General features: G+C 74.1%; 55 protein-coding genes and 6 pseudogenes (2 of these 61 cut by a window edge). 27 read left to right on the top strand and 34 right to left on the bottom strand.

Annotation, left to right across the window (positions count from 1 at the left end):
* Positions 1-365 carry the 5' portion of an RpiB/LacA/LacB family sugar-phosphate isomerase gene (locus ACVV2G_RS12490; protein ID WP_453842736.1) on the bottom strand. The gene continues 91 nt to the left of window position 1, outside the view, so only the first 365 of its 456 coding nucleotides appear in the window; the start codon lies at positions 363-365; its stop codon lies off the left edge, out of view.
* Positions 366-505: 140 nt separating this feature from the next.
* Here ACVV2G_RS12490 and proP point away from each other — a divergent pair, with 140 nt between their 5' ends.
* On the top strand, positions 506-2,020 hold the full coding sequence (gene proP / locus ACVV2G_RS12485) for a glycine betaine/L-proline transporter ProP (RefSeq protein WP_453842735.1): 1,515 nt from the start codon (positions 506-508) through the stop codon (positions 2,018-2,020).
* Between the two features lie 80 nt (positions 2,021-2,100).
* Here the strand turns inward: proP and ACVV2G_RS12480 are convergent.
* From ACVV2G_RS12480 to ACVV2G_RS12460, 5 genes and pseudogenes are all read right to left on the bottom strand, one after another.
* Positions 2,101-2,280: pseudogene (locus ACVV2G_RS12480) on the bottom strand (alpha/beta hydrolase); the annotation flags it as partial.
* Between the two features lie 44 nt (positions 2,281-2,324).
* Positions 2,325-3,067: pseudogene (locus ACVV2G_RS12475) on the bottom strand (alpha/beta hydrolase); the annotation flags it as partial.
* A gap of 13 nt (positions 3,068-3,080) precedes the next feature.
* Complete coding sequence (locus ACVV2G_RS12470; RefSeq protein ID WP_453842734.1) at positions 3,081-3,320, bottom strand: GNAT family N-acetyltransferase; 240 nt, start codon at positions 3,318-3,320, stop codon at positions 3,081-3,083.
* Positions 3,321-3,372: 52 nt separating this feature from the next.
* A complete protein-coding gene (locus tag ACVV2G_RS12465) occupies positions 3,373-4,389 on the bottom strand; it encodes a pirin family protein (protein ID WP_453842733.1) in 1,017 nt (338 codons plus the stop codon).
* Positions 4,390-4,405: 16 nt separating this feature from the next.
* Positions 4,406-4,708: a hypothetical protein gene (locus ACVV2G_RS12460; protein ID WP_453842732.1), complete on the bottom strand. Its 303-nt coding sequence runs from the start codon at positions 4,706-4,708 to the stop codon at positions 4,406-4,408.
* A 146-nt stretch (positions 4,709-4,854) separates the two neighbouring features.
* Between ACVV2G_RS12460 and ACVV2G_RS12455 the strand changes: the two genes are divergently transcribed.
* Positions 4,855-5,580: a lysophospholipid acyltransferase family protein gene (locus tag ACVV2G_RS12455; RefSeq protein ID WP_453842731.1), complete on the top strand. Its 726-nt coding sequence runs from the start codon at positions 4,855-4,857 to the stop codon at positions 5,578-5,580.
* Positions 5,581-5,644: 64 nt separating this feature from the next.
* Positions 5,645-6,679, top strand: coding sequence for an NAD-dependent epimerase/dehydratase family protein (locus ACVV2G_RS12450; RefSeq protein WP_453842730.1), 1,035 nt, complete (start codon positions 5,645-5,647; stop codon positions 6,677-6,679).
* A gap of 52 nt (positions 6,680-6,731) precedes the next feature.
* Here the strand turns inward: ACVV2G_RS12450 and ACVV2G_RS12445 are convergent.
* From ACVV2G_RS12445 to ACVV2G_RS12415, 7 genes and pseudogenes are all read right to left on the bottom strand, one after another.
* A pseudogene (locus ACVV2G_RS12445) lies at positions 6,732-6,971 on the bottom strand (alpha/beta hydrolase); the annotation flags it as partial.
* 25 nt (positions 6,972-6,996) lie between these two features.
* Positions 6,997-7,767, bottom strand: a complete 771-nt coding sequence (locus tag ACVV2G_RS12440) for an urease accessory protein UreD (protein WP_453842729.1) — start codon at positions 7,765-7,767, stop codon at positions 6,997-6,999.
* A complete protein-coding gene (ureG, locus tag ACVV2G_RS12435; RefSeq protein ID WP_453842728.1) occupies positions 7,755-8,447 on the bottom strand; it encodes an urease accessory protein UreG in 693 nt (230 codons plus the stop codon). Before ureG ends, ACVV2G_RS12440 begins: the two co-directional genes overlap by 13 nt.
* Positions 8,448-8,728: 281 nt before the next feature.
* On the bottom strand, positions 8,729-9,403 hold the full coding sequence (locus ACVV2G_RS12430; protein WP_453842727.1) for an urease accessory protein UreF: 675 nt from the start codon (positions 9,401-9,403) through the stop codon (positions 8,729-8,731).
* An 8-nt stretch (positions 9,404-9,411) separates the two neighbouring features.
* The gene (locus tag ACVV2G_RS12425; protein ID WP_453842726.1) at positions 9,412-11,133 is read right to left on the bottom strand and encodes an urease subunit alpha; all 1,722 of its coding nucleotides are present in this window, start codon (positions 11,131-11,133) and stop codon (positions 9,412-9,414) included.
* The gene (locus ACVV2G_RS12420) at positions 11,126-11,437 is read right to left on the bottom strand and encodes an urease subunit beta (protein ID WP_453842725.1); all 312 of its coding nucleotides are present in this window, start codon (positions 11,435-11,437) and stop codon (positions 11,126-11,128) included. Before ACVV2G_RS12420 ends, ACVV2G_RS12425 begins: the two co-directional genes overlap by 8 nt.
* Positions 11,438-11,451: 14 nt before the next feature.
* Complete coding sequence (locus tag ACVV2G_RS12415) at positions 11,452-11,754, bottom strand: urease subunit gamma (protein WP_453842724.1); 303 nt, start codon at positions 11,752-11,754, stop codon at positions 11,452-11,454.
* Between the two features lie 1,021 nt (positions 11,755-12,775).
* On the opposite strand from ACVV2G_RS12415, the gene ACVV2G_RS12410 reads away from it, so the two are divergent.
* Positions 12,776-13,249: a C40 family peptidase gene (locus ACVV2G_RS12410; protein ID WP_453842723.1), complete on the top strand. Its 474-nt coding sequence runs from the start codon at positions 12,776-12,778 to the stop codon at positions 13,247-13,249.
* A gap of 128 nt (positions 13,250-13,377) precedes the next feature.
* On the opposite strand, the gene ACVV2G_RS12405 is transcribed toward ACVV2G_RS12410, so the two are convergent.
* Entirely contained in the window at positions 13,378-13,869 is a 492-nt protein-coding gene (locus ACVV2G_RS12405) for an ATP-binding protein (RefSeq protein ID WP_453842722.1), read from the bottom strand.
* Positions 13,870-14,082: 213 nt separating this feature from the next.
* On the opposite strand from ACVV2G_RS12405, the gene ACVV2G_RS12400 reads away from it, so the two are divergent.
* Both ACVV2G_RS12400 and ACVV2G_RS12395 read left to right on the top strand, forming a co-directional pair.
* Entirely contained in the window at positions 14,083-14,943 is an 861-nt protein-coding gene (locus ACVV2G_RS12400) for a helix-turn-helix domain-containing protein (RefSeq protein WP_453842721.1), read from the top strand.
* A 9-nt stretch (positions 14,944-14,952) separates the two neighbouring features.
* Positions 14,953-15,195, top strand: a complete 243-nt coding sequence (locus ACVV2G_RS12395) for a DUF397 domain-containing protein (protein WP_453842720.1) — start codon at positions 14,953-14,955, stop codon at positions 15,193-15,195.
* 42 nt (positions 15,196-15,237) lie between these two features.
* Here the strand turns inward: ACVV2G_RS12395 and ACVV2G_RS12390 are convergent, their stop codons facing one another.
* The gene (locus ACVV2G_RS12390) at positions 15,238-16,365 is read right to left on the bottom strand and encodes an 8-amino-7-oxononanoate synthase (protein WP_453842719.1); all 1,128 of its coding nucleotides are present in this window, start codon (positions 16,363-16,365) and stop codon (positions 15,238-15,240) included.
* 151 nt (positions 16,366-16,516) lie between these two features.
* Between ACVV2G_RS12390 and bioB the strand changes: the two genes are divergently transcribed.
* The 10 genes from bioB (at position 16,517) to mug (ending at position 26,497) form a co-directional block, all read left to right on the top strand.
* A complete protein-coding gene (gene bioB / locus ACVV2G_RS12385; protein ID WP_453842718.1) occupies positions 16,517-17,719 on the top strand; it encodes a biotin synthase BioB in 1,203 nt (400 codons plus the stop codon).
* The gene (locus tag ACVV2G_RS12380) at positions 17,712-18,998 is read left to right on the top strand and encodes an adenosylmethionine--8-amino-7-oxononanoate transaminase (RefSeq protein WP_453842717.1); all 1,287 of its coding nucleotides are present in this window, start codon (positions 17,712-17,714) and stop codon (positions 18,996-18,998) included. The genes bioB and ACVV2G_RS12380 overlap by 8 nt, the downstream gene beginning before the upstream one ends.
* Before the next feature lies 1 nt (position 18,999).
* Positions 19,000-19,716, top strand: coding sequence for a dethiobiotin synthase (gene bioD / locus ACVV2G_RS12375; protein ID WP_453842716.1), 717 nt, complete (start codon positions 19,000-19,002; stop codon positions 19,714-19,716).
* Between the two features lie 74 nt (positions 19,717-19,790).
* The gene (locus ACVV2G_RS12370; RefSeq protein ID WP_453842715.1) at positions 19,791-20,480 is read left to right on the top strand and encodes a class I SAM-dependent methyltransferase; all 690 of its coding nucleotides are present in this window, start codon (positions 19,791-19,793) and stop codon (positions 20,478-20,480) included.
* A 194-nt stretch (positions 20,481-20,674) separates the two neighbouring features.
* Positions 20,675-21,100: a GNAT family N-acetyltransferase gene (locus tag ACVV2G_RS12365; protein ID WP_453842714.1), complete on the top strand. Its 426-nt coding sequence runs from the start codon at positions 20,675-20,677 to the stop codon at positions 21,098-21,100.
* Between the two features lie 121 nt (positions 21,101-21,221).
* On the top strand, positions 21,222-22,568 hold the full coding sequence (locus ACVV2G_RS12360) for a hemolysin family protein (protein ID WP_453842713.1): 1,347 nt from the start codon (positions 21,222-21,224) through the stop codon (positions 22,566-22,568).
* Positions 22,565-23,578: a hemolysin family protein gene (locus tag ACVV2G_RS12355; RefSeq protein WP_453842712.1), complete on the top strand. Its 1,014-nt coding sequence runs from the start codon at positions 22,565-22,567 to the stop codon at positions 23,576-23,578. The genes ACVV2G_RS12360 and ACVV2G_RS12355 overlap by 4 nt, the downstream gene beginning before the upstream one ends.
* 60 nt (positions 23,579-23,638) lie before the next feature.
* Positions 23,639-24,418, top strand: coding sequence for an SGNH/GDSL hydrolase family protein (locus ACVV2G_RS12350; RefSeq protein ID WP_453842711.1), 780 nt, complete (start codon positions 23,639-23,641; stop codon positions 24,416-24,418).
* Positions 24,419-24,506: 88 nt separating this feature from the next.
* A complete protein-coding gene (purB, locus tag ACVV2G_RS12345) occupies positions 24,507-25,949 on the top strand; it encodes an adenylosuccinate lyase (protein WP_453842710.1) in 1,443 nt (480 codons plus the stop codon).
* Positions 25,946-26,497 carry a G/U mismatch-specific DNA glycosylase gene (mug, locus tag ACVV2G_RS12340; protein WP_453842842.1) on the top strand — a complete coding sequence of 184 codons (552 nt, stop codon included), beginning with the start codon at positions 25,946-25,948 and terminating at the stop codon, positions 26,495-26,497. The genes purB and mug overlap by 4 nt, the downstream gene beginning before the upstream one ends.
* Positions 26,498-26,509: 12 nt before the next feature.
* Here the strand turns inward: mug and ACVV2G_RS12335 are convergent, their stop codons facing one another.
* The 3 genes and pseudogenes from ACVV2G_RS12335 to ACVV2G_RS12325 form a co-directional block, all read right to left on the bottom strand.
* Positions 26,510-26,950 carry a hypothetical protein gene (locus ACVV2G_RS12335; protein WP_453842709.1) on the bottom strand — a complete coding sequence of 147 codons (441 nt, stop codon included), beginning with the start codon at positions 26,948-26,950 and terminating at the stop codon, positions 26,510-26,512.
* Between the two features lie 58 nt (positions 26,951-27,008).
* Positions 27,009-27,734: an ABC transporter permease gene (locus ACVV2G_RS12330; protein WP_453842708.1), complete on the bottom strand. Its 726-nt coding sequence runs from the start codon at positions 27,732-27,734 to the stop codon at positions 27,009-27,011.
* A 2-nt stretch (positions 27,735-27,736) separates the two neighbouring features.
* Positions 27,737-28,006 (bottom strand): annotated as a pseudogene (locus tag ACVV2G_RS12325) (ABC transporter ATP-binding protein); the annotation flags it as partial.
* A 52-nt stretch (positions 28,007-28,058) separates the two neighbouring features.
* On the opposite strand from ACVV2G_RS12325, the pseudogene ACVV2G_RS12320 reads away from it, so the two are divergent.
* Together ACVV2G_RS12320 and ACVV2G_RS12315 are read left to right on the top strand one after the other, a co-directional pair.
* Positions 28,059-28,259 (top strand): annotated as a pseudogene (locus tag ACVV2G_RS12320) (response regulator transcription factor); the annotation flags it as partial.
* A 99-nt stretch (positions 28,260-28,358) separates the two neighbouring features.
* The gene (locus ACVV2G_RS12315) at positions 28,359-29,513 is read left to right on the top strand and encodes an ROK family transcriptional regulator (RefSeq protein ID WP_453842707.1); all 1,155 of its coding nucleotides are present in this window, start codon (positions 28,359-28,361) and stop codon (positions 29,511-29,513) included.
* Positions 29,514-29,677: 164 nt separating this feature from the next.
* Here ACVV2G_RS12315 and ACVV2G_RS12310 read toward each other — a convergent pair whose 3' ends face one another.
* Positions 29,678-30,439, bottom strand: a complete 762-nt coding sequence (locus ACVV2G_RS12310) for a GntR family transcriptional regulator (protein ID WP_453842706.1) — start codon at positions 30,437-30,439, stop codon at positions 29,678-29,680.
* 138 nt (positions 30,440-30,577) lie between these two features.
* Positions 30,578-31,498, bottom strand: coding sequence for an RNA polymerase sigma factor SigJ (gene sigJ, locus ACVV2G_RS12305; protein WP_453842704.1), 921 nt, complete (start codon positions 31,496-31,498; stop codon positions 30,578-30,580).
* Between the two features lie 179 nt (positions 31,499-31,677).
* Between sigJ and ACVV2G_RS12300 the strand changes: the two genes are divergently transcribed.
* The 3 genes from ACVV2G_RS12300 to ACVV2G_RS12290 all read left to right on the top strand — a co-directional run bounded on the left by ACVV2G_RS12300 (position 31,678) and on the right by ACVV2G_RS12290 (position 36,025).
* On the top strand, positions 31,678-32,556 hold the full coding sequence (locus ACVV2G_RS12300) for an alpha/beta fold hydrolase (RefSeq protein ID WP_453842703.1): 879 nt from the start codon (positions 31,678-31,680) through the stop codon (positions 32,554-32,556).
* 338 nt (positions 32,557-32,894) lie between these two features.
* On the top strand, positions 32,895-34,481 hold the full coding sequence (locus ACVV2G_RS12295; RefSeq protein WP_453842702.1) for an alkaline phosphatase D family protein: 1,587 nt from the start codon (positions 32,895-32,897) through the stop codon (positions 34,479-34,481).
* A 194-nt stretch (positions 34,482-34,675) separates the two neighbouring features.
* On the top strand, positions 34,676-36,025 hold the full coding sequence (locus ACVV2G_RS12290) for a GNAT family N-acetyltransferase (protein WP_453842701.1): 1,350 nt from the start codon (positions 34,676-34,678) through the stop codon (positions 36,023-36,025).
* Positions 36,026-36,047: 22 nt separating this feature from the next.
* Here the strand turns inward: ACVV2G_RS12290 and ACVV2G_RS12285 are convergent, their stop codons facing one another.
* Complete coding sequence (locus ACVV2G_RS12285; RefSeq protein ID WP_453842700.1) at positions 36,048-37,271, bottom strand: trans-sulfuration enzyme family protein; 1,224 nt, start codon at positions 37,269-37,271, stop codon at positions 36,048-36,050.
* Between the two features lie 60 nt (positions 37,272-37,331).
* On the opposite strand from ACVV2G_RS12285, the gene ACVV2G_RS12280 reads away from it, so the two are divergent.
* Both ACVV2G_RS12280 and ACVV2G_RS12275 read left to right on the top strand, forming a co-directional pair.
* Positions 37,332-37,817 (top strand): Lrp/AsnC family transcriptional regulator, encoded by a 486-nt coding sequence (locus tag ACVV2G_RS12280; RefSeq protein WP_453842699.1) that lies wholly within the window; start codon positions 37,332-37,334, stop codon positions 37,815-37,817.
* Positions 37,818-37,895: 78 nt separating this feature from the next.
* On the top strand, positions 37,896-39,584 hold the full coding sequence (locus ACVV2G_RS12275) for a DUF885 domain-containing protein (RefSeq protein WP_453842698.1): 1,689 nt from the start codon (positions 37,896-37,898) through the stop codon (positions 39,582-39,584).
* Between the two features lie 50 nt (positions 39,585-39,634).
* Here the strand turns inward: ACVV2G_RS12275 and ACVV2G_RS12270 are convergent.
* The 7 genes and pseudogenes from ACVV2G_RS12270 to ACVV2G_RS12240 all read right to left on the bottom strand — a co-directional run.
* Positions 39,635-39,768, bottom strand: a pseudogene (locus ACVV2G_RS12270) (SDR family oxidoreductase); the annotation flags it as partial.
* A 137-nt stretch (positions 39,769-39,905) separates the two neighbouring features.
* Entirely contained in the window at positions 39,906-40,424 is a 519-nt protein-coding gene (locus ACVV2G_RS12265) for an immunity 21 family protein (protein WP_453842697.1), read from the bottom strand.
* A 35-nt stretch (positions 40,425-40,459) separates the two neighbouring features.
* Positions 40,460-40,582, bottom strand: a complete 123-nt coding sequence (locus tag ACVV2G_RS12260) for a hypothetical protein (RefSeq protein ID WP_453842696.1) — start codon at positions 40,580-40,582, stop codon at positions 40,460-40,462.
* A gap of 86 nt (positions 40,583-40,668) precedes the next feature.
* Entirely contained in the window at positions 40,669-43,662 is a 2,994-nt protein-coding gene (locus ACVV2G_RS12255) for an AAA family ATPase (protein WP_453842695.1), read from the bottom strand.
* The gene (locus ACVV2G_RS12250; protein ID WP_453842694.1) at positions 43,659-44,822 is read right to left on the bottom strand and encodes an exonuclease SbcCD subunit D; all 1,164 of its coding nucleotides are present in this window, start codon (positions 44,820-44,822) and stop codon (positions 43,659-43,661) included. Before ACVV2G_RS12250 ends, ACVV2G_RS12255 begins: the two co-directional genes overlap by 4 nt.
* A gap of 230 nt (positions 44,823-45,052) precedes the next feature.
* Complete coding sequence (locus ACVV2G_RS12245) at positions 45,053-45,679, bottom strand: YigZ family protein (protein WP_453842693.1); 627 nt, start codon at positions 45,677-45,679, stop codon at positions 45,053-45,055.
* 151 nt (positions 45,680-45,830) lie between these two features.
* Positions 45,831-46,556, bottom strand: coding sequence for a hypothetical protein (locus ACVV2G_RS12240; RefSeq protein ID WP_453842692.1), 726 nt, complete (start codon positions 46,554-46,556; stop codon positions 45,831-45,833).
* A gap of 162 nt (positions 46,557-46,718) precedes the next feature.
* Here ACVV2G_RS12240 and ACVV2G_RS12235 point away from each other — a divergent pair, with 162 nt between their 5' ends.
* Both ACVV2G_RS12235 and ACVV2G_RS12230 read left to right on the top strand, forming a co-directional pair.
* Entirely contained in the window at positions 46,719-47,126 is a 408-nt protein-coding gene (locus tag ACVV2G_RS12235; RefSeq protein ID WP_453842691.1) for a CoA-binding protein, read from the top strand.
* Between the two features lie 138 nt (positions 47,127-47,264).
* Positions 47,265-48,482: a 4-hydroxybenzoate 3-monooxygenase gene (locus ACVV2G_RS12230; protein ID WP_453842690.1), complete on the top strand. Its 1,218-nt coding sequence runs from the start codon at positions 47,265-47,267 to the stop codon at positions 48,480-48,482.
* 92 nt (positions 48,483-48,574) lie between these two features.
* Here ACVV2G_RS12230 and ACVV2G_RS12225 read toward each other — a convergent pair whose 3' ends face one another.
* The 3 genes from ACVV2G_RS12225 to ACVV2G_RS12215 all read right to left on the bottom strand — a co-directional run bounded on the left by ACVV2G_RS12225 (position 48,575) and on the right by ACVV2G_RS12215 (position 50,852).
* A complete protein-coding gene (locus ACVV2G_RS12225) occupies positions 48,575-49,132 on the bottom strand; it encodes a YbaK/EbsC family protein (protein WP_453842689.1) in 558 nt (185 codons plus the stop codon).
* A gap of 43 nt (positions 49,133-49,175) precedes the next feature.
* A complete protein-coding gene (locus tag ACVV2G_RS12220; protein WP_453842687.1) occupies positions 49,176-49,748 on the bottom strand; it encodes a helix-turn-helix domain-containing protein in 573 nt (190 codons plus the stop codon).
* A 300-nt stretch (positions 49,749-50,048) separates the two neighbouring features.
* Complete coding sequence (locus ACVV2G_RS12215) at positions 50,049-50,852, bottom strand: acyltransferase (RefSeq protein ID WP_453842686.1); 804 nt, start codon at positions 50,850-50,852, stop codon at positions 50,049-50,051.
* A 107-nt stretch (positions 50,853-50,959) separates the two neighbouring features.
* Between ACVV2G_RS12215 and ACVV2G_RS12210 the strand changes: the two genes are divergently transcribed.
* Entirely contained in the window at positions 50,960-51,496 is a 537-nt protein-coding gene (locus ACVV2G_RS12210) for a gamma carbonic anhydrase family protein (RefSeq protein ID WP_453842685.1), read from the top strand.
* A 136-nt stretch (positions 51,497-51,632) separates the two neighbouring features.
* On the opposite strand, the gene ACVV2G_RS12205 is transcribed toward ACVV2G_RS12210, so the two are convergent.
* Both ACVV2G_RS12205 and ACVV2G_RS12200 read right to left on the bottom strand, forming a co-directional pair.
* Complete coding sequence (locus tag ACVV2G_RS12205; protein ID WP_453842684.1) at positions 51,633-52,259, bottom strand: DedA family protein; 627 nt, start codon at positions 52,257-52,259, stop codon at positions 51,633-51,635.
* Positions 52,260-52,367: 108 nt separating this feature from the next.
* Entirely contained in the window at positions 52,368-52,820 is a 453-nt protein-coding gene (locus ACVV2G_RS12200; RefSeq protein ID WP_453842683.1) for a DUF4442 domain-containing protein, read from the bottom strand.
* A 223-nt stretch (positions 52,821-53,043) separates the two neighbouring features.
* Between ACVV2G_RS12200 and ACVV2G_RS12195 the strand changes: the two genes are divergently transcribed.
* Positions 53,044-54,063 (top strand): DUF8017 domain-containing protein, encoded by a 1,020-nt coding sequence (locus ACVV2G_RS12195; RefSeq protein ID WP_453842682.1) that lies wholly within the window; start codon positions 53,044-53,046, stop codon positions 54,061-54,063.
* Between the two features lie 24 nt (positions 54,064-54,087).
* Here the strand turns inward: ACVV2G_RS12195 and ACVV2G_RS12190 are convergent, their stop codons facing one another.
* Positions 54,088-54,681, bottom strand: the 3' portion of a protein-coding gene (locus ACVV2G_RS12190) for a spermidine synthase (protein WP_453842681.1). Its footprint extends 252 nt past the window's final position; 594 of the gene's 846 nt are visible here — the last part of the coding sequence; its start codon lies beyond the right edge, outside the window; its stop codon occupies positions 54,088-54,090.

Below are 54,681 nucleotides of genomic sequence, written 5' to 3'. Positions count from 1 at the left end.
GCGTCGAGGATCTCCCGCAGCAGCGGTGCCGAGGTCAGCCGCAGTCCGAGGGCGAGTACGTTGGCGTCGTTCCAGCGGCGGGCCCCTTCCGCCGTGTACGCGTCGGTGCACAGGGCCGCCCGTACGCCCGGCACCTTGTTCGCGGCGATCGACGCGCCCGTGCCGGTCCAGCAGCACACCACCGCCTGGTCGGCCGTGCCGGAGGCGACCTCGCGGGCCGCCCGCTCCGAGCACACCGCCCACCGGGGGTCCGCCCCGGGCCGCAGCGCGCCGTGCGGCAGCACCTCGTGACCGCGTCCGCGCAGTTCCTCGACGAGGAGGCGGGCCACGGGTTCGTCCATGTCGGAGGAGACGGAGATCCGCATGCGGAAAGCCTACTCACCCTCCCGCTCACCTCATCGGCCCAACCACATGACCGAAGTCACGACCATACCCAGCATGATCGGGGGAACGGGACGACCTGAGAAACGTACGACCGAGCAGCACTCCCCCGGAGCGTCTGCGCGTGGAAAGGGAGGCCGCCACGTCCCCCACCGAGAACGGCCAAGAACCCGACGCCGCCGCGGTCCGCCGCCACCCGGCCAAGTTCCGGGCCATCCGGCGTCGGCAGAACCCCCGGCTGCGCCGGTCCGACATCACCGTCACGGACGAGGCGGCGGTCAGGCGAGCCGTGAAGGCCGCCTCCCTGGGCAATGCCATGGAGTGGTTCGACTTCGGCATCTACGCCTATCTGGCCGGCACCATCGGCCGGGTGTTCTTCCCGTCGGGGAGCGACACCGTGCAGCTGCTCTCCTCGTTCGCCACGTTCGCCGTGGCGTTCCTGGTGCGGCCGCTCGGCGGCATGGTCTTCGGCCCGATGGGCGACAAGATCGGCCGCAAGAAGGTGCTCGCGCTGACGATGATCCTGATGGCGATCGGCACCGCCGCCATCGGGCTCATCCCCGGCTACGACTCCATCGGTTTCTGGGCGCCCGTCCTGCTGATCCTGTTCCGTCTGCTCCAGGGCTTCTCGACCGGCGGCGAGTACGGCGGCGCCTCCACCTTCATCGCCGAGTACGCGCCCGACAAGCGGCGCGGTTTCTTCGGCAGCTTCCTGGAACTGGGCACGCTGGCCGGGTACACCGCCGCCGCGAGCATCGTCACCGCCCTCACGGCCTGGCTCGGCAGCGACACCATGGACGCCTGGGCCTGGCGCGTCCCGTTCCTCCTCGCGGCGCCGCTCGGCATCGTCGGCATCTACCTGCGTCTGAAGCTGGACGACACCCCGGCCTTCCTGCAGCTGCAGGACGCCAACGTCCACATCTCGGAAGCGGCGAACGCGGTGGAGACCACGGCCCGGGGCGACCTCGCCAGGATCTTCCGCACCCACTGGCGCTCGCTGGTGCTGTGCATCGCGCTCGTCGGCGCGTACAACATCACCGACTACATGCTGCTGTCGTACATGCCGACCTACTTGTCGGACGAGCTGGAGTACAGCGAGAGCCACGGTCTGATGATCCTGGTGGCCACCATGATCGTGCTGATGCTGATCATCAACCAGGTCGGCCGGCTGTCCGACCACTTCGGCCGCAAGCCCGTGCTCATGACCGGCATGGTCAGCTTCTTCGTGCTGTCCGCCCCGGCGTTCCTGCTGGTGCGGCAGGGCGGTCTGCTCGCCATCTCGGCGGGCATGCTGATGCTCGGGCTGTCCCTGGTGTGTCTGCTCGGCACGATGTCGGCGGCGCTGCCGGCGATGTTCCCCACCGACGTCCGCTACGGCTCGCTGTCGGTGGGCTACAACCTGTCGGCGTCCCTGTTCGGCGGCACCACGCCGCTGGTCATCACCGCCCTGATCAGCGTGACCGGCTCCGACATGATGCCGGCCTACTACGCGATGGCCGCGGCCCTGGTCGGTGTGGTGGCGGTGGCCTGCATGAAGGAGACGGCCCAGCAGCCGCTGGCGGGCTCCCCGCCCTCGGTGCAGAGCGACGAGGAGGCGGCGGAGATGGTCGAGGCGCAGGCTCCGACGCCGAAGTTCTGACGGTCCGGCGGGCCGCGGGAGGAAGGGCTGTGCGAGGTCCCCGGGGGGGCATCGCACAGCCCTTCCTCCCGTGGGCTCGTTCAGCGGGTGGCGCGCACCGCCTCGCGGATCGGGGCGACGGCCCTCCCGGGGCGGGAGACGGCGACCGCGTGGGACGCGCCCTCGACCTCGACGGCCGTCGCGCCGGCCCGCTCGGCACCGAAGCGCTCGGCCTCCGGGGCGGTCACCCGGTCCGCGGCGGCCACGAGCGCCCAGGAGGGGGTGGCGGTGCTCGTGCGGCGTCGTCCCCCGGCGTGCGGACGGCGTGCAGGGCGGCCCGCAGGGTGCAGGCGGCCCTGGTGATCGCGGCCTCGGCGCCGTGGGTCCCGCGCAGGGCGTTCAGCATGACGAAGTCGTGGATGACGCCCTGGAACCGCACGGCGGTCACGGGGCCCCCGCCTGACGCAGCTTGCCCGCGTACGCCTCGCCCTCGTCGCGCAGCACGTCCGCCTCGGCGGTGACGACCAGCGCCGGGGGCAGTCCGGTCAGCTGCTAGGTGGTGGCGCGCAGCGGGGTGGCGGTGATCTCGGCCCGTTCGGCGGGATCGGTCGTGTGCTGGGCCCAGAACCACCGCATGCCGTCGCGGCGCAGGAAGTAGCCCTCGGCGAACCGGCGGTGGGAGGCGGTGTCGAAGCCGGCGTCGGTGACCGGGTGGAACAGCACCTGCTGCAGCAGCGGGAGGCCGCCGCGTTCCTTGGCCATCAGGGTCGGCGCGGCGGCCGTGTCGCCGCCGACGGAGTCGCCGGCCACGGCCGGCCGCGAGCCGTCCAGGGCCTGGGCCGCGCCCACCTCCACGATCCAGCGGGCGACCGCGTGATCCTGCTCGATCGCCACCGGGTACCGCGCCTCGGGCGAGAGGTCGTACCCGGGGAAGACGACGGCGGCCCGTGCACCCACCGCGAGTTCGCGCACCAGGCGGTCGTGCGTGTGGGCGTTGCCGAGGACCCAGCCGGCGCCGTGGACCTAGACGACCACCGGCAGAGCCCCGGTTCGGCGTCCAGCCGGCCGATGGCGTCGGGGGTCATGGGGCCGGCGATGTCTGCGAAGTCGTCGTGCGGGTCAGGAACTTGGCGACGTAGGGGCAGACGGGCACGACGCGTTTCCCCAGGGCGCGCACGTCGGTGAGGGCCTGCCGGATCAACTGCCCGGCCAGGCCTTGTCCGGCGTGGGCGACGTCGATCTCCGTGGGGAAGAAGACGCGCTGCTCTCCGCGGTCGCGGTAGGCCGTCAGGCCGGCCTGACGGCCATCGACCAGGATCACGTAGCGGTGGCGGTCGTCGATCCGCTCGACGGTGGGCCCGGGGGCCGGTCGTTCACGGGGCTCCTTCCGCGGAGCCCGGCCGGCGGCGCGGCGGGTTGCCGCGCGGCCTCAGGGCGGTGCGGGGCAGGGCGGGGGCGGGCAGCCGGTCGCCCGGATGTCCGCCGACTTCTCCGAAGCGGTCGGAGGCGTTCTGCCAGTCGGCGCGCGCCCGGACGATGTCCTCGTGGCTGCGGCCGACGAAGTTCCACCACATCACGATCTCCTCGTCGAAGGGGGTGCCTCCGATCAGGACCGCGCGGGCGGGGCCGTCCGACTCGTTGACGAGGGTCAGGGTGGCGCTGCCGGCGTCGAGGCAGCCGAGATCGGCCGCGTGCAGCAGGGTGTCCGCCATGCGGACCTCGCCGCGGTCGACCAGGAGGCCGTGTTCGAAGGCCGGGTCGACGTCGAGCGTGACCGCGGCCCGGGGCGCGAGTGCGATCTCCGCGCCGAGGAGGGGCGAGAACGTCGCCACCGGTGAGGTGGACCCGGCCAGGGAGCCCAGGAAGACCCTCAGCTCCGCGCCGTCCACGGTGACGGGATCCGGCACGTGGTGCTGGAAGTCGCGGGCGGCGTCGCGGTGTTCCCGCGGCAGCGCGACCCACAGCTGCACGCCGTGCAGGACGGTGGTCCGCGCGGTGGAGACCTCGGTGTGGCTGATGCCGTGGCCGCCGGTCATGAGGTTCAGCTCGCCGGGGCGGACGAGGGCGTGGCTGCCGAGGCTGTCGCGGTGCTCGATCTCCCCGCCGAACAGCCAGCTCACCGTCTGCAGCCCGGTGTGCGGATGCGGGGCGACGTCCATGCCGCCGGTGTCCGCCACGTCGTCGGGACCGTAGTGGTCGGCGAAGCACCAGGCCCCGATCAGCGTCCGGGCACGCTGGGGCAGGGTGCGGCGCACGGTCATGGCGCGCGGGCCGCCCAGGGGTACGTCGCGCGGCGCGAGGACCTGGACCCGCGGGGCGGCGCCCGGCGGGCCGGCGTCGGCGTCGGGTCCGCGCCGCACCGCTGCGGGGTCTGTCTCGACGTTGCTCATCGGCGGCCTCCAGCACCTACCACGATAGTTTCAACTTCAACAACATGTCGCGATCATAGACGCCCGCGACCTCACGAAGGAGCCTCGGGGCGAACCCTCCCACCCGGGAATCCGCCGCCCGGCCGGCCCGGGCGGCGGACGCCCCCTGCTGGAGGGGACGCACCTCGACTACCGCGCCTGGACGGTCCCGCTGTGCGAAGGCCGCCCCCGAGACGGCCTCACCCTGCCCGCCCGGGCCCTGACCGCCGCCGAACGCGCCGTCGAACGCGCCGCTGATCCGGCCCAGCAGGCCCGGGCCCACCAGTATCAGGGTCTCCACGGCCACTCCCCCCGCGAGTGGCGCGGCCTGTGGGCGGCCGACGCACCGGACGCCGGTCGGGGGGCTCGTCCGACGCCCGCGATATCCGTAGGCTGACCTGGGAAGACGCTGCCGGGAGACCGACCGGGCGGAATGAAGGGCGAGTCGTGTTCTACTACGTGCTCAAATACGTACTGCTGGGGCCCCTGCTGAGGCTCCTCTTCCGGCCCCGCATCGAGGGCCTGGACCATGTCCCGGCGTCGGGAGCGGCCATCGTCGCCGGCAACCACCTCTCCTTCGCGGACCACTTCCTGATGCCGGCGGTGCTCAGGCGCCGCATCACCTTCCTCGCCAAGGCGGAGTACTTCACCGGCCCGGGCCTCAAGGGCCGGCTGACCGCGTTCTTCTTCCGCAGCGCCGGGCAGATCCCCGTCGACCGCACCGGCAAGGAGGCGGGGCAGGCGGCGATCCGCGAAGGGCTCGGTGTCCTGGGCGGTGACGAGCTGCTCGGCATCTACCCGGAGGGCACGCGCTCGCACGACGGGCGCCTGTACAAGGGCAAGGTCGGTGTCGCGGTCATGGCGCTCCGGGCCGGTGTGCCGGTCGTGCCCTGCGCGATGATCGGCACCTTCGAGGCGCAGCCGCCGGGCCGGAAGATCCCGAAGCTGCTCCCCGTGGTGATCCGCTTCGGCGAGCCCCTGGACTTCTCGCGCTACGCGGGCATGGAGGGCGAGAAGGCCGTGCTGCGCGCCGTCACCGACGAGATCATGTACGCGATCCTGTCACTTTCCGGACAGGAGTACGTCGACCGGTACGCGGCCGACGTCAAGGCCGAGGAGGCCCGCAAGGCGGCGAAGGGACCGAGGCTCCCCCGCCTGCCGCGCCGGGGGTGACCGGCTGTCTGCCGATGGCAGAAGGACGTGGCCGAGCGGCCGGAGGTGCCCCTACGGTCGCGGTATGACACGTGCTGTGGTGATCGGAGCGACGGGGCAGATCGGACGGGTGGCCGTGCGGGCGCTGGCCCGGGACGGCTGGGGCGTGACGGCCGTTTCGCGGGGCGGCGAGCGGGACGGGGGCTGGCCCGAGGACGTACGGGTGGTGCGGGCCGACCGGGAGGACGACGCGGCCCTGTCGGCGGCGGTCGGCGACGGTTGCGACGTCCTGGTGGACATGGTGGCCTTCGGGGAGGGGCACGCGCGGCAGCTGGTCTCGCTCGCCGGCCGGGTCGGGTCGGCGGTGGTGATCTCCAGCGTGTCGGTCTACGAGGACGACGAGGGCCGCGGCTTCGACACCCAGGCCGAGCCCGGCGGCTTCCCCGAGTACCCGGTGCCGGTCACCGAGGCGCAGCGCACCGTCCGGCCGGGCGGCACCTCGTACAGCACCCGCAAGGCGGCACTGGAGCGTGAACTGCTCGCGGCGGGCGACCGGCTGCCCGTCACGCTGCTGCGCGCGGGCGCGGTCCACGGGCCGTACTGCCGCACGCCGCGGGAGCTGTACTTCGTCAAGCGCAACCTCGACGGCAGGCGCCGGCGCGTCCTCGCGTACGGCGGGACGAGCCGCTTCCATCCGGCGAGCGTGCACACCGTCGCCGAGCTGATCCGGCTGGCCGCCCCCCGGCCGGGCACGCGCGTCCTGAACGCGGTCGACCCCGAGGCCCTGACGGTGGCGGAGATGGCGGCGGCGATCGACGCGGTGATGGGCGTGGAGGCCGAGGACGTGCTGATGGACGGTCCGCCGGCCCCCGACGGAGTGGGAGACACGCCGTGGTCGGTGCCCTCGCCGGTCGTGTGCGACATGACCGCGGCGCGGCGGCAGTTGGGATACCGCCCGGTCGTCCGCTACGCCGAGACCCTGCCGGAGACGGTCGCCTGGATCGAGGAGCGGCTGGCCGGCCGGGACTGGCGGGAGGCGTACCCGAAGATGGCCGCGGCGTACGGCGACCTCTTCGACTACGCGGCGGAGGACACCTGGCTGGCGGCGCGGCGGGCGTAGGGACGGCGGGGGCGGCCGGTCGGCCCGGCCGCCCTCCTCGTGCCCGCGCTCGTCACGACTGAGGCGTGACGTGCGGGGCGCAGGTCGCGTCCCCGCCGTCCACCTCGCCGGTGAGCAGGTAGCTGTCCACCCTTTCGTTCACGCACGGGTTGACCAGGCCGGTGACACCGTGCGAACCGGCGCCCCGCTCCGTGATCAGGCGCGATCCCTCGAACCGCCGGTGCAGTCCCACGGCGCCGGCGTACGGCGTGGCCGCGTCCCGCTCGGACTGCACGATCAGCACCGGGGGAAGCCTTGCCGCTCCGGTCGACGGGACCTCACCGCAGCGCGGCCGACGCCCCGTCCAGCAGCCGTCTGAGCCGTAGCGCGTCCGATGCCACGGCCGTCACCAGCGCACACGGCCCGGCGAGCGGCATGACGGCCGCGCCCTCGGCGAGGACGCGGGCCACCGGCGGCGCGGTCGCGAACTCCGGGCGTGCGACGACGAGCTGGCCGACGGCACGGTGCCCCGCCAGGCCCGCGGGGCCGTCCCAGCCGGCCGGGGCGCCGGGCCCGCAGGCCAGTTCCTGGTCGAGGACGCACCGGCCGGCGATCCGCACGGTCAGACGGCTGGTGAGCCGCCCCGGTTCCTCGCCGGACCGGCCGAGCACCTGCTCCTCGCGCAGCAGGAGCCGGGCCGTGGCGGCGAGGTCGACGCGCGTGGTGACGTGCAGGTCGCTGCCGTGGGCGGAGATCAGCTGTTCGGGCAGCCAGAGCAGTTCCGCGTCGTCGCCGACGGTGAGCCGGACGTCGTAGCGGGCGCCCGCCCCGTCCTGCCCCGGCAGTGCGAGGGTGGCGGCGGCCGAGCCGACCCGCAGCCGGGCGCCCCGGGCCGACTCGGCGGCCACCGTGAGGTGATCGCCGCCCAGTGGCCCGCTCATCGCACCGACCAGCACGACCCTGGCCTCGACACCGCTTCCCCGGGTCCGGCGCACCGCGAGCGGTCCCTCGCCCTCCAGCACGGGCAGGGCGGTGCCGCCGCGTCCGTCGCCGCGGGCGAGGACGTGCGCCCTCGCCCGCACGCCGCCCGGCACCCTCACGCCGTCCACGCGGTGATCCGGGCCCGCACCCAGTCGGCGACGTCCCGGACACCACCCTCGCCGCGCAGCGACTGGAGGACGACGGGCAGTTCGCCGCGCTGCGCCTTCGCGTCGGCGGCCATCCGCGCGAGGTCCGAGCCGACGTACGGCGCGAGGTCGGTCTTGTTGACGATCAGCAGGTCGGCGGTGGTGACGCCGGGGCCGCCCTTGCGCGGGACGTCGTCGCCGCCGGCGACGTCGATCACGAAGATCTGGGCGTCGACGAGCCCCTTGGAGAAGGTGGCGGTGAGGTTGTCGCCCCCGGACTCCACCAGGACGAGGTCCAGTGGGCCGGCCTCGTCCTCCAGGTCCTCCACCGCTTCGAGGTTGGCGGAGATGTCGTCCCGGATCGCGGTGTGCGGGCAGGCGCCGGTCTCCACGGCGCTGATCCGTTCCGGCGGCAGGACGGCCTCGCGGAGCAGGAACTCGGCGTCCTCACGGGTGTAGATGTCGTTGGTCACGACGGCGAGGGACAACTCCTCGCGCAGCGCCCGGCAGAGGGCGGCGACGGTCGCCGTCTTGCCCGACCCGACGGGCCCGCCGATCCCGACGCGCAGGGCTCGGCGGGTGCCGTCGGGCCGCCGGGCGTCGGCGCCGACGGCCGAGGGGCCGTGGGGGGACTGGTCGCGGGGGGAGTGGTCGAGATGCATGGGCAACTCCTGAGGCTCGGTCGGCCGTTGCGGCCGGTACGGGTCGGGCTCCCGCCGGGGAGTCCGAGGACGGGTCCGTCCAGGCCGAAGGGGGTACAGGGGGCACGGCCCCTGGCGGGGCCGAAGGGCGGCGCCCCCGGATCGGGAAGGACACCGCGGACCCCGGTGCGAGAAGGACACCGCGGACCCCGGGTCGGGGAAGGACGGTGCGGCTCCCGGGCCGGGACGGAAGGGGCGGAGCCCCCGGGCCGGGAGGCGAGAGGCGGCGGGGATGAACGCCCCTACGAGGCGAACAGCCGTACGGGCCAGGCCGCATGCGCCTCCGCCCCGGTCTCCAGCAACGGCGCGGACCGTGCGGGCAGCACGTCGGTGCCGTCGGTCACGGCCGCACGCGCCGCCTCCACGGCGTCCTGTGCCACCCGGTCCAGCTCGGGGGCGAGTCGCGCCAGGACGCCGGTGGCGTCGAACGGGTCGAGGCCGAGCAGCCGTACGACGGCCGTCGCCGGTCCGCTCACCCCCTCGTAGGCGGAGCAGTACGCCGCGTCCAGGGGCCCGAGGCCGGCCGCGCGGGCGGTCAGCCCGAGGACGACGGGCTGGTGGGCGCCCTTGGGGAACCGCCGGGCCAGGGCGTCGAGTTCCGGGTGCGGCCAGGTGGCGCGGGCGGCGCGCATCAACTGCCGGCCCAGTCTGCGTGCCGTCGCGCGCAGGGCGGGCGACGGGGTGCGGGCGTCGGCGGCCAGGTCGAGCGCGACGGGGTCCACACCGAGGGCCGCCGCTGCCGCGAGGGAGGCCACGACGGCGCCGCTCGCGTGCAGCCGGCCCCGGCAGAACGCCTCCAGGCTCGCGGCGTCGGTGATGCGCCCCGCCCGGACGGCGGCCTCCGCCCCGCCGGAGTGGGCGTGCCCTCCTGCGGGGAAGCGGCCGTCCGCGAGGACGAGCAGTGCGGCACGGTTCATGTCGGCGCTCAGAACAGGAAGTACCGCTGCGCGAGCGGCAGTTCGACGGCGGGCGCGGCTTCGACCAGCTCTCCGTCGATGGTCACCGCGAAGGAGTCCGCGGCCACCTCGACGCGCGGCAGGGCGTCGTTCTCCCGCATGTCGGCCTTGGTGCGCCCTCGGGTCGACCGGATGGGCACGAGTTCCCGGCCGAGTCCGAGGCGCTCCGGGAGCCCGTCCTCGATACCCGCCCGGGCCACGAAGCCCACCGAGTTGGCGGCCGGCGCCGTGCCGAGTGCGCCGAACATCGGTCGCGGCAGCACCGGTTGCGGGGTGGGGATGGAGGCGTTGGCGTCACCCATCTGCGCGTACGCGATCTGTCCGCCCTTGAGGACGAGTTGTGGCTTGACGCCGAAGAACCGGGGGTCCCACAGCACCAGGTCGGCGAGCTTGCCGGTCTCCACGGAGCCGACGACGTGCTCGATGCCCTGGGCCACGGCGGGGTTGATGGTGTACTTGGCGACATAGCGACGGACACGCAGGTTGTCGGCGCGCGTGTCGCCGGGCAGGAAGCCGCGGCGCCGCTTCATCACGTGCGCGGTCTGCCAGGTCCGCAGGATCACCTCCCCGATGCGGCCCATGGCCTGGGCGTCCGACGCCATGATCGAGATGGCCCCCATGTCGTGCAGGATGTCCTCGGCCGCGATGGTGCTCGGCCGGATCCGGGACTCCGCGAAGGCCAGGTCCTCGGGGACCGCGGGGTTGAGGTGGTGGCAGACCATCAGCATGTCGAGGTGTTCCTCGACGGTGTTGACGGTGTGCGGCCGGGTCGGGTTGGTGGACGCGGGCAGCATGTTCGGCAGCGACACCGCCGTGATCATGTCGGGCGCGTGCCCGCCGCCGGCGCCCTCGACGTGGAAGGCGTGCAGGGTGCGGCCCGCGACGGCGTCGAAGGTGTCGCCGACGAACCCGGCCTCGTTGAGGGTGTCCGTGTGGACGGCGAGCTGGACTCCGGACTCCTCGCACACGTCCAGACAGGCGGAGATCACCGCGGGGGTCGCGCCCCAGTCCTCGTGGATCTTGAAGCCGAGGATGCCGGCCCGCAGCTGGTCGCGCATCGACTCCTTGGACATGGTGCTGCCCTTGCCGAGGAAGCCTATGTTGACGGGGCTCGACTCCAGAGCCGCGAACATCCGCGCGAGGTGCCACGACCCGGGGGTGACCGTGGTCGCCTTGCTGCCCTCGGCGGGGCCGGTGCCGCCTCCGATGAGGGTGGTGACGCCGGAGGCGAGGGCCTCGTCGACGGCGGCCGGCGCGATGAAGTGGACGTGCGTGTCGATGCCGCCGGCCGTGACGATCCTGCCGTTGCCCGCGATGACCTCCGTCTCGGGGCCGATGACGAGGTCCGGGTGGACGCCGTCCATGGTGTCCGGATTACCGGACTTGCCGATACCGGTGATGCGGCCGTCGCGGATACCGACGTCGGCCTTGACGATGCCCCAGTGATCGATGACCACGGCGCCGGTGATCACCGTGTCCAGGGCGCCTTCGGCGCGGGTGACGCGCGACTGGCCCATGGACTCGCGCAGAACCTTGCCGCCGCCGAAGACGGCCTCGTCACCGGAGCGGCCGGGCCCGCCGGAGCGGTCCTCCTCGATCTCGACGAGGAGGTCGGTGTCGGCGAGGCGGATGCGGTCGCCGGTGGTGGGGCCGAACAGGTCGGCGTAGGCGGGGCGGGACAGTTCAGGCATCGAGGGCACCTCCGGTCGTGCCGCGCAGCCCCATGACGACGCGGGCTCCCGCGAGGGGGACGAGCTCCACGTCGACCGGGATGCCGGGCTCGAACCGGACGGCCGTGCCGGCGGCGATGTTGAGCCGCTTGCCGCGGGCGGCGGCGCGGTCGAGGGCGAGACCGGGGTTCGCCTCGGCGAAGTGGTAGTGGGAACCGACCTGGACGGGCCGGTCGGCGGTGTTGAGCACGGTCAGGCGAGTGGTCTCGCAGCCCTCGTTGAAGGCGACCGGCTCGTCGGCGAAGAGGATCTCTCCGGGGATCACGGCTGCCGTCCCCGTCAGACGACCGGGTCGTGGACGGTGACCAGTTTGGTGCCGTCGGGGAAGGTGGCCTCCACCTGCACGTCGTGGATCATCTCGGGGACGCCCTCCATGACCTCGTCGCGCCGCAGCAGCGTACGGCCGGAGGCCATGAGTTCACCGACCGTGCGGCCGTCTCGTGCCCCTTCGAGGATGTGCGAGGTGATCAGCGCGACGACCTCGGGATGGTTGAGCTTCACGCCTCGTGCGCGGCGCTTCTCCGCCACGTCCGCGGCCACATGGACGAGCAGTCTCTCCTGCTCGTGCGGGGACAGCTGCACGTACCACCTCACAGGGCATCACGCCGGGACCGGGCGGTCCGGCTGCCGCGGCCACCGCGACGGCTATAGGTGTAACACGCACGCATACGCGGGGAACGCGCGCGCCGATGATCGAAACCGCGGATGGATCGGGGTGCAGAGTAGGGCCGCCGTGTTTCCGTCACGTCACCCGGATTTGACCGGCCGATTACCGGCGCCGCCGGTGGCCTCCCGCACGCCTTGGCAGCGCCCGTACGCCCGCCCGGAGCGCCCCGGACGAGAGGCCGCCGAACGGCACGTGCCGGACCCCGACGCCCCGCACCGCACCCCTCAGGGTTCGGGCCACGGCCTCCGGGTGGGCGTCGTCGCGCGTCACGCCGTCCTCCTGGTGGCGGCCCGAGACCTCACCCGGGCCACGGGCCGTCGCGACCCCGACCCGCCCGGCGACTCCCGCACCGACGGCGGTCGACGGACGGCGGACGGCGGACGGCGCGGGTCAGCCTTCCCCCGGGTTCCGACAGTTGAGGCACCCGAGGCCGAAACGGACCAAACGACTTACCCTCCTTCGGCGTAGGAACACCTCCGATTTCCGGCCGCCCGCGGTTGCGCGACGGACCTGTCCCGGCGGCGGAACGACCGCTCCGCCGCTGGTCCCGGGGTCGCCGCCGCAGTCGGCCGCGACTCGAACAGGGTGCGTCCACCCGAACGGGTGAGTGGTGAGTAACAACACAAAAGGCACGTTCCATTGGGATTTCCCCGCTGGGCGGGACAAGATCCGTGACTGACGACAAGCCCCCGCCGCAGCGGCGGGGCGGTCCGGGCGGACGCCGAGTCCTGCCGCCGTCCGGACGACCGGTCGACAGGAGTGGATCGGCAGGAGTGGAGGACCCGAGCACGACGGGTTCGCCGGAACGGACGCCTTCGCGAGACGGGCGCCGGACCGAGCGGCCCTTGGGGTGAAGCCGCACTCGTGCGGCCGGGCAACTTCGCCAGCCCGAATCCGACAGGTCATCCTTCACAGGCGGCTGACGAAGGGTTGCGCATGTCCGCGCTCAATCGTGTCCCGTCGCTGATGGTCCGTGCCGGTACGGCCTCGGCCCTCACCCTCGCCGCCGTGGGCGGCTCCGTCGTGGTCCCCGGTGTCGCCTCCGAGGCGGCAGCCGCGAGCCACGCGACGAAAGCCCTCAGCATCGCGGCCTCCAAGAAGGGGGCGCCGTACAAGTGGGGCGCCGTCGGGCCGAGCAGGTTCGACTGCTCCGGGCTGACGCTGTACGCGTTCAAGCAGGCCGGCAAGAAGCTGCCGCGCACCGCGGCCCAGCAGTACAACAGGACCCGGCACATCTCCGCCGGAAGCCGCAAGACCGGGGACCTGGTCTTCTTCCACTCGGGCAGCAGCATCTACCACGTCGGCATCTACGCCGGGAAGGGCAGGATCTGGCACGCCCCGAAGACCGGGGACGTGGTGCGTCTGCAGAAGATCTGGACCGGCAGCGTCTGGTACGGCCGGGTCAAGTAGCCCACCCGGGCGGACGACGGCACCACCCCGCCGTCACCGCCTCGGACGCGTGGCCCTTCGTCGTCCCACGCCGCCGTCGGGCCGGTGCGGGACAACCGCGCGACGGTGCGCCGGACCCCGTCGGCACCTCACCGCGACGGCTCCTGCCCGTGCGCCGTCCGCCCCGTGACCGGGGCCGGCCCGGGAGCCGCCGGGCGGCCCCGGGGCTCCCAGCGAAGCTCGATGGAGACGGTCTTGCCGCCCTCCCGCGTCGGCCGGACTCTCAGCCTCCCCCCGCACTCCGCCGTCAGCCAGCGGACGATCACCATGCCCCGTCCGTTGTCCTGCTGGACCGCGGCGGGCAGGCGCTTGGGAAAGCGCGGGTGGCTGTCGGTGACGCCGACGCGCAGCCGCTCGTCGCGGTCGAGCGCGAGGTCCACCGTGAAGGTGGGCGACTGCCCGAACGTGTGCTGGACCGCGTTGGTCGCCAGTTCGGAGACGATGAGCCGGACGGTGTCGGCGAGATCCGCGTCCGCCGGCAGACCCCATTCCGTCAGTGTCCCGACCACGTAGGTACGCGCTACGGCCACCGAGGCGGGATCGCTCGGCAGAGTGACGGATGCTTCCAGATGGTCTGCCATGGCGACGCCGTCCCTTTCCCGCGGGACCGAGCCCGACACGGAGTGGACGGTTCGAGTACGGTCCCGGACTGGTGCTTCGCCGCCAGACTGCCATCACCAGGGCCGTACAGGGCGACGATCCACCAAGATATGCATATATCTGTCGCTCGAAGCGGTGAACTCTGCGACGGCAGAGCGGATTTGGGTGACCCGTAAGGAGTAAGGGAGTGGCCCATGCAGCACGGTCCCGTGGTGCGCCGCCGGAAGCTGGGCGCGGAACTGCGCGCCCTGCGCACGTCGGCGGGGATCACCAGCGGCGAGGCGGCCCGGCTGGTGGGCTGGCACCAGTCGAAGGTCAGCCGCATCGAGACCGGAACGAGCGGGGCCAGACCGGCCGACGTGGGGTTACTGCTCGACGCCTACGGTGTGGACGACCCCCAGCTGCGGGAGTTGCTGGTGATGCTCGCCGGCTCCGACGACGCGGGCGGCCGCAACCACTGGTGGCACGCCTATCGCGGGGTGCTGCCGCCGACCTACCGCGACTTCATCAGCCTGGAGTCCCAGGCGAGCGCGATGCGCACCCTGGAGACCACGGTGGTGCCCGGACTGCTGCAGACACCGGAGTACGCCCGCGCGGTGACGCGCGCCGCGGCGGACGGGCTGTCCGAGGAACGGCTGGACACGCTGGTGGAGGTCCGGCTGGCACGGCAGGACGTGCTGCGGGCGCAGTCGCCGCTCGAGCTGAGCGCCGTCCTGGACGAGGCGGTGCTGCGCCGGGAGGTGGGCGGCCCCGGAGTCATGGCCCGTCAGCTGGTGCGTCTGGTCGAGGCCGCGCGCCTCCCCCATGTCCGGCTGCAGGTCCTGCCGTTCACCGCCGGGGCGCACATCGGTGTCACCGGCCCTTTCGTAATCTTCTCCTTTTCGAGCACTTCCGATCTGGACGTGGTTGTTCTCGACCACTTGACGAGTAGCCTGCATCTCGAACGGAAAGAAGACCTGGAGGCCTACACCGAGGCCTTCAACGCTCTTCTGACCCATGCCCTTCCGCCCCAGGACTCGTTGGACTTCATCGCCGCGACCGCGGCAGGCGCGTAAGGAGGCCCCATGTCAGGCACACCGTCCCCCCTCTGCCGGAACATCCCTGCCGGCACCGATCTGCCCGGCGTGCGGTGGCTGCGCAGCAGCTACAGCACCGGCGCGAACAACTGCGTGGAGACGGCCCGGCCGTCGGCCGGCCTCTGGGCCGGACTGCTCGCCGTGCGCGACTCCAAGGACCCGGCCGGACCCGCGCTGCTCTTCTCCCCCGGGAGCTGGGCGTCGTTCACGGACGGATTCCACCGCCGCTGACCCCGGTCCCGACCGGGCGGAGCACGGCCGTGCCACGCCGACTCATGGCCGCGTTTCGCCGATCACCCGTACCGCGCGTTCGATCTGCTCCCCGGACAGGTCCGCACGAGCGGTCAGCCTGAGCCGTGAGATGCCGTCGGGCACGGAAGGAGGCCGGAAACAGCCCACGGACAGGCCGGCCGCACGGCAGTCCGCCGCCCACCGCACCGCCTGCTCCGGGGAGGGCGCGCGCACCGAGACGACCGCGGCGTCCGGACGCACCGCCGAAAGGCCCAGGGCGGTCAGGCGTGCGTGCAGCTCGGCAGCCACCGCGCGTGCGCGCGCCGCCCGCTCCGGCTCGCGGCGCAGCAGGGTGAGTGCGGCCAGGGCCGCGCCCGCCGCCGCGGGGGCGAGACCGGTGTCGAAGATGAACGTCCGGGCCGCGTTGACCAGGTGCTCGATCACCCGGGCGGGGCCGAGCACGGCACCGCCCTGACTGCCGAGCGACTTGGACAGCGTCACCGTCGCGACGACGTCGTCCGCACCCGCGAGTCCCGCCGCGTGCGGGGCGCCCCGGCCGCCCTCGCCGAGGACGCCGAGGCCGTGGGCGTCGTCGACGACCAGCCCGGCGCCGTGCTCCCGGCAGGCCCGCGCGAGCCCGGCCAGCGGTGCGGCGTCGCCGTCGACCGAGAAGACGGTGTCGGACACGGCGACGGCGGGGCCCCCGTGCGTCGCCAGCGCCTTGCGCACGGCGTCCGGCTCGGCGTGCGCCACGACCTGGGTCGTGCCGCGGGCCAGCCGGCAGCCGTCGATCAGCGAGGCGTGGTTGCCCGCGTCGGAGACGAGGAGGCATCCGTGCGGCGCCAGCGCGGTGACCGCGGCGAGGTTGGCCGCGTAACCGGAGGAGAAGACGAGCGCGGCCTCGAAGCCGCAGAATCCGGCCAGTTCGCGTTCGAGTTCGGCGTGCAGCTCGGTCGTGCCGGTCACCAGGCGGGAACCGGTCGCACCGGCGCCCCACGTCCGCGCGGCCGAGGCCGCCCCCTCGGTGACCTCCGGGTGCCGCGCCAGTCCGAGGTAGTCGTTGCTCGCCAGGTCCAGCAGCGGCGAGCCCGCCGGACGGGGGCGCAGAATCCGTACCAGACCGGCCCGGCGTCGCGCCGCGGCCTGCTCGTCGATCCAGCCGAACGCCATGGAGCGGTCCTCCGGTGAATTTGTAGGCAGTGGACAGACACTAGCGGTACGGCCGCCCCCGCGAGGTGTGGCGATACCCACACCTCGATCTGTCAGTGTTGTGCGAAGTCTCCTTGGCCCCGGGCGGCCCCTTAGGACAGGATCGGCTCTCATGGATCTGCTGAACACGCTGGTGGACAAGGGGCTTCGGCGCGAGACGCCGACCCGCGAGGAGGCGCTCGCCGTCCTCGCCACTTCCGACGACGACCTGCTCGATGTGGTGGCCGCGGCGGGCAAGGTACGCCGTCACTGGTTCGGCCGACGAGTGAAACTCAACTACCTCGTCAACCTGAAGTCGGGCCTGTGCCCCGAGGACTGCAGCTACTGCTCGCAGCGGCTCGGTTCCCAGGCCGAGATCCTCAAGTACACCTGGCTCAAGCCCGACCAGGCCTCGCAGGCCGCGGCCGCCGGAGTGGCCGGGGGCGCCAAGCGGGTGTGCCTGGTGGCCAGCGGGCGCGGTCCGACCGACCGGGACGTGGACCGGGTGTCGGACACCATCAAGGCCATCAAGGAGCAGAACGAGGCCGTCGAGGTGTGCGCCTGTCTGGGCCTGCTCTCCGACGGCCAGGCGGAGCGGCTGCGCGAGGCGGGCGCCGACGCCTACAACCACAACCTCAACACGTCCGAGGCGACGTACGGGGACATCACGACCACGCACACGTACGCCGACCGGGTGGACACGGTGCACAAGGCGCACGCGGCGGGACTCTCCGCCTGCTCGGGTCTGATCGCGGGCATGGGCGAGAGCGACGAGGACCTGGTCGACGTGGTCCTCGCGCTGCGCGAACTGGACCCGGACTCGGTGCCGGTCAACTTCCTCATCCCGATGGAGGGCACGCCGCTGGCGAAGGAGTGGCACCTCACCCCGCAGCGGTGCCTGCGCATCCTGGCGATGACGCGGTTCGTCTGCCCGGACGTCGAGGTGCGCATCGCGGGCGGGCGCGAGGTCCATCTGCGCACCATGCAGCCGCTGGCCCTGCACCTGGCCAACTCCCTCTTCCTCGGCGACTACCTCACCAGCGAGGGGCAGGCGGGCCGGGCCGACCTGGAGATGATCGCGGACGCCGGCTTCGAGGTGGAGGGCGCCGGCCGGGTGACCCTTCCGGAGCACCGGGCGTTCCCGGGCGGAGGCGGCTGCGGCTCCCACGAGGGCGGCGGGGCGTGCGGCTCCCACGAGGCCGGTGGGGCCTGCGGCTCCCACGAGGGCGGCGGGGCGTGCGCCCCGGTTCCCGCGGCGGGTTCCGGCGAGCCCCGTACGGACCTGGTGGCCGTACGCCGCCGTGGTGCCGGCACGGACCTCGCGCCCAATGCCTGAGCCCGCGCTGACCGTGGCCGAGCTGCTGGCGCTCGACCGGCGGCACGTCTGGCACCCGTACGGTCCCATGCCCGGCCGGCAGGACCCGCTCGTCGTCGGGTCGGCGAGCGGGGTGCGACTGCGGCCGGCCGACGGTTCGGCGGAGCTGGTCGACGGGATGGCGTCCTGGTGGTCGGCGATCCACGGCTACAACCACCCGGTGCTGAACGAGGCCGCGCGCGAGCAGCTGGGGCGGATGAGTCATGTGATGTTCGGCGGGCTCACCCACGAGCCCGCCGTGCGGTTGGCGAAGCTCCTTGTCGACATGTCACCCGAAGGTCTGGAGCACGTCTTCCTCGCCGACTCCGGGTCGGTGTCGGTCGAGGTCGCGGTCAAGATGTGCCTCCAGTACTGGCGTTCGCTGGGCCGCCCCGCCAAGCGGCGCCTGCTCACCTGGCGCGGCGGCTACCACGGCGACACCTGGCAGCCCATGTCGGTGTGCGACCCCGAGGGCGGGATGCACGAGCTGTGGTCGGGCGTGCTGCCGCGCCAGCTCTTCGCGGACGCGCCGCCGGCGGAGTACCAGGAGACCTACGCCGACCACCTGCGGTCGATGATCGAGCGGCACGCCGACGAACTGGCCGCGGTGATCGTCGAGCCGGTGGTGCAGGGCGCCGGCGGGATGCGGTTCCACTCCCCCGCGTATCTGCGGGTGCTGCGGGAGGCGTGCGACGCGCACGGCGTGCTGCTGGTGTTCGACGAGATCGCGACCGGGTTCGGGCGTACGGGCGCGTTGTTCGCGGCGGAGCACGCGGCGGTGACGCCGGACGTGATGTGCGTCGGCAAGGCGCTGACCGGTGGTTACCTGACGATGGCGGCGACGCTGTGCACGTCGGAGGTGGCCGAGGGCATCTCCCGGGGCGAGGTCCCGGTCCTCGCCCACGGGCCGACGTTCATGGGCAATCCGCTGGCGGCGGCCGTGGCGTGCGCGTCGATCGGGCTGCTGCTCGGCCAGGACTGGCTCGCGGAGGTCAAGCGGATCGAGACCGGCCTGCGGGAGGGGCTCGCGCCCGCCGCCGGACTCCCGGGTGTGAGCGACGTACGGGTGCTCGGCGCGATCGGCGTGGTGCAGCTGGACCACCCCGTCGACATGCGGGCGGCGACCGACGCGGCCGTGCGCGAGGGTGTGTGGCTGCGGCCGTTCCGCGACCTGATCTACACCATGCCCCCGTACGTCACGGGGGACGTGGACCTGGCGCGGATCGCCCGCGCGGTGTGCGCGGCGGCGCGGGAGGGGTGACATGCCGGTACTGGTGATCACGGGCACGGGCACGGAGGTCGGCAAGACGGTCGTGACCGCCGCCGTCGCCGCGGCGGCGCTGGCGGCCGGGCGGTCGGTGGCCGTGCTGAAGGCCGCGCAGACGGGCGTACGGCCGGACGAGCCGGGGGATGCCCAGGAGGTGGCGCGTCTCGCGGGCGCCGTGACGGCGGCCGAAGTCGCCCGCTACCCCGAGCCTCTGGCGCCGGGGACGGCTGCCCGCCGGGCCGGCCGGGCGCCGGTGCGTCCGCAGGAGGTGGCGGAGGCCGCGGGCAAGCTGGCCACCGAGCACGACCTGGTGCTGGTGGAGGGCGCGGGCGGGCTCCTCGTGCGCTTCGACGCCGCCGGCGGGACGCTGGCCGACGCGGCCGGGCTGCTGGGGGCGCCCGTGCTGCTGGTGGCCTCGGCGGGTCTGGGCACGCTCAACACCACGGAACTGACGGCACGTGAGCTGCGTTCCCGGGGGCTGGAGCTGCCGGGCGTGGTGATCGGCAGCTGGCCCGGAGCCCCGGACCTCGCCTCGCGCTGTAACGTCGCGGACCTGCCCGCCGTGGCCGGCGCGCCCCTCCTCGGCGCGGTGCCCGCCGAAGCCGCCTCCCTCCCGCCGGGCGCCTTCCGGTCGGCGGCACCGCACTGGCTCGCGCCCCGGCTGGAGGGGACGTGGGACGCGGACGCGTTCCGGGCCCGGGAGGCGCCCTGACCACACCGTGGTGGGTGCGCCGGGTCCGGGAGGGGCACGATCGGGGTGAGGCACCACCTCGCGAGGGAGGTCCCATGCCGTTGCGATCCGCCCGCACCCGCGGGACGCCGCGGGACTCCGTGCACCATCCGCTGTTCGCCCGCTGCTACGCCCGGTGCAGTGTGAGCGCCGAGACCCGGATGGGCATGGGCCGCGTGCGCGAGCGGCTGCTCGCCGGGCTGTCCGGGCGGGTGATCGAGATCGGCGCGGGCAACGGGCTGAACTTCTCCCACTGTCCGGGCACCGTCTCGGAGGTCGTCGCCATCGAACCGGAGCCGATGCTGCGGCGGTTGGCCGTGGAGGCCGCGCTGCGCTCCCAGGTGCCGGTGGACGTGGCGCCGGGCGCGGCGGAGGCGCTGCCGGTCAAGAGCGAGGCCTTCGACGCGGCCGTCGTGTCGCTCGTGCTGTGCAGCGTCCGCGAGGTGCCGCGCGCCCTCGCGGAACTGCGACGGGCCCTGCGTCCGGGGGGTGAGCTGCGCTTCTTCGAGCACGGACAGGGCGGCGGCCGGGTGATGACGTGCACCCAGCGCGCGCTGGACCGGACGCTGTGGCCACCACTGAGCGGTGGCTGCCACCTGTCCCGCGAACCGGTCGCCGCGCTGCGGGAGGCCGGGTTCGCGCTGGGGCCCTACCGGCGGATGACGATGCCGGAGAACGGGCCGGTGCTGCCGAGTTCGTACTGCGTGCTCGGCACGGCCTGGCGACCGTCCGGGCCCGGGACGTAGCCGCCTTCCCGACGTCCCCGAATCACTGAGCCCCCGGGCCCCCGTGCCCCCGTGCCCCCGAACATCTGAGCCCCCGCGCCCGGGGAGGGTTCACGTCGCGGCCGTCGTGCTGGTGCGGGCGCCGCCCGCCGTCCGGACGGTCCACATGCAGGAATTCCCGTCTCGTCGCCGTCGGCACGTGGTGGGATCGGGCGATGAACGATCTGCGGATACGGGCCGCCGGGCTCGAGGACTTGGACGCCGTGCTCGCGTTCTGGAAGGTGGCCGCCGAGGGCACGAGCATCAGCGACGACCGGGAGGGCGTCGAGCGGCTGGTCGCGCGCGACCCCGGGGCGCTGGTGCTGGCCGAGCGGGACGGGGAGCTGGTGGGCACCGTGATCGCGGGCTTCGACGGGTGGCGCTGCCACCTGTACCGGCTGGCGGTGCACCCGGACCACCGGCGCCGGGGCATCGGATCGGCGCTGCTCACGGCCGCGGAGGAACGCTTCGTACGGCTCGGCGGGCGCCGCGGGGACGCGATGGTGCTGCGGCGCAACGAACGCGCCCAGCATGCCTGGCGGGCGGCCGGGTACGCGCCCGAGGAGCAGTGGCGACGCTGGGTGAAGCCCCTCACGGACTGAAAGGCTGTGACCACCGGCGCATGAGCGAGTCCTTTCCGGCGATTCACCCCGGTGCCTCCCCCGGCGCACGAGAGCGCGCGACCCGTCGCGTCCTGGCCGATCATGGATGCGAGGTGACCCGATGACCGAAGTGCTCCTGCTGCTGGTGGCGATCCTGCTCTCGCTGGCGTGCGGCGCCTTCGTGGCGGCCGAGTTCTCCCTGACCACGGTCGAGCGCGGCGAACTGGAGCGGGCCGCGGAGCGGGGTGAGCGGGGTGCCGCGAGCGCGCTGAAGGCCGTACGGAACCTGACCTTCCAGCTCTCCGGGGCGCAGCTCGGCATCACCGTCACCAACCTGGTGGTGGGCATGCTCGCCGAGCCCTCGGTCGCCGCGCTGATCGCGGTCCCGCTGGAGAGCGTGGGCGTGTCGGGCTCGACGGCCTCGTCACTGGCGCTGGTGCTGGGCACGGCCCTGTCGACGGTCGTCCTGATGATCGTCGGCGAGCTGGTGCCGAAGAACTGGGCGATCTCCTCGCCGCTGGCCGTCGCCCGACGGGTGGGCGGCCCGCAGCGCTGGTTCAGCGCGGCCTTCGGCCCCTTCATCGCCCATCTGAACAACACGGCCAACCGCATCGTGCGCCTCTTCGGTGTGGAGCCCGCCGAGGAACTGGCGTCCGCACGCGGGCCGCAGGAGCTGGCGGCACTCGCCCGGCACTCGGCCAAGGCGGGGGCGCTGGAGGCGGACACCGCCGAGCTGTTCGTGCGGACCCTGAACCTGGCCGACCTCACGGCGGGGAACGTGATGACCCCGCGCGTCCAGGTGGTCGCCCTCGACTCCCGGGCGACGTGCGAGGACGTGGCGAACGCGACGCGGGCGACCGGCCTGTCCCGGTTCCCCGTCCACCGGGACGGCCTCGACGCCGTGGTGGGGACCGCGCACATCAAGGACGTCCTCGCCGTGCCCGCCGAGCAGCGGTCCGGCATCCCGGTCGCCGAGGTGATGCGCGAGCCGCTGCTCGTCCCGGAGTCCCTGACCGTCGACCGGCTCCTGGACCGGCTCTCCGGGCGGCGCACGATGGCCGTCGTGATCGACGAGTACGGCGGGACGGCCGGCGTGGCCACACTGGAGGACATCGTGGAGGAGGTCGTCGGCGAGGTCCGGGACGAGCACGATCCGCACGAGACGCCCGAACTGGACCCGGCCGGCACCGACGACCAGGGCCGCGCCCTGTACCGGGCCGACGGCGCGGCGCGCGTGGACCGGCTCGCGCGGCTGGGGTTCAAGGTGCCCGAGGGGCCGTACGAGACGGTCGCCGGGTTGGTCGCGGCCGGTCTGGGGCGCATTCCCGTCGTCGGCGACGTCCTGGAGGTCGCCGGCTGGCGGCTGGCCGTCGTGGACGCCACGGGGCGCAGGGCGGCCCAGGTACTGCTGCACGCGCCGCTCGACGCGGCACACGCCGCCGCCCAGGACGGGGAGGCCGGCCGGTGACCGCCGTACAGCTCGTGATCGGTCTGCTGACCCTCGTCGTCAACGCGTTCTTCGTGGGGGCCGAGTTCGCGCTGATCTCGGTGCGCCGTTCCCAGGTGGAGCCGTACGCCGAGGAGGGCGACCGGCGTGCCAGGAGCGTGCTGTGGGGGCTGGAGCACGTGTCGGCGCTGATGGCGGCGGCCCAGCTCGGCATCACGCTGTGCACGCTGGTCCTCGGCGTGGTCGCGGAACCCGCGATCGCGCACCTGCTGGAGCCGCTGTTCCACGCAGTGGGCGTGCCGTCCGGCGTGGGACACGCGGTGTCCTTCGTGATCGCCCTGGCACTGGCGACGTATCTGCACATGCTGCTCGGCGAGATGGTGCCGAAGAACGTCGCGCTGGCCGAGCCGGTGCGCAGCGCGCTGCTGCTCGGGCCGCCGCTGGTGGCGCTGTCCCGGGCACTGCGCCCCGTGATCTTCACGGTCAACGCCTTCGCGAACGCCCTGCTCAAGCTGCTCAGGGTCGAGACGAAGGACGAGGTCTCGGCGACCTTCACGGACGCGGAGCTGGCCGAGATCGTGAAGGACGCCGGCGAGGCCGGGCTGATCGACGACCGGGCCCAGGAGCGGCTGCACGACGCCCTGGAACTGGGACGGCGGCCGGTACGGGACGTGGTGCTGCCGCTGGAACGGGTCGTCCAGGCGCGCGTGGGCATCACTCCGGAGCAGCTGGAGCGGCTGTCGGCCCGGTCGGGGTTCTCCCGTTTCCCCGTGGTGGACGACGGACGGCGGATCGTCGGCTATCTGCATGTGAAGGACGCCTTGGACGCCTCGCCGCGGGAGCTGCCGTTCCGGCTGCAGGACATGCGGCCCATCGCGCGGGTGCGGGAGAGCACCCCGTTGGACGACGTGCTCACCGCGATGCGGCGCAGCCGTACGCATCTGGCGGCCGTGCTCGGGTCCGACGGGCGGCTGGCCGGGCTGGTGACCATGGAGGACGTGCTGCGGGAGCTGTTCGGGCAGCGGACCTGAACCGGCCGGACGGGAGCCGACCGACCGGGGGGTATGTGCAGGGGCTACCATTCTTCCGCCATGCAGACGAACCCCACCCACACCAGTCTCGTCGCCGTCGGCGACTCCTTCACCGAGGGCATGTCGGACCTGCTGCCCGACGGCTCCTACCGGGGCTGGGCCGACGTCCTCGCGGCGCGGATGGCCGCCCGCTCCCCCGGCTTCCGGTACGCGAACCTCGCGGTGCGCGGGAAGCTGATCGGACAGATCGTCGACGAGCAGGTGGACGTCGCGGCGGCCATGGGGGCCGACGTGATCACGCTGGTCGGCGGGCTCAACGACACGTTGCGTCCCACGTGCGACATGGCCCGGGTGCGGGATCTGCTGACGCAGGCCGTGGAGCGACTCGCCCCGCGGTGCGAGCAGCTGGTGCTGATGCGCAGCCCCGGCCGTCAGGGCCCCGTACTGGACCGCTTCCGGCCCCGCATGGAGGCCCTGTTCGCGATCATCGACGACCTGTCCAGGCAGCACGGCGCCGTGGTCGTCGACCTGTACGGGGCCCAGTCGCTGGCCGACCCGCGGCTGTGGGACGTGGACCGGCTGCATCTGACCGCCGACGGGCACCGCAGGGTCGCGGAGGCCGTGTGGCAGGCGCTCGGCTACGAGCCCGAGGACCCCGACTGGCACGCGCCGGTCCCGGCGACGCCGCCGCCGGGCTGGATCATGCGCCGGACGGCGGACGTACGGTTCGCCCGGCGGCATCTGCTGCCCTGGATCGGCCGCAGGCTGACGGGCCGCTCCTCCGGTGACGGCCTGCCGGCCAAGCGTCCGGAACTGCTGCCGTACGAGGACCTGGCGTGATCCCGCGCGGGCCCGCGCGGCGTTCGTAGCTTCGGACGAAGAACCCGGCGGCGCCGGCCTGCACGATGCGCCAGTAGAATCCGTACACGTGACTTCCGCTCCCGCCAAGCCCCGCATCCCGAACGTCCTCGCCGGACGCTACGCCTCCGCCGAGCTCGCCACGCTCTGGTCGCCCGAGCAGAAGGTGAGACTGGAGCGGCAGCTCTGGCTCGCCGTGCTGAGGGCCCAGAAGGACCTCGGCATCGAGGTGCCCGACGCCGCGCTCGCCGACTACGAGCGCGTCCTCGACCAGGTCGACCTGGCCTCGATCGCCGAGCGCGAGAAGGTCACGCGGCACGACGTGAAGGCGCGGATCGAGGAGTTCAACGACCTCGCCGGGCATGAGCACGTGCACAAGGGCATGACCTCCCGCGACCTGACGGAGAACGTCGAGCAGCTCCAGATCCGGCTCTCCCTGGAGCTGATCCGCGACCGCTCGGTGGCCGTCCTGGCCCGGCTGGGCAAGCTGGCCGGCGAGTACGCCGAGCTGGTCATGGCCGGCCGCTCGCACAACGTCGCCGCGCAGGCCACCACGCTGGGCAAGCGCTTCGCCACCGCGGCCGACGAGCAGCTCGTCGCGTACGGCCGGGTGGAGGAGCTGCTCGGTCGCTACCCGCTGCGCGGCATCAAGGGCCCGGTCGGCACCGCCCAGGACATGCTGGACCTGCTGGGCGGCGACGCGGGCAGGCTCGCCGAGCTGGAGCAGCGGATCGCCACGCACCTCGGCTTCTCGCAGGCGTTCACCTCGGTCGGCCAGGTCTACCCGCGTTCGCTGGACTACGAGGTCGTGACCGCGCTGGTGCAGCTGGCGGCGGCACCGTCCTCGCTGGCGAAGACGATTCGGCTGATGGCCGGGCACGAGCTGGTCACCGAGGGCTTCAAGCCCGGCCAGGTCGGCTCCTCGGCGATGCCGCACAAGATGAACACCCGCTCCTGCGAGCGCGTCAACGGCCTGATGGTGATCCTGCGCGGCTACGCCTCGATGACCGGCGAGCTGGCGGGCGACCAGTGGAACGAGGGCGACGTGTCCTGCTCGGTGGTGCGCCGGGTCGCGCTCCCCGACGCGTTCTTCGCCCTGGACGGGCTGCTGGAGACGTTCCTGACCGTGCTCGACGAGTTCGGTGCCTTCCCGGCCGTCGTGGCCCGGGAACTGGACCGCTACCTGCCGTTCCTGGCCACCACCAAGGTCCTGATGGGCGCGGTGCGGGCCGGCGTCGGCCGCGAGGTCGCGCACGAGGCGATCAAGGAGAACGCCGTCGCCTCCGCCCTGGCGATGCGCGATCAGGGCACCGAGCGCAACGAGCTGCTGGACAGGCTGGCCGCCGACGAGCGCGTCCCGCTGGACCGCGCCGGGCTGGACGCGCTGATGGCCGACAAGCTCTCCTTCACCGGCGCCGCGGCCGGCCAGGTCGGTGTCGTCGTCGGCCGCGTCGAGGAGATCGTCAAGCAGCACCCGGCCGCCGCGGGCTACACCCCGGGGGCGATCCTCTGACCCGCTTCACCCGGGCCGAACTGGAGGCCGCCCGCGACCGTCTCGTACCGGACGTCGTCGCGGACGGTCTCCAGGTGCTGTTCTGCGGGATCAACCCGGGACTGATGACGGCGGTGACGGGCCACCACTTCGCCCGCCCGGGCAACCGCTTCTGGCCGGTGCTGCACCTGTCCGGGTTCACGCCCCGGCTGCTGAAGCCGTCGGAGCAGGGGGAGCTGCCGTCGTACGGGCTCGGCATCACGAACGTCGTCGCGCGGGCCAGCGCGCGGGCGGACGAACTGACCGCCGAGGAGTACCGGGAGGGCGGACGGCTGCTGGAGCTGAAGGTGGCGCGGCTGCGGCCCCGATGGCTGGCCGTGGTCGGGGTGACCGCGTACCGGGCGGCGTTCGACGACCGCAAGGCCCGGGTCGGCCCGCAGGACCGGACGATCGGGGACACCCGCGTGTGGGTGCTGCCCAACCCCAGCGGGCTCAACGCGCACTGGACGGCGCAGACGATGGCCGAGGAGTTCGCGCGGCTGCGGGTCGCGGCACAGGACGAGGCGTAGGACGGGCGGCCGTCACGGAGGCGCCTGCTCCGTGACGACGGCCAGCAGCCGCACCTCGTCGCTCGGGTCCCGGTCGGCGACGGCCAGCGCGATCCAGCGGCCGGTGCCCTGCGCCTCCCAGAGGTACGCCACCCGCGCGCGGGCGCTCAGCCCGGCCCACGGCTCGGGTATCTCCTCCCGCTCGCTCCGCAGCAGGACCGTCTGCAGGTTCCAGGGGTCCGTCTCCCCCCAGCGCGGGGCGAGGCGCTCGTAGAGGGCGTCCCGGCCCTTCTCGTACTGCTCCACCGTCACCGCCCGCTCCGCCCGGTCGCCGCCGCGCAGGCCGTGGCTGCTCTCCAGCACCGCCACGAACCGGCCCGGAGGCCCGCCGCCCCCGTCCGGCGGGCCGTGCTCCGCCGGGAAGGGCCGGAAGCACAGCTCGTCGACGAGGGCGATGTGCCGGGCGATGTCCATGCCGTCCAGTAAACCTGCCCCCACTGACAATTGGCGGGGCGTCAGTCGGGGACGGGGATCAGGCGTCCCCGCCGCGCAGCCGCCGGGCCCCCGCGAGGAGGACGGCCGCGGCCCACAGCGCCGTCACCCCGAGACCCGTCCAGGGGCCCACGGTCTCCTCGTACGTCTGGTGCAGGACGACCTGCCCGGCCTTGTCCGGCAGGAAGTCGGTGGCGCCGCCCGCGGCGTCCCCGATCACGAAGGACACGACGAGGAGGAACGGGATCAGTGTGGACAGGGCGGCCACGCCGCTGCGGAGGAGGGCGGTGAGGCCGGCCGCGAGCAGGGCCATCAGCATGAGGTAGACGGCGCAGCCCACGACGCCGCGCGCCTGCTCGCCCGCGGTGAGCCCGTCCGCCGCCGGGCCGAGGCCCGCCCGGGCCGCGGCGAGGGCGGCGAAGGCGGTGAGCAGTCCGACCACGAGGACGGGTACGGCGACGACGGCCAGCTTCGCCGCGAACCACCGCCCGCGCCGCGGGACGGCCGCCAGGGAGAGCCGGATCCCGTTGCCCTGGTACTCGGAGGAGACGGCCACGGTGCCGAAGGCGACGGCGGCGATCTGGCCGGGCGTGACACCGGACAGGGCCATGAACAGCGGGTCGAACTCCGGGTCGGAGGTGTCGGAGACCCCGGCCAGCGCGGAGAAGGCGGTGGTGACCGCGAACATGGCCGACAACGTGCCGCACAGCGGGCGCAGGGTGAGGACCTTGAGCGCCTCGGAGCGGAGTACGGGGGCGAACTGCACGGTCAGGCCTCCTGGGGGTGTGCGGCGAACTCGGTCTGCGTGGCCGTCAGGTCGAGGTACGCCTGCTCCAAGGTGGCGCGTTCCGCCGCCAGTTCGAGGACGGGCACGCCCGCGCCGGAGACGATCCGCCCGATGTCGTCCACGCGCGCGTGGCGCACGGTCCAGTACCCGTCGTCGTGTTCCCGGGCGTGGTGGCCGTGCCGGGCGAGGGCGGCCTGCAGGGCGATGGCGTCCGAGGTGCGGATGCGCACCCGCGGCTGCACGCGCGCGTCGCGGCCGCGCCCTGAGGGCGATCGAGGAGACCGGCCGGGCGGCGCTGGAGGAGCGCGGCTGACCGGGCGGGAGGGCGAGGTGCTGCGGCTGATGGCGCGCGGGTTGTCCAACGCCGAGATCGCCGCCCGGCTGGTCGTGAGCACGGAGACGGTGAAGTCCCACGTGAGCGCGGTGCTGGCCAAGCTGGGGGCGCGGGACCGCACGCAGGCGGTGATCACGGCGTACGAGTCGGGATTCGTGGCGCCCGGCTGAGGCACCCGACGGCCCGGGAACGAGCGGTCCGGCACTCGCCGGGCCGGACCGGGCCGAGTACGATCCGGCCAACACGCGCGCGAGCTGGGAGGACGGACGTTGGGAGGGCTGACCGGCGGGGACCCCTCGCTGCTGCGGAGGATCAACTCCGCCGTGGTACTGCACGCGTTGCGTGCCACGGACTGCGCGACGCTGACCGAGATCACCCGGGTGACGGGGCTGTCCCGGCCGACCGTCGAGGGCGTCGTCGAAGGGCTCATCGGAGCCGGCCTCGTCGTCGAGACGGCCGCCGACGAGGGTACGGCCCGGCGGCAGGGCCGGCCCGCCCGGCGGTTCAGGTTCCGGGCGGAGGCCGGGCACCTGCTCGGGCTGGAGATCGGGCCGCACCGCGTCGCCGCGCTCCTGTCCGACCTGGACGGCCGGGTGATCGGCGCCCAGGCCAAGGACGTCGACGAGACCGCCTCGGCGGACGAGCGGCTGGAGCGGCTGCGCACCGCGGTCGCCGAGCTGTTGCGCCGGGCCGGTGTCGCGCGCGGTTCCCTGCGGGCCGTGGGGGCCGCCACGCCGGGGATCGTCGAGGCGGACGGCACGGTGCGGCTGAGTACCGCCCTGCCCGAGTGGACGGGACTGCGTCTGGGCGAGCGGCTGAGCCGTTCCTTCAAGTGCCCGGTGCTGGTCGAGAACGACGCCAACGCGGCGGCGGTCGCCGAGCACTGGAAGGGCGCCGCCACCGAGTCCGACGACGTCGTGTTCGTCCTGGCCGGGCTGAGCCCGGGGGCCGGGGCGCTGATCGGCGGGCGGCTGCACCGCGGGTTCGGCGGGGCGGCCGGCGAGATCGGCGCGCTGCACCTGCTGGGCCGGGACGTGACGCCGGAGACGCTGCTGTCCACCACGGACCAGCCGCTGCACCCGCTGGACGAGCAGGCGGTCGCCAAGGTGTTCGCCGAGGCCCGCGAGGGGGACGAGCGGGCCCGCGCGGCCGTCGAGCGTTTCATCCAGCGGCTGGTGCACGACGTGGCGGCGCTGGTGCTGGCCCTCGATCCCGAACTCGTCGTCGTCGGCGGCTGGGCGGCCGGGCTGGACGGCGTACTGGAGCCACTGCGGCACGAGCTGGCCCGCTACTGCCTGCGCCCGCCGAAGGTGGCGCTGTCGCTGCTCGGCGAGGCCGCCGTGGCGACGGGCTCACTGCGGCTGGCCCTCGACCACGTGGAGGAGCAGTTGTTCGCCGTCGAGGGCGCGACGGCACGCCACTGACCGGGGTCGGGTCGGCGCGCCGATGGCCGCGGGCAGGCCTGCACACCCGTGACCAGGGCGCGTGCCGGCACATCCCTGGCCGGGTCGGGCCGGCACACCGGTGGCCGGGACGCGGCCGACGCGCCCCTGACCGGGGCGAGCCGGCACATCCCTGGCCGGGGTGGTCAGGAGGCCCGGGTCTGCGGGCCGTGGTGTATCTCCACGTCGCCGGAGTCCCCGAACGTCAGGCGGCAGGTGTCCGCACGGTAGGTCGCGACCGAGAGCGCGGCGGTGCGGCCCCCGGCGAGGTAGCGGGTGGTGACCACGAGGACGGGCGCCCCCGGCAGACGGTCGAGTTCCTTCGCTTCCTCGGCGCCGGCCGACCCCAGCTCCACGGCGCTCTCCTGCCCCTCCAGCTCTCCGCGCTGCAGCTCGCGCAGCACGGCACGGGCGCGTGCGGCGCCGGAGGGCGCGTCGATGGCGGTCAGGTCGGGCACCGAGGACGACGGGACGTGGAGCAGCTCGGCCGCGACGGGCCGGCCGTGGGTGCCGCGGGAGCGGCGGACGGTGTGCACGGGCTCGTCCCGGCCGGTGCCCAGGGCGTCGGCGACGGCCGCGGGCGGAACGGCCAGGGCGCAGTCGGCGGGCTGCCAGACGTCGTCGGCCGTCCCCGGCCAGTCGTGCCGCCGGTTGCCCACGGCCACACCGACGCGCGGCGGGGCGACGGTCGTGCCGACGCCCCGCCGGCGCTGGAGCCTGCCCTCCAGTTCGAGCTGTTCCAGGGCCTGGCGGAGGGTGGCGCGGGCGACGCCGAAGCGGGCGGCGAGATCGCGCTCGTTGGGCAGGATCTCGCCCACCGAGAACTCCGAGTCCAGGGCCTGGCTGAGCAGGTTCCTGAGATGCCAGTACTTCGGTTCCGGCACCGTCCCCAACTGCGTGGTCCCCACCCTGTCCTCCGCAATCGCCGTGGTCCGGCGGTGTTTTGACGCCCTTGTTTATTAAAGGTTGTTGAAGTTCTCTGCGACCATAAAACGGCCCACACCCTTGGTCAAGACCAATCCCGTGACAGCGGGACGAAACCCGCGTCACGGGTGGGGCCCGGGTGGGTGCGGGGGCGGCTGGACGAGAGCGGCCAGCGGGCGCAGCTTGCCGGGGTTGCGAAGGACGTACACCGACTGGACGCGGCCGTCGGCCACGTCCAGCTGGAAGAAGGAGTCGGGTTCGCGTCCGGAGAGCACCAGCAGGGCCGGGCCTCCGTTGCGCTCCACGAAGTGGAAGGAGGCGTCCGGGACTCCCTTGGCCGCGGCCCCGAGCAGGAAGCGGGCCACCTTGCCGGAGGTCTCCAGCACCCGCAACGGCACCCTGGCCCTGCCTCCGCTGCCGCCCACCAGGCGGACGTCCGGTGCGAGGAGCGCCAGCAGGCCCTCGAGGTCGCCACCGGCCGCGGCGGCGAGGAAGCGCTCGGTGAGGTCCCGGCGCTGCACGGGATCGACCTCGTAACGGGGCCGCCGCTCGTCCACGTGCCTGCGGGCCCGCCCTGCGAACCGGCGCACCGCCGCCTCTCCGCGCTCCAGCATGGCGGCGATCTCGGCGTACGGGTAGCCGAACGCCTCCCGCAGCACGAACACCGCCCGCTCCAGCGGCGACAGCGACTCCAGGACGACGAGGACCGCGAGGGACACGGAGTCGGCGAGCACGGCCCGCTCGGCGGTGTCCGCGACGATGTCCCCGAAGCCGGTGACCCAGGGCTCGGGCAGCCACGGGCCGACGTACGTCTCGCCACGCGCCTTGATCCGGCGCAACCGGTCGACGGCGACCCGGGTGGTGATCCGCACCGGGTAGCCGCGCGGCTCGCGCACGCCGGACCGGTCGGCGCCGGACCAGCGCAGCCAGGCCTCCTGGACCACGTCCTCCGCGTCGGCCGGACGGCCCGGCATGCGGCAGGCGACGCCCAGGAGGACGGGGCGGTGCTCTTCGAAGACGTCGGTCGCGGTGTCGGGGGTCACCGCTCCATCCCAGCGGACGCGTCACGCCGTGCCCAGGCGGGGCCGCCCGTCCCGGAGGCCGCCGGGAAGTGAACGGCATCCGGGGGCTACCCGTCGGTAGCCACTACTGACACTCTGTCTACGCGACACCGTCTTCGCCCACGCGTTCCCGACGACGCGTGTTCCCGACAAGGAGCCCCATGTCCGCATCGCTCTCCTTCGCGGCCCCCACCGAGCACGGCCCCCAGGACATCACCCTCTCCTACACGCGCGCAGGCGCCGGCGAGCCGCTGCTCCTGCTGCACGGCGTCGGCCACCACCGGCAGGCCTGGGACCCGGTGGTCGACATCCTCGCGACCGAACGCGACGTGATCGCCGTGGACCTGCCCGGGTTCGGGCGGTCCTCCGCGCTGCCGCGGGGGCTGCCGCACGACCTGCCGACGACGGCCGCCGTGCTCGGCGCCTTCTGCACGGAGCTGGGACTGGACCGGCCCCACGTGGCGGGCAACTCCCTGGGCGGTCTGCTGGCCCTGGAGCTCGGCCGGGAGAACCTGGTGCGGTCGGTGACCGCCCTGTCCCCGGCCGGTTTCTGGACGCAGACCGAGCGGCGCTACGCCTTCGGCCTGCTGACGGGCATGCGCCGGACCGCCCGGAGCCTGCCCCTCCCCCTGGTCGAGCGGCTGTCCCGCACGGCGGCCGGCCGCACCGCCCTGACCAGTACGATCTACGCCCGTCCCGGCCGCCGCGCCCCCGAAGCCGTGGTCGCCGAGACGCTCGCGCTCGCCCACGCGGAGGGATTCGCCGAAACACTGCGGGCCGGGCGCACCGTGCTCTTCGCCGACGACCTCCCCGGCGTCCCCGTCACCGTCGCGTGGGGCACCCGGGACCGGGTGCTCCTGCCCCGGCAGGGCGTCCGCGCCAAGCGGATCATCCCGCGGGCCCGGCTGGTCCGGCTGCCCGGCTGCGGTCACGTCCCGATGAACGACGACCCGGCGCTGGTCGCCCGCGTCCTCCTGGACGGCAGCCGCACCCGGCCGGCCGGGGCCCTCGGCACCTCGAGGAGCGCGGTCGCGTCGTAGCACCCCGCGCGAACGTCCGGGATGCCGGGGCGCTTGCGTCCCGAGGGCGGCGCCGGAGTACCGCGGGAGCCCCCGGAGAGGACCAGGCCGCCGGTGAGGCGGACGGACGACCGAGGCCCCGCATGGCGGACGGACGACCGAGGTCCCGCGAGGCGGACGGACACAGGCCCGGTGGGGCGGGCGCAGGACGGACCTGAGGGCGGGGCCCGGCAAGGCGGCCGGGGAGGGATCCCCCGGGTGGGCGGCAGGTTGTTCACCCCCAGTTTCCACGGTCGCCGCGCCGTACCAGTAGGTCTGGCTCCGCACACTGGCCGGACCCCGTCCCTGGAGGCGCTTCCATGTCCCACCGTCCGTTGCCCGGTCGCCGCAGCGTGCTGCGCGGCTCGCTCGCCGCGTCGGCGGCCCTGACCCTGCCCACGGCCCTCGGGGCCGCACCGGCGTTCGCCCGTTCCGGCCGTCCGGGGGCGAACTGGGGCGTGCAGACGGGAGACGTGACCTCCCACTCCGGCCTGGTGTGGGTGCGGTCCGACCGGCCGGCCCGGATGATCGTCGAGACCTCGGCGACCGAGTCGTTCCGCAACCCGCGCACATGGCGCGGGCCGCTGCTCGGGCCGGGGACGGACTTCACCGGCACGACCAGGCTGCGCGGTCTGCCGCCCGGCGAGCAGATCCACTACCGCGTGCTCCTCGCCGACCCCGACGACCCGCGCCGCACCGGCGAGCCGGTCACCGGCACCTTCCGCACGGTGCCGGCCGGCCGGCGCGGGGGAACGCGTTTCGTGTGGTCCGGCGACCTGGCGGGCCAGGGCTGGGGCATCAACCCCGACCTCGGCGGCTACCGCATCTACGACGCGATGGGCGCCCTCGACCCCGACTTCTTCCTGTGCAGCGGCGACACCATCTACGCCGACGGCCCCATCGACCGGACGGCCGCGCTGCCCGACGGCGGTACCTGGCGGAACATCACCACCGAGGAGAAGTCGAAGGTCGCGGAGACCCTCGGCGAGTTCCGCGGCAACTTCCGCTACAACCTGCTCGACGAGAACCTGCGGCACTTCAACGCCCGGGTCCCGTCCGTCATCCAGTGGGACGACCACGAGGTGCGCAACAACTGGTACCCGGGCCAGGTGATCGCGGACACGGACAGCCGCTACACCGAGAAGAGCGTCGACGCGCTGGCGGCCCGGGCCCGGCGCGCCTTCGGCGAGTACTTCCCGGTCTCCACCCTGCGTCCCGGAGCGCGGGAGGGCCGCCTGCACCGGGTGCTGCGCCAGGGCCCGCTGCTGGACGTGTTCGTGCTGGACATGCGGACCTACCGCAACGCCAACTCCCCCGGCGACCAGACCGTGGACCCGCAGGGCATTTTGGGACGCGAGCAGTTGGAGTGGCTCAAGCGGGAGCTGTCCCGGTCGCGTGCGGTGTGGAAGGTGATCGCCGCCGACATGCCGATCGGCCTGGTCGTGCCCGACACCTCCGAGGGCGCTGCGAACGTCGAGGCGGTGGCGCAGGGCGACCCGGGGGCGCCGCTGGGGCGTGAGCTGCAGATCGCCGAACTGCTCCGGTTCGTCAAGCACCGGCGGATCACCGGCACGGTGTGGCTGACGGCCGACGTGCACCACACCTCGGCCCAGCACTACCAGCCCTCGCGGGCCGCGTTCACCGACTTCGAGCCGTTCTGGGAGTTCGTGTCCGGGCCGCTGAACGCGGGTGCCTTCCCGGCCAGCGCCCTCGACGGAACCTTCGGCCCGGAGAGGGTGTTCGTGAAGGCGCCGACCGCGTCGAACGTCTCGCCCGCCGGCGGTTACCAGTTCTTCGGCGAGGTCGACATCGACGGCGACAGCGCCGAGATGACCGTGCGGCTGCGCGAGCAGGACGGCACGGTGCTGTTCACGAAGGTGCTCCAGCCGGGCCGGGTCGGCCAGTAGTCCCGTAGCCTGTCGGGTGTGCCGCGCACCGGCGTCATCTCCCGGTGCGCGGCCCGGAGTTGCCGCACGTCACGGTGCGGGGCCGTGCCCTCACCACCGCGGCGAAAAGTACAACAAAAGCCCCAGAGGCACTCTTTACCCGTACGTCACAGGGCGTTCGCGATCACGCAACACCGTTCCTTCACAGTGGCTGCATGAATCGACACCTGTCCGACGTGACGCTGACCGCCGCGCCCCTGCTGGAGCACGGCCCCGCGTTGCCCGCCCTGCTCGTGGCGTCGGTGGCCGCCCTGGTCGCCACGGCCGGCTTCCGCACCCGGTGGTCACGCCGCCACGGGCACGCCCCGCCGACGGACGATACCGGCGCCCGGCCGCCGTCCCCGGCACGGCGGCCGGGGCCGTCCGAGGCCGACTCCGGTACCACTCCGGGTCCCGGGTCCGGTTCCGCGGACAGCGCGCTGTGGCGGATGCGGACGACGGTGCGGGACACGCCCGGGTCGCTGGCCCTGCTGTGCGCCGCCCTCGCCGGCCGGCAGGTCGACATCCTCAGCCTGCAGACCCATCCGCTGGCCGAGGGCACGGTGGACGAGTTCCTGCTCCGCGCCCCGGGCGAGCTGACGGGCTCGGAACTGGCCGGCGTGGTGGCGGCGGCCGGGGGCTGTGACATCTGGACGGAGCGGGCGGACGCGCACGACCTGGTGGACGCGCCGACCCGGATTCTCGGGCTGGCGACCCGTACGGCCCTGGACACGGCGGAGCTTCCGCTGGCGCTGCGGCAGTTGCTCGGCCGGTGCACCATCCGGTCGCTGCCCGCGCCGGCCGGGGGACGGACGGCGCACGACGTGCCGCCGGAGGGCTCGCTGGAGGACACCGTACTGCGGCTGCGCGCGCCGGAAGGCGGGACGATCAGCGTGGAACGGCCGTATCTGCCGTTCACCCCGGCCGAGTTCGCCCGGGCGCGGGCGCTGGTGGAGCTGGACGCCCGGCTCGGTCCGCGCGTCCCGCGCGGCCTGGACGTGCTGACGCTGCCCGAGGGGAGCGACATCACGGTCCGCCGTGCCGACACACGCGACGTCCCGGCGGCGAAGGCGATGCACGAGCGGTGCTCGGTCCGGACGCTGGGGATGCGGTACCACGGTCCGGTGGGTGACGCCGACCGGTACCTCGACCACCTGCTCAGCCCGCGCTACGGCCGCACCCTCGCCGTGCAGACCGCCTCGGGCCGGATCGTCGGGCTGGGGCACCTGCTGTGGGACGGGGACGAGACGGAGGTCTCCCTGCTCGTCGAGGACGCGTGGCAGCGCAGGGGCATCGGCGGCGAACTCCTCGGCAGGCTCGTGGCGATGGCCGTGGAGACGGGGTGCGAGAGCGTCTACGCCGTGACCCAGGCCTCCAACACCGGCATGGTCGCCGCGATGCGCGGCCTGGGCCTCCCCCTCGACTACCAGATCGAGGAGGGGACCCTGGTCGTCACGGCCCGCCTCGACCCTGCGGCGTTGGCCGCGGCACGGCTCCCGCACGGGGAGCGGATCGGCACGGAGTGAGCGGGCGCGGGCGGTGCCGGGGTCACTCGGCCCGCGACAGCGCCTCCCGCGGCCGGGCCGCCTCGGCCGCCCGCTCCCCCAGCGCCCGGTCCAGGTCGGCCCACAGGTCGTCGACGTCCTCCAGGCCGACCGACAGCCGCAGCAGCCGGTCGCCCACCCCGGCCTCCCGCCGGTCACCGGCGTCGACGATGCGGTGACTGATGGACGCCGGGTGCTGGATGAGCGTGTCGACGCTGCCGAGGCTCACCGCCGGGGTGATCAGGCGGACGCGGGCGATGACCTCGTGCGGGTCGCCGTGGACCTCGAAGGAGACCATCGCGCCCCCGATGCGCGGGTAGTGGACGCGGGCCACCCGCGGGTCGGCGGCGAGCCGCTCGACGAGCACGGCGGCGTTGGCGGACGCGGCCCGTACCCGTACGGGCAGGGTCGACAGCCCGCGCAGCAGGAGGTAGCCGGCCAGCGGGTGCAGGACGCCGCCCGTGGCGAAGCGGACCTGCCGCAGCCGCCCCGCGAACTCCTCGTCGCAGGCCACGACTCCGGCCAGCACGTCCCCGTGCCCGCCGAGGTACTTGGTGGCGCTGTGCAGGACCAGCCGGGCGCCCTGTTCGGCGGGCCGCTGGAGGACCGGAGTGGCGAAGGTGTTGTCCACGAGCAGCGGCACCGATCCGCAGGCGTGGGCGACGGCCCGCAGGTCGGTCTCGGCCAGGGTGGGGTTGGCCGGCGACTCCACGAGGACCAGGCCGGTGTCCGGGCGCAGCGCGTCCGCGATGCCCGCCGGGTCGGTCCAGGTGACCTCGGACCCCAGCAGACCGGCGGTCAGCAGGTGGTCGCTGCAGCCGTACAGGGGCCGTACGGCCACGACGTGCCGCAGTCCCATCGAGGCGCGGACCAGCAGGACGGCGCTGAGCGCGGCCATGCCGCTGGCGAAGGCGACCGCGGCCCCGGTGCCCTCCAACCGGGCCAGCGCCGTCTCGAAACGGGCGACGGTGGGGTTGCCGAGGCGGCCGTAGACCGGCGGGCCCTCCGGGTCGGCGCCGGTGGTGGCGAACGCGTCGATGCGGGCGGCCTCACCGCGGCTGTCGTACGACGGGTAGGTCGTGGACAGGTCGATGGGCGGGGCGTGCAGTCCCCGGCCGGCGAGATCGTCGCGGCCGGCGTGCACGGCCTCGGTGGCCAGTGCCCTGCCCGTGGGCCGAGTGGTGCGTACGTCCTCGGGTGGTGACGTGTGCGTGCGCGCAGAGTCCATGGGCGGAAGAGTGAACACCGAACGGGTGGTCCGGGCCGTCGGCCGTGTTACGTTCGGCCCATGGCCGAATCCGTCGTACTGGACCCGGTGGATCTCCATCTGCTGCGGCTGCTGCAGAACGACGCCCGGACCACCTACCGCGACCTCGCGGCCCAGGTCGGGGTCGCCCCGTCGACCTGCCTGGACCGGGTGACCCGGCTGCGGCGTGCCGGGGTGATCCTCGGCCACCGGCTCGAACTGGACCCGGCGAAGCTGGGGCGCGGGCTCCAGGCACTGCTCTCGGTGCAGGTGCGCCCGCACCGGCGGGAGCTGGTCGGCCCGTTCGTGGAGCGGATCCGGGCGCTTCCGGAGTCGCGCACCGTCTTCCACCTCACCGGCCCGGACGACTACCTCGTGCACGTCGCGGTCACGGACATGACGGATCTGCAGCGGCTGGTCCTGGACGGGTTCACCTCCCGGCCGGAGGTGGCCCGTGTCGAGACCCGGCTGATCTTCCAGCAGTGGGAGTGCGGCCCCCTGCTGCCGCCCGCCGTGCCCACGCCCTGAGCGAAATCCGGCCGCCCGCGCCACCGGGCCCGGGCCGGCGGGCTGACGCGGCACCGGCGTCCGTACGAGGATGTCCGCATGTCAGAGACCAACAGCCCGCTGCCCCGCGAGGTCGCCGACGCCTACGTCGACGACCTCATCGCCCTCGACCCGGTCACCGGTACCTACCTCGGCGTGCAGGAGAGCTCCGGCCGCCTGCCCGACCTCTCACCCGCGGGGCAGGAGGCCCTCGCGGAGCTGGCGCGGACCACGCTCGCCCGGCTGGACGCGGCGGAGCGCCGGCCCGGCGGGGACAGCGACGTGGAGCGGCGCTGCGCCAGGCTGCTGCGCGAGCGCCTCACCGCGGAACTGGCGGTGCACGAGGCGGAGGAGGGTCTGCGCTCGGTCGGCAACATGGGCACCGTCGCGCATGCGGTGCGCGAGGTCTTCACGGTGACGCCGACGCGGACGGACGAGGACTGGGCGCGGATCGCCGAGCGGCTGCGCGCGGTGCCTGCGGCCCTCGCGGGCTACCGCGCGTCCCTGGCCCTCGGGCTGGAACGCAGGCTGTACGCGTCTCCGCGCCCGACCGCCACCTTCGTCGGTCAGCTGGGCGAGTGGGCGGACACGGGCGAGGGCCGCGGCTGGTTCGAGGACTTCGCGTCGGCCGGCCCCGACGCGCTGCGCGCCGAGCTGGACGAGGCCGCCCGGGGCGCGACCGCCGCCGTGGTGGAGCTGCGGGACTGGATGCGGGACGTGTACGCGCCGGCGATCGGGGGCGCCCCGGACACGGTGGGCCGCGAGCGCTACGCCCGCTGGTCGCGCTACTACAACGGCACGGACCTGGACCTGGACGAGGCGTACGCGTACGGCTGGGCCGAGTACCACCGGCTGCTCGCCGAGATGAAGCAGGAGGCGGAGAAGATCCTGCCGGGCGCCGGGACCCCGTGGGTGGCGCTGGCGCACCTGGACGAGCACGGCCGGCACATCGAGGGTGTCGACGAGGTCCGCGACTGGCTGCAGGGCCTGATGGACCAGGCGATCGAGTCGCTGGACGGCACCCACTTCGAACTCGCCGAGCGCGTACGGAAGGTGGAGTCGCGCATCGCCCCGCCCGGCAGCGCCGCGGCCCCGTACTACACGCCCCCGTCGGAGGACTTCTCGCGTCCCGGCCGCACCTGGCTGCCGACGATGGGCCTGACCCGCTTCCCGGTGTACGACCTGGTCTCCACCTGGTACCACGAGGGCGTCCCCGGGCATCACCTTCAGCTCGCCCAGTGGGCCCACGTGGCCCAGGACCTCTCCCGCTACCAGGCCTCGGTCGGCATGGTCAGCGCCAACGCCGAGGGCTGGGCGCTGTACGCGGAGCGGCTGATGGACGAGCTGGGCTTCCTCACGGACGCCGAGCAGCGGCTCGGCTACCTGGACGCGCAGATGATGCGGGCCGCCCGGGTCATCGTGGACATCGGCATGCACCTGGAGCTGGAGATCCCGGCCGACTCGCCGTTCCACCCGGGCGAGCGCTGGACGCCGGAGCTGGCGCAGGAGTTCTTCGGTGCGCACAGCAGCCGGCCGGCGGACTTCGTGGAGAGCGAGCTGACCCGGTACCTGACGATTCCGGGCCAGGCGATCGGCTACAAGCTCGGTGAGCGGGCGTGGCTGCTGGGCCGGGAGAACGCCCGCAAACGGCACGGTGACGCCTTCGACCCGAAGGCCTGGCACATGGCGGCCCTCTCCCAGGGGTCGCTGGGCCTGGACGACCTGGTGGACGAGCTGTCCCGGCTCTGAGCCCGGCTCACCGCCGGAAGCCGCCCTCCGAGTCGCCGACCTGGCCAGCACGCGGTGAGGCGCCGGGCCACGGCGTGGCCGATGCCGCCGCGCCGGCCGGCTCCGGTGACGAGGGCGGTCCGGCCGCGCAGGGGCAGGGGGCGCGGCGCAGGTCTTCGGGTGCGGGAAGGCGGAGTCGTGGCATGGGCAACCGTGACGGGCGCCCCGCCACGGCGGGCAACCGTGACGGGCGCCCCGCCACGGCGGGCAACCGTGATGGGCGCCCCGCCACGGCCCCGCACGCCGTTTCCGATTCCGCCGGCGGGAAGCCCCGCCGGTCGGCTACCGGTCCGCGAGCCGCCGCAGTTGTACGACGTTCAGCCAGGTCTCCGGCCCGGGGCGCACCTCGGCCGCGCGGACCGTGTAGTGGCCCGGTTCCAGGGCGACCCGCACGTGGTCGGCGCGGTCGCAGTCGGCCCCGGGCCAGGCCGCGTCGAACAGGAACACGGGACCGGACACCTGCCAGGACACCTCGGCGTCCCACTCGGCCGCGTCCAGGGCCGCGGGGACGCCGGCCAGGACCTCGTCCTCGGAGTCGGCGGCGCACCAGCGGACGAAGGCGCCGTGGTCGGGCAGATAGGCGGTCGAGGCGGGTTCGTCGCCGAGCACGAGGGCGGTGGCGTCCCCGACCGGGAGGAGTCCGACGTGACCGTCGACCTCGCAGGCCCGGTCGTAGTCGGAGGCCGTCTCCTCGCCGTCGGCGCCCGTCCAGAACGGCAGGACCGTCTCCGGGACCGCTATGAGCGGACCGCCGCCCGACTCCACCCACTCCACCGCGCCCGGCTCCGCGTATCGCACCATGCGGCCGAACCTACACGCACGCCGGCACCCGCACGTCAGCAGCCGCAGCCGTCCACGTGCACCGGGGCGGTCAGGGGGTCGGCGGCGCGGCGTTCGGTGCCCTGCCGGGTCCCGTGGGCGAAGCCCTGGCCGCCGTCGGCCGTGAACGCGGCGGCCACGTCCGAGACGTCGGTGTGGAAGGCGGGGCTCGCCCGGAAGTGCTCCCCCGGCCGGCCCCTGTGCCGCTGACGGCCGCGGTGGTCCCTCAGCCGGCGCCCCGCTGCCGCAGCACCGAACCCGACCGTCCCTTCACGACCTCCAGTTGGGCGTGGATCCGCCGCCGCAGGTCGGCCACATGGCTGACGATGCCGACGCTGCGGTCCCGCTCGCGCAGGGAGTCGAGGACGTCGAGGACCTCGTCGAGGGTCTGGTCGTCGAGGCTGCCGAAGCCCTCGTCGATGAAGAGGGTGTCCAGGCGCACACCGCCGGCCTCGTCGGTGACGACGTCGGCGAGGCCCAGCGCGAGGGCGAGCGAGGCGAAGAACGTCTCACCGCCGGACAACGTGGCCGTGTCGCGCTCGCGGCCGGTCCAGGCGTCGACGACGTGCAGACCGAGCCCGCTGCGGCCGCGTCCGGTGCGGCCGTCGGAGTGGACGAGGGTGTAGCGGCCCGAGGACATGCGCCGAAGGCGCGCGGTCGCCGCCGCGGCGACCTGCTCCAGGCGGGCGGCCAGCACGTACGACTCCAGGCGCATCCGGCGTTCGTTGTCCGCCGAGGTGCCCGCGGCGAGGGTGGCGAGGCGGGCGACGCGGCCGTGTTCCTCGCGCAGCGGGACCAGCCGGCGCACGGAGGTGGTGGCCTGCGCGGAGAGGCGGTCCAGCTCGGCGCAGCGCCGGGCGGCGGCGTCGCGTGCCGAGGAGGCCTCGCGCACCCGTCGGCCGGCGTCGGCGGCGGTGCGTTCCGCCGCGGGGAGGTCGGCGGGCGGGCGCCGGGCCGCGGCGGCGGTGTCGGCCTCGGCGAGGACCTCGCGGACGGCGGAGTCCTCGGACTGCCAGGCGTCGAGCCGTCGTTGCAGTTCCCGGTGGGCGGTGTCGTCGAGCAGCGCGGCGGCGGCGTCGCGGGGGGTGTCGAAGCCGGCGCGGAAGGCGGCGTCGGCGAGGCGGGCGTCGGCGTCCTTGAGCCGCCGGGCCGTGTCCTCGGCGACGCGGACGGCGTCGGCGGCCTCCGACAGCCGTGCGGCCCGGCGCTCCAACTGCTCGGCCCGCGCCGCCACGCTGTCGGCGGTGCCGCGGGCCCGCGCCAGCTCCTCCTCCAGCGACAGCCGTTCGCTCTCCAGCCGTTCCCGGTGGCCGACCCGCGAGGCGGCGCGGACGGCGGCCTGCTGCTGAGCGGCGATCCGCTGCTCCCGCTCCTCCTCCGCCCGGCGCAGTTCTTCCTGCGCGGCGTGCAGCCCGGAGGCGGTCGCCCGCGCCCGCGTGTACTGCCGCTCCAGCTCCTCGGCCTCCTCGGCCAGCCGTGCGGTGGGCGCGTCACCCGCCTCCGCGGTGGCGGCGGCCAGCGCCTCCCGTACGGTGCCCAGGCGCCGTTCGGCCCCGGCGCGCCGCGCGTCGGCGTCCTGGTGGGCGGCGAGGGCGCGCTCCTCCGCCTCACGGTCCACGTGCCCGACGACCTTGCGGGCGGGGGCGGGGTGTTCGGTGGCGCCGCACACCGCGCACGGTGCGCCGTCGGTGAGGCCCGCGGCGAGCTCGGCCGCTATGCCGTTCAGCCGCTGTTCCTTGAGGTCGAGCCAGTGGGCGCGGGCCTCGACGGCATCTTCCGCCGCGGCGACCGCCTGCCGCCGCGCCTCTTCCGTGTCACCGGCGAGCCGGTCGCGCTGCCGGGCCGCGTTCAGCCGGCGCCGCGCCGGGTCACGCTGCACGGCGAGCTGCTCGGCCCGCGTCGCCGCCTGCCGGGCCGAGTCGACGCGGGTCTGCAGTGCGGTGCGTGTGGCCTCCCAGTCGGCGAGCCAGGTCTCCGCCTCGTGCAGGGCCTCCTCGTCGGCGCGGTCCTGGCGCTCCAGCCGGGTCCGCTCCTCGGTCAGCTCGGCGAGGCGCTGTTCGGCCCTGCGCGCCGAGTCCAGCCCGCCCAGTTCCTCGGCGGCCCGGCGTGCGGCGGCGGCGAGGCCGGCGGCGCCCGCGTCCGCGAGAGCCTCCGGCAGCAGGGCACGCGCGTGTGCCTCGGCGGCCGCCGCCCGCCGGTGTTCGGCGTCGGTGCCCTCGCGCACCTCCAGGGCGGGGGCCACCGCCTCGGCCTTGCGGCCCCGCTCCATGCGCTCCTGCGCGGCGCGGTGGGCGTCGGCCCGTCCGGCGAGCCGCTCGGCGCGCTCCTGCGCCTCGGCGAACCGCCGCTGCAGGCGGTGCAGTTCCCGCGCGTCCGCCAGAGCGTGTTCGGCGGCGGCCTGGGCGGACTCGGTGGCCGCGAGCCGGCAGTCGGCGACGTCGAGCAGTTCCCGGGCCGTGCTGCGGGCGACCGCGGCGGCGCTCAGCACGACCTCGGCCAGGCCCGGCTCGCCCGGCGCCAGCTCCGGCAGTTCCATGGCGTCGCCGGCCGCCTGCTGCATGCGGTGGGCGTCGGCCAGCAGCGCGGTGTCTCCCTCGCGCACCCGGGCCTCGGTCGCACGGCGCCTCTCGGCGAGGTGCTTCTCGACGTCGGCGAAGCGCCGGGTGTCGAAGAGCCGGCCGAGCAGCTTGCCGCGTGCCTCCGCGTCGGCCCGCAGGAAACGTGCGAAGTCGCCCTGGGGCAGCAGCACGACCTGGCAGAACTGCTCACGGCTCATGCCGAGCAGCTGTGTGATCTCCTCGCCGATCTCCTGGTGCGAACGGCTGAGGTCCTTCCAGGTCCCGGCGCTCGCGTCGTACGCGCGCAGCCAGGTCTGGGCCTTGTCGACGGTGGTGCCCCTGCCGCGCAGCTTGGGACGCTCCCAGGGCGGCTGCCGGGTGACCTCCAGCCGCCGTCCGGCCACGGTGAGTTCGAGGCGCACCTCGGTGCGGGTGCCGACGGCGGCGTGGTCGCTGCGCAGGGCGGCGCCCTGGCCGCTCTGGCGGGCGCCGGGCACCGAGCCGTAGAGCGCGTAGCACACGGCGTCGAGGACGGAGGTCTTGCCGGCCCCGGTCGGTCCGTGCAGCAGGAAGATCCCGGCCGCCGACAGCTCGTCGAAGTCGACGCTCTGCGAGGCGCCGAAGGGCCCGAAGGCGGTGATGTCCAGGCGGTGCAGCCTCACCGGGCGACCTCCCGCACGGTCTCGTCCGTGCGCACCGTGTCGAAGGCGTCCCGCAGCACGGTCCGTTCGTGACGGTCGGGCCCCGCGCCTCTCACGTGCGTCACGAAGTCCTCCGCGATCTGCTGGTCGCTGCGGCCCACGAGGCGCCGGGCGTAGGAGACGGCCGGGCCGTCCGGGGCCCGCTCGGGGTCGAAGACGAGGCTGAGGGTGTGCGGGAAGCGGTCGGCGAGTCTGGCCATGGGGTCGGTGGGGCGGACCGCGTCGGTGAGGGTCGCCTCCACCCACGCCTCCTCGTGCCGGGTCAGTTCCGGGTCGGCGAGCAGGTCCTCCAGGGTGCCCCGCAGCCGGGCCAGCGCGCGCGGCACGGGGCAGTCGACGCGCTCGGCGGTGACCGAGCCGTCGGCGTCCAGGTCGACGAGCCACATGCTCTTGCGGTGCGCGGCCTCGGAGAAGGAGTACGGCAGCGGGGAACCGGAGTAGCGCACGCGCTCGCTGAGGGCCTGGCAGCCGTGCAGGTGCCCGAGGGCCACGTAGTCGACGCCGTCGAAGACGCCGGAGGGCACGGCGGCCACCCCGCCGACGGTGATGTCCCGCTCGCTGTCGCTCGGCTCGCCGCCGGTGACGAAGGCGTGGGCGAGGACGACGGAGCGGGTCCCCCGCGCGCGGGTGGCGAGGTCGGCGCGGACCCGGTCCATGGCGGCGGCGAGCACCGCCTCGTGGCCTGCCTTCTCCACCCCGAACCCGTCCTTGACCAGGGCGGGCTCGAGATACGGCAGTCCGTAGAAGGCCACCTCTCCGTGCGTGTCCGCCAGCACCACCGGCGTCCCGCAGCCGGCGGGGTCGGTGCGCAGATGGATGCCGGCGCGGTCGATCAGTCCGGCGCCGACGCCGAGGCGCCGGGCGGAGTCGTGGTTGCCGGAGATCATCACCGTCGGCACGCCGAGGTCGGCGAGGCGGTGCAGGGCGTCGTCGAAGAGCTCGACGGCGGCGAGCGGCGGCACCGCCCGGTCGTACACGTCTCCCGACACGACCACGGCGTCGACGGCGTGCTCGCGCACGGTCGCGACGAGGTGGCCGATGAACCCGGCCTGGGCGTCGAGCATGTTCACCCGGTGGAACGCCCGGCCCAGGTGCCAGTCGGACGTGTGCAGCAGTCGCATGATTCCCGAGGTTAACCGCAGGGTCCGACAGCCCGGACGGTTACTCCTGTTTCGCCCCTCACACCGCCTCACAAAAGCGGATTACGCCCTGATTGCCCATATTGCCCTTGCCGTTCGCCGGCCCTTGCCCGCTGCCCGCTGCCCTTGCCGTTCGCCGGCCGTCGCGCGTGGCCCTTGCCGTTCGCCGGCCGTTCGCGCGTCGTCCTTGCCGTTCGCCGTGGGCCGCGGCGTCACGCGTCGCCGTACGCCTCGCCGCCGAGTTCGAACCCGGCCGACCCGGCGGTGGCGTCCGCGAGCCAGGACCGGAAGGCGTCCACGTCGGCCTCCGGCAGACCGACCTCGATGGTGACCGCCTCGGCGTACCGCACGTCGCGGACCGCGCGTCCCGCCGCGTGCAGGTCGTTCTGGAGCTTGCCGGCCCGCTGGTGGTCGACGGTCACGGTGGCCAGCCGGAACCGGCGGCGGGTGAGCGTGCCGAGGTCGTCCAGGGCCTCGCCGACCGCGCCGCCGTAGGCGCGGATGAGGCCGCCCGCACCGAGCTTGACGCCGCCGTAGTACCGGGTGACGACCGCGACGACGTACCGCATGTCGCGGCGCAGCAGCATCTGGAGCATCGGCACCCCGGCGGTGCCCCCGGGCTCGCCGTCGTCGCTCGCCTTCTGGACGCCGGCGTCGGCGCCGATGACGTACGCCCAGCAGTTGTGGGAGGCGTCCGCGTGCTTCTTGCGTACGACCGCGATGAACGCCTGGGCCTCCTGCTCGGTCGCGGCCGGGGCGAGGGCGCACAGGAAGCGGGAGCGGTTGATCTCGGTCTCGTGCACACCCGCGCGGGCGACCGTGCGGTACTCGTCCTGCATCCGGCCAGCCTATGCGCTCGCGACCGTCCGCCCCGCGGCGCGGTCGGCGGGGTCGGCGGGGTCGGCGGGGTCGGCGGGGTTCTGTCGTCGGGGCCGCCACGGTGGTCGCCTGGGGGCGTGCTTCACCCGGGTACGGGGTGGTGCGGGCCGGTCATTCCAGGGCTCCGACGTCCCGGGCGAGGTGGAGTCCGAGGAAGCGGTCGGCGTAGGCGTAGGTCTCGAACCGCGCTCCGTCCGGAAGGCCCGGGTCGTCCTCCACGCCACGCAGGACCCGCAGGACCCCGGGTGCGTCCAGGTCGTCGTCCCAGGCGGCTCGCAGCCGGTCGCGCACCTCGCCCGGGACGGGACGCGACGGCTGCCGCGCCCAGGCGGCGACCGCGCGGCGCCAGCGCGCGAGGGTGTCCCGGGCCTCGTCCAGCTCGGTCGCGTCGAGCTCCACGCGCGCGTGGTGGTGCCGCGACAGCAGGGCGAGGCGCAGAGCGTCGGGGTCGCCGAGGTCCGGTGCGGCCGGATGCACCGGGGCCACGGCGAGCGTCGCCCCGTCCGGGACGGTCCGGCCCTCGCGCACCACGTGCACGGCCTGGCCGGCGCCCGGTCCGGAGCCGGCGGCGCCGCCGGCCTCGAAAGGACGGATGCCGAGGGCAGCCGCGTCCGCACGCACCGGCGCTCCGCCCTCCTCGTCCTCCGCCCCCCTCAGCAGTGCCCACGCGGGCGTGCTGTCGAGTTCCAGGGCGCGGACCAGCAGGTCGGCGACGAGCAGCACGCGCAGTCCGGTCGCGTCGCGGCCCGGCGCGTGCGCCTCGACACGGGTCGCGCCCCGGCGGGCGGGTGCGGCGGGGGTGAGTACGGCGGTCCGGGCGTCGATGATGTGCAGCACGGGGTGAGCGTAGGCGGGGCGGGGGCGGGGCGCACCGGGGCGCGCCCCCGTGCCGGGCGCACCGGGAAGCGCCGCGTGCGGGGAATCCCGGCGCACCGCCGTCCGTTGTCCCCACCGGAAGGCGCGACACGCGAGTCGTCCAGGAGTCCAAGGAGGCCGCCGGTGTACGGCGACGAGGCAACCGTCCGCAAGATCCTCACCGAGCTCGGCGACACCTGGGCCGTGGTCGGCCTGTCGTCCAACCGACAGCGTGCGGCGTACGGCGTGGCCGAGGTGCTGCGGCGCTTCGGCAAGCGTGTCGTGCCCGTGCATCCCAAGGCGGAGACGGTGCACGGCGAGCGGGGTTACGCCTCCCTCGCGGACGTCCCCTTCGACGTGGACGTCGTCGACGTCTTCGTCAACAGCGATCTGGCCGGGCCGGTGGCCGACGAGGCGGTCGCGAAGGGCGCCCGGGCCGTGTGGTTCCAGCTCGGCGTGCTCGACGAGGCCGCGTACGAGCGGACCCGGGCCGCGGGCCTGGAGATGGTGATGGACCGCTGCCCGGCGATCGAGATCCCGCGGCTCGGCTGATCCGGCGGCTCGGCTGATCCGGCGGCTCGGCTGATCCCGGGGCTCGGCTGATCCGGCGGAGCCGGGCCCCCGTGGCCGTGGCAGGGAGGGCCGCCCGGACGGTTTCCGTGGGCCGCACACCGCCGACATACTGTTCGAGTGACCACAGCCCCTCGCCGTTCCGGCGCCGAGCAGCGCTTCCCGGTCGTCGTCGTGGGGGCGGGACCCGCCGGGCTCACCGTCGGCAACATCCTGCGCGCCGCGGGCGTGGACTGTCTGGTCCTGGAGACCGAGACCCGTGAGTCCATCGAGCGGCGGCCCCGGGCCGGGGTCATCGAGGAGTGGGCCGTACGCGGGCTGGAGCGGCGCGGACTGGCGCGGAACCTGCTGGAGCGGGCCCAGGCGCACACCGAATGCGAGTTCCGGTTCGCCGGGGAGCGGTACCGGTTCGAGTACACCGGGCTCACCGGCCGTCACCACTTCTTCTACCCGCAGCAGTTCCTCGTCACGGACCTGGTCCGGGAGTACGCGGACGTGCGGGGCGGGGAGATCCGGTTCGGCGTCCGGGACGTCCGCCCGCACGGGCTGGACTCCGGCCGGCCGTCGGTGTCGTACGTGTGCCCCGACTCCGGTGAGCGGCGCACCGTTCAGGCCGGCTTCGTCGCGGGATGCGACGGTGCGCGCGGGGCGACCCGGGCGGCGTTGCCACCCGGGCGGGTCCGGGTGGCCCGCCACGACTACGGCGTCGGCTGGCTGGCACTGCTCGCCGAGGCGCCCCCGTCCGCGGACTGTGTCGTCTTCGGCATGCATCCGCGCGGATTCGCGGGCCACATGGCGCGCAGCCCCGAGGTGACCCGCTACTACCTCCAGTGCCCGCCGGGTGACGACCCGGAGAACTGGCCGCACGAGCGGGTCTGGGCGGAGCTGCGGGAACGGCTCGGCGCGGCCGGGGCGCCGCCGCTCCAGGAGGGACGCCTGCTCGAGAAGCGCGTCCTGGACATGCACGGCTACGTCGTCGAGCCCATGGCCCTCGGGCGCCTCTTCCTGGCCGGGGACGCCGCCCACCTCACCGCGCCCATCGCGGCCAAAGGCCTGAACCTCGCCCTGCACGACGCCTTCCTGCTCGGCGACGGGCTGGTCGGGCACCTGACCAGGGGCGACGACACGGGTCTGGCCGGTTACTCGGCCGCTTGTCTCACCCGGGTGTGGGACTACCAGGAGTTCTCCCAGTGGCTCGCGGAGATGTACCACGGCACGGCGTCGGGCGATCCGCACCGGGCCGGGGCCGCGCTGGCCCGGCTCCGGCGCCTGTTCGACTCGCCCGCCGCGGCGGCGGCGTTCGCCGAGCAGTACCTCGGCGCCCGGACCACCGGCTGAGACCGCCCGTCAGCCGTGGAGCGGACGGCCGCCGAACCGCATCCGGCGCCGGGCCGCGACGCGACCACGTGTCTGCGTGACCGCGTGACCGGTCAGGCGGTCCCCAGTCCTTCCAGGATCGCGGCTCCCGGCAGTTCGGCGAAGGCCTTGCCCGGCACCAGCAGCTTGCCGCGCCTGCGTCCGCTGCCGACGAGGACGTACGGCAGGTCGACGACGGCCGCGTCCACCAGCACGGGCCAGTCGCCGGGCAGGCCGACCGGTGTGATGCCGCCGTACTCCATGCCGGTCTCGCCCGTCGCCGTGTCCGTCGGGGCGAACGACGCCTTGCGGGCGCCGAGGTGGCGGCGTACGACCCCGTTGACGTCGACCCGGGTGGTGGAGAGGACCACGCAGGCGGCCGGCGTCGTACCGCCGCCCCGCTTGCCGTGCACCACCACGCAGTTGGCGGACTGTTCGAGCAGATCACGGCCGTAGTGCTCGACGAAGACGGCGGTGTCGGCCCACTGCGGGTCGGTGTCGACGTAGAGGATGCGCTCGGCGGGGGTGGTGCCGCGCCAGTCGCGTACGGCGTCGGCGACCGGGCGGATCAGCGCGTCGAGGCAGTCCGGGGCGGGTGTGGCATGGTCGAAGTTGCCGATGGGTGCGTGCATGGCGGCACGCTAACAACGGCGGGCGGCACGGTGGACGGGTGTCTCAGCGGACGGGCGGCACCGACACCGCCATGATCATCTCCATCGGGGCGTCGCCCTCGTTGCCGTACGTGTGCGGGGTGTCCGACTCGAAGGAGGCGCTGGCGCCCGTCGTCACGCGGTGCGCCGTCCCGTCGACGGTGAGGGTCAGTTCCCCGGCCGTGACGTGCACCATCTCGACCGTACCGGTGGGGTGCGGGTCGGACGGGCTGCTCTCACCGGGCATGAGCCGCCACTGCCACATCTCCAGCGGGCCGGGCGCCTCCACCCCGGCGAGCAGCCGGCTGAAACTGCCGGCATCGGTGCGCCAGAGCCGGATCGCCTGTTCGGCGGGGACGACGCGGACCGTGGGTCCCTGCTCCCAGTCCAGCAGCGTGGTGATGCTGACACCGAGCGCGTCACCGATCTTCACCACCGTGCCGAGGCTCGGGTTGGTCCGGGCCTGTTCGATCTGGATGAGCATGCCGCGGCTGACGCCGGCCCGGGCGGCGAGCGCGTCGAGGGTGAAGCCGCGCTCGCCGCGCCAGCGCTTGACGTTGCGCGCCAGGGACTGGGTCAGCAGGTCGAGGTCGGCCACGTTCCGTCCCTGTTCTCGTGCACTGTTGTGGATGACGCGGTGCGGTCCGGCGAGTCCCTCCGGCTGCACCCGGACGTTCAACGCACTGTACTGCGAGGCGACCGGGCGCGACGGCGCGCCGTCCACCCCGGCCACCAGCCTCCCGCAGGCCGGCCGGCTACGGCGGCGGGGTGCCGGAGCGGCACACGGAGGGGTGCCCGGACCGGCACACGCCACCGCGCCGACAGTGGTCGAGCCGGGGCGTACGGCGCGACTCGGCGGGGTCCCGCCGAGGTCCGACAGGATCCCGCGGGCGGACGCTCAGCCCTCCGCGGCCGGCTCAGCCACCTTGCCCGCAGCCTCGGCCCGGTCCTCCAGCTCGGCGAGCCGCGCCACCGCCGCGTCGTCCAGCTCCGACAGCGCCCGCAGCTCACCGGGCGTGACGCCGTCGGGTATCGGCACCGGAGCCGGGGTCCGCAGCGGCGGCTGCCAGCCCTCCCCGGGCGTCCAGCGCCGTACGACGCGGGCGGGCGCGCCCGCCACCACCGCGTGGTCGGGCACCGCGCCCCGGACCACGGCACCGGCCGCCACCACCACGTTCCGTCCGATCCGCGCGCCGGGCAGGATCACCGCGCCGGTGCCGACCCAGCAGCCCGGCCCGATCTCCACGGGGTCCATCCTGGGCCACTGCTTGCCGATGGGCTGGTGCGGATCGTCGTAGGAGTGGTTGGTCGACGTGACGTAGACGTACGGGCCGAAGTAGCAGTCGCTGCCGATGGTGACCGCGGTGTCCGCGATGACGTGGCTGCCGCGGCCCAGGACGACTCCGTCACCGATGCGCAGGATCGGCTCGGGGCCGAGGTCCAGGTCCGGCATGAGGCCGGCGGTCAGGGTGACCTGCTCGCCGATGATGCAGTGGGCGCCCACGTGGATCCAGGGCTCGCCGAAGACTGTGCCGAGCGGGAACGCCAGCCGGGTGCCCGTGCCCAGGGCACCGAACCGGAAACGGCCCGGGCGTTCGGCGGTGACGGAGCCGGTGCGCCGCACCCAGGCCCAGCCCGCGTGGACGGCCCGCTGCGCGAGGCGGCTCCGCCAGGACGAGAACGTGTTCTTGCGCTTCGGCACCCGCTCACGGTAATCGGAGCGCGGTGCGGGCACCGGGCGGGAGGCCTGTGATCTTCACCCCACCGGGTGGCGTACGGTGCCGTACATCACCCGAGCAGGAGGCGACGATGACGCAGAAGGCGCTGATCACGGGCATCGGTGGCAAGGAACCGAAGGTGGACGCGGCGGCCTTCGTGGCACCGACGTCCTCGATCGTGGGAGACGTGACGCTGCACGCCGGGGCGAGCGTCTGGTACGGGGCGGTGCTGCGCGGCGACGTCGAGCGGATCTCCGTCGGCGCGAGCAGCAACGTGCAGGACAACTGCACCCTCCACGCCGACCCGGGCTTCCCCGTCACCGTCGGTGAGCGGGTCTCCATCGGGCACAACGCCGTGGTGCACGGGGCGACCGTCGAGGACGACTGCCTGATCGGCATGGGTGCCACGGTCCTCAACGGCGCGGTGATCGGTGCGGGGTCGCTGGTCGCGGCCCAGGCCCTGGTGCCGCAGGGGATGCGGGTGCCGCCGGGCTCGCTGGTGGCGGGGGTGCCGGCGAAGGTGAAGCGGGAGCTGTCGGAGGAGGAGCGCCAGGGGGTCACGCTGAACGGGACCATGTACGCGGCGCTGGCCGGGGAGCACCGGGCGGCGGTGGGCGAAGCCCCGTAGCCAGGAACGGAACCCCGCAGGCAGGCACGGAACGCCCGTAGCCAGGCGAAGCCCCGTGCGCAGGCCGACCCCGCAGGCAGGCGAAGCCCCCGTGGACGGGACCCCCGGTTCACGCCCGGCGAGCCGGGGCCCGCCCCTACTCGCTGGTGGCGGCGACGGGCTGGGCCTTCTTCGCCTTCCTCTTCAGAACCAGCATCGAGGCGACACCGATGGCCACGGCCACCACCAGGCCCAGCCAGGAGAACCGCTTCAGCCAGGACTCGGCGACGACACCGACGTAGAAGATGACGGCGGTGGTGCCGCCCGCCCAGACGATGCCGCCGAGGACGTTGGCGATCAGGAACTTCCAGTACGGCATCCGCAGCACACCGGCCAGCGGGCCCGCGAAGATGCGCAGCAGGGCGACGAAGCGGCCGAAGAAGACGGCCCACACGCCCCACTTCCGGAACGAGCGTTCGGCCGTGGCGATGTGCCCCTCGCTGAAGTGCCGGGGGAACCTCCGGCCCAGCCGGGCCAGCAGCGGCCGGCCGCCCTTGCGGCCGATGGCGTACCCGACGGAGTCGCCGATCACGGCGCCCGCACTGGCGCAGGCCCCCAGGACCAGCGGGTCGACCCCGCCGTGCTGCGAGGACAGCAGCGCCGCCGAGACCAGGATGATCTCGCCGGGCAACGGGATGCCCAGGCTCTCCAGACCGATGACGAGTGCGACGACGGCGTAGACGGCCGCCGCGGGCACCGTGTCGAGCCACTCCTGGACGTGCAAGGCCAGACCCTCCGATTCGCGCCCCCGACGGGTTCCGGGTGGGTCACGCACCGCTTCCCGGGCCGCCTCGGACGCGGCGACCCGGGAAGCCTACCGGCTGGACGCGCGTCAGCCGTGGGGACGCAGGGTCCATATGACGGTCATCTCACCGGTCACGGCACCGTCCTCGCGCTGGATGGCGACGCTCACCGGGAACTCGGGGCGGTCGCCCCCGTCCAGCTCCGCGACGACCTCGGCGATCGGGCGGCCGAGCCTCGCGGTGGCCGTGACCGGTCCGAGCGCGATCTTCTTGAAGGCGATCTCCGCGGTGACCGGCAGCGGCACCGCCCGGGAGAGCTGGTCCCCGAAGGCCGCCAGCACGATTGCGCCGCTGGCCGACTCGCCCAGCGTGAACATGGCTCCGGCGTGCGGACCGCCGACGTGGTTGCGGTACTCGCTCTGGTCCGGGAGGGCCAGTACGGCCTTCTCCGGAGTGGTCTCCAGGTACTCGAGGTTCAGGGTCCGGACCATCGGCACCGTGGCGGCGAGCAACTCGCCGATTGACTTCTGATCTGCGCTCATGAGCGAAGGTTACCCATGAGTAGCATCCGGGGCCAGGCATCCGGGACGAACGCCGTCCTCGCCGCCGTCGGGGGAGTCCACGCGGGCCGGCCCCCTCGGAGCCGGCCCGCGTCCGTCCGTGCCGTTGGAGGACCCGCACCGGCCGAGCGTTCACGACTTCGGTACGTCCCTGACAAGGGCCGGTGACCGAATCGTGTCCTGCGCGGCATTAGGGTGACTGCTCATGTGGCCAGGACAGCAGCCGCCCGGGGGCGAGCAGAACCCGCAGCACAATCCGTACCAGCAGCCGGGGTACCAGCAGCCGAATCCGTACCAGCAGCCCGGCTACCAGCAGCAGCCCGGTCCCTACGGGCAGCAGCAGTGGAATGCTCCGCAGCCGGCCGGAGCCCCTCAGCCGTCGCCGGGCGGTGGCGGTGGCGGCAACCGGACCAAGGTGGTCGCGATCGTCGCGGCCCTCGCCGTGGTGGTGGCCGCCGGTGTCACCGGTTTCCTGGTCCTGGGCGGTGACAAGGGCGACCAGGCGGACGACGGCAAGGACACCAAGCCGTCGGCCAGCGCTTCCGCGACCCAGTCCGAGGACCCGTCCGCCGAGCCGAGTACTTCCGGCGGTGAGGACAACCCGCGGGGCGGCGACGGGCTGGAGGCGACCGTGGACGGCTGGAAGGTCGTCGCCAACCCCCGCTTCGGCACCATGTTCGACGTGCCCGCGGACTGGGAGATCGACAGCACGGACACCAGTGTCGGCTTCGAGTGGGAAGAGGACGGCGAGATCGAGCGCACGACCGTCACCGCCCCGGCCTACCTGAAGTCCGAGTGGTGCACGACCGACGAGAACAAGGACGGCCGCGAGGAGAGCACCTCCCTCGCGACCGCGGGCACACGTGGTGAGAGCGGCGCCAAGGACTCCGACCAGGCGGCCGAGACGCGGGTGCCGTGGTGGATCTACGGCGGTTTCACCGAGCCGGACAAGAAGAGCGTGAAGTACGGCAAGGTGAAGCCGTACACCACGGCCTCCGGCATCGAGGGCAGCGTCATCACGGCGCACTCGGAGGGCGCGCCCAAGAAGGGCAAGTGCGACACCGAGGGCAAGGCGATCACCTTCGCGTTCAAGAACGGCGCGGGCGACTTCGTCACCTGGAACCTCTACGGCGCCAAGGGCGTCGACGAGGAGATCCCGGAGGCGACGGTCCAGAAGATCCTGAGCACCGTGCGCCTGACCGAGGCCCCGCCGACCGACTCGTAGGCCCGGCGGCGCCGCGTGCGCCGCTCAGCCGATGCCGAACGCGCCGGCGGGAGGCTCGGGCGACGGCACGGCGTCCTCGTCCCGTACCGGCCGCGCGTCGCCGATGAAGTCCCGCAGGCCGGGCCCGTGCTCGACCCTGGCCGGAAAGGCGTCGGCGGCGGTGCGCCGGGCGAGAGCCGCCGTGTCGATCGGCCGGTGCGCGGCGACGAGGACCACGTTGCCGAAGCGCCGCCCGCGCAGCACCCCCGGTTCGGCGATCATCGCCAGCTCTCCGAAGAACGAGGCGAACGAGGCCAGTTGGGCGCGCAGGAAGCCGAACGGCGCCCCGTCGGCCAGGTTGGCCACGTACACTCCGTCGGCGCGCAGCACCCGTGCCGCCTCCCGGGCGTAGGCGACCGAGGTCAGGTGCGCGGGCACCCGGGAGCCCCCGAAGACGTCGGCGACCAGGACGTCGGCCGAGTCCGAGGGGGCGGCTTCCAGCCAGGCGCGGGCGTCGGCGTCGTGCGCGGTGACGCCGGCGCCGTCCGGGAGCGGCAGGTGCTCGGCGACCAGGTCCAGCAGGGCCCGGTCGGCCTCCACGACGTCCTGCCGCGAGCCGGGCCGGGTCGCGGCGACGTA

Source organism: Streptomyces sp. JK94 (assembly GCF_053613315.1).
This window is presented reverse-complemented; position numbering and strand designations above follow the sequence as displayed.

Bases quoted from the DNA above. Each gene is read 5' to 3' on its own strand.
- ACVV2G_RS12275 (WP_453842698.1), top strand. From the start codon at position 37,896: ATGTCAGAGACCAACAGCCCGCTGCCCCGCGAGGTCGCCGACGCCTAC.
- ACVV2G_RS12450 (WP_453842730.1), top strand. From the start codon at position 5,645: ATGACACGTGCTGTGGTGATCGGAGCGACGGGGCAGATCGGACGGGTG.
- bioB (WP_453842718.1), top strand. From the start codon at position 16,517: ATGGATCTGCTGAACACGCTGGTGGACAAGGGGCTTCGGCGCGAGACG.
- ACVV2G_RS12390 (WP_453842719.1), bottom strand. From the start codon at position 16,365: ATGGCGTTCGGCTGGATCGACGAGCAGGCCGCGGCGCGACGCCGGGCC.
- ACVV2G_RS12245 (WP_453842693.1), bottom strand. From the start codon at position 45,679: ATGCAGGACGAGTACCGCACGGTCGCCCGCGCGGGTGTGCACGAGACC.
- ureG (WP_453842728.1), bottom strand. From the start codon at position 8,447: ATGCATCTCGACCACTCCCCCCGCGACCAGTCCCCCCACGGCCCCTCG.
- ACVV2G_RS12210 (WP_453842685.1), top strand. From the start codon at position 50,960: ATGACGCAGAAGGCGCTGATCACGGGCATCGGTGGCAAGGAACCGAAG.
- ACVV2G_RS12380 (WP_453842717.1), top strand. From the start codon at position 17,712: ATGCCTGAGCCCGCGCTGACCGTGGCCGAGCTGCTGGCGCTCGACCGG.
- ACVV2G_RS12430 (WP_453842727.1), bottom strand. From the start codon at position 9,403: ATGAACCGTGCCGCACTGCTCGTCCTCGCGGACGGCCGCTTCCCCGCA.
- ACVV2G_RS12400 (WP_453842721.1), top strand. From the start codon at position 14,083: ATGCAGCACGGTCCCGTGGTGCGCCGCCGGAAGCTGGGCGCGGAACTG.
- ACVV2G_RS12290 (WP_453842701.1), top strand. From the start codon at position 34,676: ATGAATCGACACCTGTCCGACGTGACGCTGACCGCCGCGCCCCTGCTG.
- ACVV2G_RS12265 (WP_453842697.1), bottom strand. From the start codon at position 40,424: ATGGTGCGATACGCGGAGCCGGGCGCGGTGGAGTGGGTGGAGTCGGGC.
- ACVV2G_RS12200 (WP_453842683.1), bottom strand. From the start codon at position 52,820: ATGAGCGCAGATCAGAAGTCAATCGGCGAGTTGCTCGCCGCCACGGTG.
- ACVV2G_RS12370 (WP_453842715.1), top strand. From the start codon at position 19,791: ATGCCGTTGCGATCCGCCCGCACCCGCGGGACGCCGCGGGACTCCGTG.
- ACVV2G_RS12405 (WP_453842722.1), bottom strand. From the start codon at position 13,869: ATGGCAGACCATCTGGAAGCATCCGTCACTCTGCCGAGCGATCCCGCC.
- ACVV2G_RS12250 (WP_453842694.1), bottom strand. From the start codon at position 44,822: ATGCGACTGCTGCACACGTCCGACTGGCACCTGGGCCGGGCGTTCCAC.
- ACVV2G_RS12195 (WP_453842682.1), top strand. From the start codon at position 53,044: ATGTGGCCAGGACAGCAGCCGCCCGGGGGCGAGCAGAACCCGCAGCAC.
- ACVV2G_RS12465 (WP_453842733.1), bottom strand. From the start codon at position 4,389: ATGAGCAACGTCGAGACAGACCCCGCAGCGGTGCGGCGCGGACCCGAC.
- ACVV2G_RS12425 (WP_453842726.1), bottom strand. From the start codon at position 11,133: ATGCCTGAACTGTCCCGCCCCGCCTACGCCGACCTGTTCGGCCCCACC.
- ACVV2G_RS12410 (WP_453842723.1), top strand. From the start codon at position 12,776: ATGTCCGCGCTCAATCGTGTCCCGTCGCTGATGGTCCGTGCCGGTACG.
- ACVV2G_RS12295 (WP_453842702.1), top strand. From the start codon at position 32,895: ATGTCCCACCGTCCGTTGCCCGGTCGCCGCAGCGTGCTGCGCGGCTCG.
- ACVV2G_RS12335 (WP_453842709.1), bottom strand. From the start codon at position 26,950: ATGGACATCGCCCGGCACATCGCCCTCGTCGACGAGCTGTGCTTCCGG.
- ACVV2G_RS12280 (WP_453842699.1), top strand. From the start codon at position 37,332: ATGGCCGAATCCGTCGTACTGGACCCGGTGGATCTCCATCTGCTGCGG.
- ACVV2G_RS12350 (WP_453842711.1), top strand. From the start codon at position 23,639: ATGCAGACGAACCCCACCCACACCAGTCTCGTCGCCGTCGGCGACTCC.
- ACVV2G_RS12365 (WP_453842714.1), top strand. From the start codon at position 20,675: ATGAACGATCTGCGGATACGGGCCGCCGGGCTCGAGGACTTGGACGCC.
- ACVV2G_RS12360 (WP_453842713.1), top strand. From the start codon at position 21,222: ATGACCGAAGTGCTCCTGCTGCTGGTGGCGATCCTGCTCTCGCTGGCG.
- ACVV2G_RS12225 (WP_453842689.1), bottom strand. From the start codon at position 49,132: ATGCACGCACCCATCGGCAACTTCGACCATGCCACACCCGCCCCGGAC.
- ACVV2G_RS12285 (WP_453842700.1), bottom strand. From the start codon at position 37,271: ATGGACTCTGCGCGCACGCACACGTCACCACCCGAGGACGTACGCACC.
- ACVV2G_RS12395 (WP_453842720.1), top strand. From the start codon at position 14,953: ATGTCAGGCACACCGTCCCCCCTCTGCCGGAACATCCCTGCCGGCACC.
- bioD (WP_453842716.1), top strand. From the start codon at position 19,000: ATGCCGGTACTGGTGATCACGGGCACGGGCACGGAGGTCGGCAAGACG.
- ACVV2G_RS12300 (WP_453842703.1), top strand. From the start codon at position 31,678: ATGTCCGCATCGCTCTCCTTCGCGGCCCCCACCGAGCACGGCCCCCAG.